At 63.9% G+C, this 55,773-nt stretch carries 56 protein-coding genes (2 of these 56 cut by a window edge); 38 read left to right on the top strand and 18 right to left on the bottom strand.

The window, feature by feature from the left end:
* The 6 genes from BLS75_RS03710 to BLS75_RS03685 all read left to right on the top strand — a co-directional run.
* On the top strand, positions 1-267 hold the end of the coding sequence (locus BLS75_RS03710) for a lipopolysaccharide biosynthesis protein (RefSeq protein ID WP_072450290.1). The gene continues 1,044 nt to the left of window position 1, outside the view; 267 of the gene's 1,311 nt are visible here — the last part of the coding sequence; its start codon lies off the left edge, out of view; the stop codon is at positions 265-267.
* Positions 264-2,192: a hypothetical protein gene (locus tag BLS75_RS03705; protein WP_072450289.1), complete on the top strand. Its 1,929-nt coding sequence runs from the start codon at positions 264-266 to the stop codon at positions 2,190-2,192. The genes BLS75_RS03710 and BLS75_RS03705 overlap by 4 nt, the downstream gene beginning before the upstream one ends.
* On the top strand, positions 2,189-2,893 hold the full coding sequence (locus BLS75_RS03700) for a GNAT family N-acetyltransferase (RefSeq protein WP_072450288.1): 705 nt from the start codon (positions 2,189-2,191) through the stop codon (positions 2,891-2,893). The genes BLS75_RS03705 and BLS75_RS03700 overlap by 4 nt, the downstream gene beginning before the upstream one ends.
* On the top strand, positions 2,890-4,014 hold the full coding sequence (locus BLS75_RS32710) for a GNAT family N-acetyltransferase (RefSeq protein ID WP_053151731.1): 1,125 nt from the start codon (positions 2,890-2,892) through the stop codon (positions 4,012-4,014). Before BLS75_RS03700 ends, BLS75_RS32710 begins: the two co-directional genes overlap by 4 nt.
* Positions 4,011-4,790, top strand: a complete 780-nt coding sequence (locus tag BLS75_RS03690; protein ID WP_072450287.1) for a carbohydrate deacetylase — start codon at positions 4,011-4,013, stop codon at positions 4,788-4,790. Before BLS75_RS32710 ends, BLS75_RS03690 begins: the two co-directional genes overlap by 4 nt.
* Positions 4,791-4,945: 155 nt before the next feature.
* Entirely contained in the window at positions 4,946-5,203 is a 258-nt protein-coding gene (locus BLS75_RS03685; RefSeq protein ID WP_072450286.1) for a DUF2790 domain-containing protein, read from the top strand.
* Between the two features lie 123 nt (positions 5,204-5,326).
* Here BLS75_RS03685 and BLS75_RS03680 read toward each other — a convergent pair whose 3' ends face one another.
* Positions 5,327-5,590, bottom strand: coding sequence for a DUF1652 domain-containing protein (locus tag BLS75_RS03680; protein WP_011061382.1), 264 nt, complete (start codon positions 5,588-5,590; stop codon positions 5,327-5,329).
* A 517-nt stretch (positions 5,591-6,107) separates the two neighbouring features.
* Here BLS75_RS03680 and eco point away from each other — a divergent pair.
* Both eco and BLS75_RS03670 read left to right on the top strand, forming a co-directional pair.
* Positions 6,108-6,584 carry a serine protease inhibitor ecotin gene (gene eco, locus BLS75_RS03675; protein WP_015635680.1) on the top strand — a complete coding sequence of 159 codons (477 nt, stop codon included), beginning with the start codon at positions 6,108-6,110 and terminating at the stop codon, positions 6,582-6,584.
* 27 nt (positions 6,585-6,611) lie between these two features.
* Positions 6,612-6,917 carry an NIPSNAP family protein gene (locus BLS75_RS03670; RefSeq protein WP_072450285.1) on the top strand — a complete coding sequence of 102 codons (306 nt, stop codon included), beginning with the start codon at positions 6,612-6,614 and terminating at the stop codon, positions 6,915-6,917.
* Positions 6,918-6,979: 62 nt separating this feature from the next.
* Here the strand turns inward: BLS75_RS03670 and ilvA are convergent, their stop codons facing one another.
* Positions 6,980-8,017, bottom strand: a complete 1,038-nt coding sequence (gene ilvA, locus BLS75_RS03665; protein WP_015635681.1) for a threonine ammonia-lyase, biosynthetic — start codon at positions 8,015-8,017, stop codon at positions 6,980-6,982.
* Positions 8,018-8,312: 295 nt separating this feature from the next.
* On the opposite strand from ilvA, the gene BLS75_RS03660 reads away from it, so the two are divergent.
* Complete coding sequence (locus tag BLS75_RS03660; RefSeq protein WP_011061386.1) at positions 8,313-8,513, top strand: ParD-like family protein; 201 nt, start codon at positions 8,313-8,315, stop codon at positions 8,511-8,513.
* Complete coding sequence (gene map / locus BLS75_RS03655) at positions 8,510-9,274, top strand: type I methionyl aminopeptidase (protein ID WP_011061387.1); 765 nt, start codon at positions 8,510-8,512, stop codon at positions 9,272-9,274. Before BLS75_RS03660 ends, map begins: the two co-directional genes overlap by 4 nt.
* A 6-nt stretch (positions 9,275-9,280) precedes the next feature.
* Here the strand turns inward: map and BLS75_RS03650 are convergent, their stop codons facing one another.
* Entirely contained in the window at positions 9,281-10,867 is a 1,587-nt protein-coding gene (locus tag BLS75_RS03650; RefSeq protein WP_015635682.1) for a RimK family alpha-L-glutamate ligase, read from the bottom strand.
* Between the two features lie 93 nt (positions 10,868-10,960).
* On the opposite strand from BLS75_RS03650, the gene BLS75_RS03645 reads away from it, so the two are divergent.
* Positions 10,961-12,067, top strand: a complete 1,107-nt coding sequence (locus BLS75_RS03645) for a GNAT family N-acetyltransferase/peptidase C39 family protein (protein ID WP_019093958.1) — start codon at positions 10,961-10,963, stop codon at positions 12,065-12,067.
* 71 nt (positions 12,068-12,138) lie between these two features.
* On the opposite strand, the gene BLS75_RS03640 is transcribed toward BLS75_RS03645, so the two are convergent.
* The 3 genes from BLS75_RS03640 to lpxO form a co-directional block, all read right to left on the bottom strand.
* Entirely contained in the window at positions 12,139-13,290 is a 1,152-nt protein-coding gene (locus tag BLS75_RS03640) for a PQQ-dependent sugar dehydrogenase (RefSeq protein WP_072450284.1), read from the bottom strand.
* A 77-nt stretch (positions 13,291-13,367) separates the two neighbouring features.
* The gene (locus tag BLS75_RS03635; protein ID WP_072450283.1) at positions 13,368-13,736 is read right to left on the bottom strand and encodes a hypothetical protein; all 369 of its coding nucleotides are present in this window, start codon (positions 13,734-13,736) and stop codon (positions 13,368-13,370) included.
* Positions 13,737-13,958: 222 nt separating this feature from the next.
* Positions 13,959-14,858, bottom strand: coding sequence for a lipid A hydroxylase LpxO (gene lpxO, locus BLS75_RS03630; RefSeq protein ID WP_011061392.1), 900 nt, complete (start codon positions 14,856-14,858; stop codon positions 13,959-13,961).
* Positions 14,859-15,217: 359 nt separating this feature from the next.
* Between lpxO and BLS75_RS03625 the strand changes: the two genes are divergently transcribed.
* The 3 genes from BLS75_RS03625 to BLS75_RS03615 all read left to right on the top strand — a co-directional run bounded on the left by BLS75_RS03625 (position 15,218) and on the right by BLS75_RS03615 (position 19,307).
* Positions 15,218-15,952 (top strand): alpha/beta fold hydrolase, encoded by a 735-nt coding sequence (locus tag BLS75_RS03625; RefSeq protein WP_072450282.1) that lies wholly within the window; start codon positions 15,218-15,220, stop codon positions 15,950-15,952.
* Between the two features lie 249 nt (positions 15,953-16,201).
* Positions 16,202-17,788: an ABC-F family ATPase gene (locus BLS75_RS03620; protein WP_011061394.1), complete on the top strand. Its 1,587-nt coding sequence runs from the start codon at positions 16,202-16,204 to the stop codon at positions 17,786-17,788.
* A 331-nt stretch (positions 17,789-18,119) separates the two neighbouring features.
* A complete protein-coding gene (locus BLS75_RS03615) occupies positions 18,120-19,307 on the top strand; it encodes an MFS transporter (RefSeq protein WP_072450281.1) in 1,188 nt (395 codons plus the stop codon).
* Position 19,308: 1 nt separating this feature from the next.
* Here BLS75_RS03615 and BLS75_RS03610 read toward each other — a convergent pair whose 3' ends face one another.
* Positions 19,309-20,346 (bottom strand): alpha/beta hydrolase family protein, encoded by a 1,038-nt coding sequence (locus tag BLS75_RS03610; RefSeq protein WP_072450280.1) that lies wholly within the window; start codon positions 20,344-20,346, stop codon positions 19,309-19,311.
* Between the two features lie 254 nt (positions 20,347-20,600).
* Entirely contained in the window at positions 20,601-21,212 is a 612-nt protein-coding gene (locus tag BLS75_RS03605; RefSeq protein ID WP_011061397.1) for an FMN-dependent NADH-azoreductase, read from the bottom strand.
* Positions 21,213-21,345: 133 nt separating this feature from the next.
* Here BLS75_RS03605 and BLS75_RS03600 point away from each other — a divergent pair, with 133 nt between their 5' ends.
* Both BLS75_RS03600 and BLS75_RS03595 read left to right on the top strand, forming a co-directional pair.
* A complete protein-coding gene (locus tag BLS75_RS03600; protein WP_072450279.1) occupies positions 21,346-22,254 on the top strand; it encodes a LysR substrate-binding domain-containing protein in 909 nt (302 codons plus the stop codon).
* 11 nt (positions 22,255-22,265) lie between these two features.
* Positions 22,266-22,610, top strand: coding sequence for an MmcQ/YjbR family DNA-binding protein (locus BLS75_RS03595; protein ID WP_169891849.1), 345 nt, complete (start codon positions 22,266-22,268; stop codon positions 22,608-22,610).
* Here the strand turns inward: BLS75_RS03595 and BLS75_RS03590 are convergent.
* Together BLS75_RS03590 and BLS75_RS03585 are read right to left on the bottom strand one after the other, a co-directional pair.
* Entirely contained in the window at positions 22,607-23,029 is a 423-nt protein-coding gene (locus BLS75_RS03590; protein ID WP_065364105.1) for a DUF1294 domain-containing protein, read from the bottom strand. The genes BLS75_RS03595 and BLS75_RS03590 overlap by 4 nt on opposite strands.
* Positions 23,026-23,856: an undecaprenyl-diphosphate phosphatase gene (locus BLS75_RS03585; RefSeq protein WP_011061401.1), complete on the bottom strand. Its 831-nt coding sequence runs from the start codon at positions 23,854-23,856 to the stop codon at positions 23,026-23,028. The genes BLS75_RS03590 and BLS75_RS03585 overlap by 4 nt, the downstream gene beginning before the upstream one ends.
* 294 nt (positions 23,857-24,150) lie before the next feature.
* On the opposite strand from BLS75_RS03585, the gene BLS75_RS03580 reads away from it, so the two are divergent.
* From BLS75_RS03580 to BLS75_RS03540, 9 genes are all read left to right on the top strand, one after another.
* Positions 24,151-25,785, top strand: a complete 1,635-nt coding sequence (locus BLS75_RS03580; protein WP_072450564.1) for a methyl-accepting chemotaxis protein — start codon at positions 24,151-24,153, stop codon at positions 25,783-25,785.
* A gap of 89 nt (positions 25,786-25,874) precedes the next feature.
* A complete protein-coding gene (gene pnuC / locus BLS75_RS03575) occupies positions 25,875-26,438 on the top strand; it encodes a nicotinamide riboside transporter PnuC (protein ID WP_072450278.1) in 564 nt (187 codons plus the stop codon).
* A complete protein-coding gene (locus BLS75_RS03570; RefSeq protein ID WP_072450277.1) occupies positions 26,435-26,959 on the top strand; it encodes an AAA family ATPase in 525 nt (174 codons plus the stop codon). The genes pnuC and BLS75_RS03570 overlap by 4 nt, the downstream gene beginning before the upstream one ends.
* A 328-nt stretch (positions 26,960-27,287) precedes the next feature.
* The gene (locus BLS75_RS03565) at positions 27,288-27,734 is read left to right on the top strand and encodes a hypothetical protein (RefSeq protein ID WP_072450276.1); all 447 of its coding nucleotides are present in this window, start codon (positions 27,288-27,290) and stop codon (positions 27,732-27,734) included.
* 1 nt (position 27,735) lies between these two features.
* Complete coding sequence (locus tag BLS75_RS03560; protein WP_015635693.1) at positions 27,736-28,314, top strand: hypothetical protein; 579 nt, start codon at positions 27,736-27,738, stop codon at positions 28,312-28,314.
* A 63-nt stretch (positions 28,315-28,377) separates the two neighbouring features.
* Entirely contained in the window at positions 28,378-29,370 is a 993-nt protein-coding gene (locus BLS75_RS03555) for a heme utilization protein (protein WP_072450275.1), read from the top strand.
* A gap of 64 nt (positions 29,371-29,434) precedes the next feature.
* Entirely contained in the window at positions 29,435-30,115 is a 681-nt protein-coding gene (locus BLS75_RS03550; protein ID WP_041118296.1) for a C39 family peptidase, read from the top strand.
* A 48-nt stretch (positions 30,116-30,163) separates the two neighbouring features.
* On the top strand, positions 30,164-30,898 hold the full coding sequence (locus BLS75_RS03545; RefSeq protein WP_072450274.1) for a hypothetical protein: 735 nt from the start codon (positions 30,164-30,166) through the stop codon (positions 30,896-30,898).
* Positions 30,899-30,952: 54 nt separating this feature from the next.
* Positions 30,953-32,248: a coiled-coil domain-containing protein gene (locus BLS75_RS03540; RefSeq protein ID WP_015635694.1), complete on the top strand. Its 1,296-nt coding sequence runs from the start codon at positions 30,953-30,955 to the stop codon at positions 32,246-32,248.
* 70 nt (positions 32,249-32,318) lie between these two features.
* Here the strand turns inward: BLS75_RS03540 and BLS75_RS03535 are convergent, their stop codons facing one another.
* Positions 32,319-33,644, bottom strand: a complete 1,326-nt coding sequence (locus tag BLS75_RS03535) for a sigma-54 dependent transcriptional regulator (protein ID WP_053151755.1) — start codon at positions 33,642-33,644, stop codon at positions 32,319-32,321.
* 353 nt (positions 33,645-33,997) lie between these two features.
* On the opposite strand from BLS75_RS03535, the gene BLS75_RS03530 reads away from it, so the two are divergent.
* A complete protein-coding gene (locus tag BLS75_RS03530) occupies positions 33,998-34,264 on the top strand; it encodes a hypothetical protein (RefSeq protein WP_015635695.1) in 267 nt (88 codons plus the stop codon).
* Positions 34,265-34,442: 178 nt separating this feature from the next.
* Here BLS75_RS03530 and BLS75_RS03525 read toward each other — a convergent pair whose 3' ends face one another.
* From BLS75_RS03525 to paaY, 4 genes are all read right to left on the bottom strand, one after another.
* The gene (locus BLS75_RS03525) at positions 34,443-36,590 is read right to left on the bottom strand and encodes a phosphocholine-specific phospholipase C (RefSeq protein ID WP_072450273.1); all 2,148 of its coding nucleotides are present in this window, start codon (positions 36,588-36,590) and stop codon (positions 34,443-34,445) included.
* 331 nt (positions 36,591-36,921) lie between these two features.
* On the bottom strand, positions 36,922-37,890 hold the full coding sequence (locus tag BLS75_RS03520) for a poly(ethylene terephthalate) hydrolase family protein (RefSeq protein ID WP_225368807.1): 969 nt from the start codon (positions 37,888-37,890) through the stop codon (positions 36,922-36,924).
* A gap of 329 nt (positions 37,891-38,219) precedes the next feature.
* On the bottom strand, positions 38,220-39,143 hold the full coding sequence (gene paaX, locus BLS75_RS03515) for a phenylacetic acid degradation operon negative regulatory protein PaaX (protein WP_011061415.1): 924 nt from the start codon (positions 39,141-39,143) through the stop codon (positions 38,220-38,222).
* 64 nt (positions 39,144-39,207) lie between these two features.
* Positions 39,208-39,801, bottom strand: coding sequence for a phenylacetic acid degradation protein PaaY (gene paaY, locus BLS75_RS03510; RefSeq protein WP_072450272.1), 594 nt, complete (start codon positions 39,799-39,801; stop codon positions 39,208-39,210).
* Between the two features lie 426 nt (positions 39,802-40,227).
* Here paaY and paaG point away from each other — a divergent pair, with 426 nt between their 5' ends.
* From paaG to nhaB, 12 genes are all read left to right on the top strand, one after another.
* On the top strand, positions 40,228-41,019 hold the full coding sequence (paaG, locus tag BLS75_RS03505; protein ID WP_072450271.1) for a 2-(1,2-epoxy-1,2-dihydrophenyl)acetyl-CoA isomerase PaaG: 792 nt from the start codon (positions 40,228-40,230) through the stop codon (positions 41,017-41,019).
* A gap of 27 nt (positions 41,020-41,046) precedes the next feature.
* Complete coding sequence (paaI, locus tag BLS75_RS03500; protein ID WP_011061418.1) at positions 41,047-41,496, top strand: hydroxyphenylacetyl-CoA thioesterase PaaI; 450 nt, start codon at positions 41,047-41,049, stop codon at positions 41,494-41,496.
* Positions 41,497-41,716: 220 nt separating this feature from the next.
* Positions 41,717-43,039 (top strand): phenylacetate--CoA ligase PaaK, encoded by a 1,323-nt coding sequence (paaK, locus tag BLS75_RS03495; protein WP_011061419.1) that lies wholly within the window; start codon positions 41,717-41,719, stop codon positions 43,037-43,039.
* A gap of 177 nt (positions 43,040-43,216) precedes the next feature.
* Entirely contained in the window at positions 43,217-44,206 is a 990-nt protein-coding gene (gene paaA, locus BLS75_RS03490; RefSeq protein ID WP_011061420.1) for a 1,2-phenylacetyl-CoA epoxidase subunit PaaA, read from the top strand.
* A gap of 69 nt (positions 44,207-44,275) precedes the next feature.
* Positions 44,276-44,557 carry a 1,2-phenylacetyl-CoA epoxidase subunit PaaB gene (gene paaB, locus BLS75_RS03485; protein WP_011061421.1) on the top strand — a complete coding sequence of 94 codons (282 nt, stop codon included), beginning with the start codon at positions 44,276-44,278 and terminating at the stop codon, positions 44,555-44,557.
* 8 nt (positions 44,558-44,565) lie between these two features.
* Positions 44,566-45,327 carry a 1,2-phenylacetyl-CoA epoxidase subunit PaaC gene (gene paaC / locus BLS75_RS03480; protein ID WP_072450270.1) on the top strand — a complete coding sequence of 254 codons (762 nt, stop codon included), beginning with the start codon at positions 44,566-44,568 and terminating at the stop codon, positions 45,325-45,327.
* The gene (gene paaD / locus BLS75_RS03475) at positions 45,314-45,844 is read left to right on the top strand and encodes a 1,2-phenylacetyl-CoA epoxidase subunit PaaD (RefSeq protein ID WP_011061423.1); all 531 of its coding nucleotides are present in this window, start codon (positions 45,314-45,316) and stop codon (positions 45,842-45,844) included. The genes paaC and paaD overlap by 14 nt, the downstream gene beginning before the upstream one ends.
* Before the next feature lie 29 nt (positions 45,845-45,873).
* Entirely contained in the window at positions 45,874-46,950 is a 1,077-nt protein-coding gene (paaE, locus tag BLS75_RS03470) for a 1,2-phenylacetyl-CoA epoxidase subunit PaaE (protein ID WP_072441764.1), read from the top strand.
* Positions 46,951-47,060: 110 nt separating this feature from the next.
* On the top strand, positions 47,061-47,369 hold the full coding sequence (locus tag BLS75_RS03465; protein WP_072441763.1) for a DUF485 domain-containing protein: 309 nt from the start codon (positions 47,061-47,063) through the stop codon (positions 47,367-47,369).
* Positions 47,366-49,012, top strand: coding sequence for a cation acetate symporter (locus tag BLS75_RS03460; RefSeq protein WP_072450269.1), 1,647 nt, complete (start codon positions 47,366-47,368; stop codon positions 49,010-49,012). The genes BLS75_RS03465 and BLS75_RS03460 overlap by 4 nt, the downstream gene beginning before the upstream one ends.
* Positions 49,013-49,072: 60 nt before the next feature.
* Complete coding sequence (paaZ, locus tag BLS75_RS03455) at positions 49,073-51,127, top strand: phenylacetic acid degradation bifunctional protein PaaZ (RefSeq protein ID WP_072450268.1); 2,055 nt, start codon at positions 49,073-49,075, stop codon at positions 51,125-51,127.
* 276 nt (positions 51,128-51,403) lie between these two features.
* On the top strand, positions 51,404-52,906 hold the full coding sequence (gene nhaB, locus BLS75_RS03450) for a sodium/proton antiporter NhaB (protein ID WP_072450267.1): 1,503 nt from the start codon (positions 51,404-51,406) through the stop codon (positions 52,904-52,906).
* A 90-nt stretch (positions 52,907-52,996) separates the two neighbouring features.
* Here the strand turns inward: nhaB and BLS75_RS03445 are convergent, their stop codons facing one another.
* The 3 genes in view from BLS75_RS03445 to gnd are tightly spaced (each overlapping or abutting the next) and all read right to left on the bottom strand, a layout consistent with a single transcriptional unit that may run on beyond the window.
* On the bottom strand, positions 52,997-53,833 hold the full coding sequence (locus BLS75_RS03445) for a Cof-type HAD-IIB family hydrolase (protein WP_072450266.1): 837 nt from the start codon (positions 53,831-53,833) through the stop codon (positions 52,997-52,999).
* Positions 53,815-55,332, bottom strand: coding sequence for a glucose-6-phosphate dehydrogenase (gene zwf, locus BLS75_RS03440; protein ID WP_072450265.1), 1,518 nt, complete (start codon positions 55,330-55,332; stop codon positions 53,815-53,817). The genes BLS75_RS03445 and zwf overlap by 19 nt, the downstream gene beginning before the upstream one ends.
* Positions 55,329-55,773, bottom strand: partial view of a phosphogluconate dehydrogenase (NAD(+)-dependent, decarboxylating) gene (gene gnd / locus BLS75_RS03435; protein WP_072450264.1) — the 3' end only. The gene runs 536 nt beyond the window's last position; 445 of the gene's 981 nt are visible here — the last part of the coding sequence; its start codon lies off the right edge, out of view — the gene reads right to left on this strand; it ends in the stop codon at positions 55,329-55,331. The genes zwf and gnd overlap by 4 nt, the downstream gene beginning before the upstream one ends.

Below are 55,773 nucleotides of genomic sequence, written 5' to 3'. Positions count from 1 at the left end.
TTGGGCAAGCAGCGCCCCGGCACGCTGTCGCTGCTGCTGGCCGGTGGCGCCCTGTTGAACCTGGCGCTCAATGCGCTGCTGATCCCGTCGCTGGGCATCGTCGGCGCCGGCCTGGCCTCGTCCATCGCCTACCTCGCGGTGAGCCTGGCCATGCTCGGCCTGTATTGCCACCTCAGCGGTGTGGCCTGGTACCGCACCCTGATCCTGTTACCTGGAGACATCGTCTACGTGCGCCAGTTATTGCGCCCTAAGGAAAGGCTTCAATGAAACCCTGTTCCCTGCTCGCCCTGATGCTGATCTCGGCGACCACTGCCCTGCACGCCGCGCCCCTGCAATGGGGCGATATCCGCGACGGCAGCCTGTACCTGCAAGCCGACGCCGGCGACACCCTGCACCTGCGCTGGAGCCCGGCCTGGCAGAGCGACGCCAACCAGGAGCAGCTGTACCTGCTGCGCCCGGACGGCCAGTTGCTGCAACAGCTGGAGATTCGCGCCGACCAACCCTACGGCCAGCGGGAAGTCCAACTGCCCGCGGCCCAGGGCGACTACCGGCTGCAGGTCCCGGGCTACAGCTTTCGCAACTTCAAGGTCAGCCACGACAGCGCCACCCGGGCCCAGTTCGAACCGGCCAAGGTGCATTTCAGCGCCGACGTGCCCAGTGGCGTGGAGCTGTATTTTCGCGTGGCCGCCGGAGAGCAGGCGGTACTGGCGGGCAAGTATTACGGTGGGGTCAGCGTGCTCCAGGCCACGCGCCTGAGTGACCACCAGTTGCTGCGCCTGAAGCTGGTGGAGCACCCGCAGTACGGTCAGTTCGACCAGATCCCGCTGCCGGTGGCCCAGCAGGACGAGGTCTGGCGCCTGTCCCTGGGCGGCTCGGGCAAGGTGGCGTTCTGGCTCGACGGCACCGCCAACCTGTTCGCCCAGGACCTGCGCCAGTTGCACCCGCTGCAATGGACACCGGGCCGGGTCGAGCTGAGCCTCAAGCCGCAGATGCGCGGCCCCAGCCCGCACCTGGGGATCGCCCTGCCCTATGCCCAGCCGCCGCAGTCGACCTTTGAACTGCTGCGGGCCCTGGGGCCGCGGGCGGCCAACTTCTACAGCTTCGTCGATGTGATCCAGCAGGAACCCCAACGCGAGCTGGGCTTTCGCCGGCTGTACCGCGAAACGTTCAAGATCGACCGCGACATCACCCTGCTGGCGGGCACCGGGCGCCGGGCGGTGCTGGCAGCCGACAGCCAGAGCTTCGCCGGCCTCGACGCCTGGCTGGCGGACAGCGTGCGCCTGGGCAACCTGGGCCTGCACTACCTGGCGTTCGCCGACGAACCCAACCTCAACTACCCCAGCTACGCCGTGTTCGCCAGCTACTTCGGGCGCATGCTGGAACACGTCAAGGCCAACCCCGAGGCCCGGGCCGCAGGTGTGCGCATTGCCATGCCGGTCAGTTCGCGGCTGCTGGACGGGCCGTTTCGCATCGGTGCCGGGCAGCGCCGCGGCATCGACTGGGCGCGCCAGTTGCTGGAGGCCCACGGCGCCGATATCGACGCCATGGCCTGGCACGAGTGGATGGTCCGCGACCTGCTGGCCACCCGCCGCTACCGCGCCAGCGTGCGCGCCGCCGCCGACTTGGTGGGCCTGGATGACCTGGGCCGGCCGCGCAAGGCGCTGTTGCTGAGCCAGACCAATATCTCCAGCGGCCCGGACCTGAGCCCCTATCAGCAGGACACTCACTACGCCGCCCTGTGGTGGATGTCGGTGGTGGCCAATGCCTCCCAGGACGGCCTGCTGGATATGCTCAACTGGTTCCAGGCCGCCGATGAGCCCGAGTACCCCAAGGGCATGCTGGCCCAGCACGACGCCCAGCGCTTCAGCCTGAAGCCGGTGGCCGTGGCCCAGCAATTCATCCAGCGGCACTGGCTGGGGCAGGTCCAGGCGCTGGACAACCCGGCCTTCGAGGTGGATGCCCTGGCACTGCGCGATGGCCCGCGCCATAGCCTGCTGGGCGTGACCAAGACCCCGCGCGCACAAACCATCGACCTGGACGGCGCCGAGCAGATCTGCCAGGCCGGCCCGAGCCTGGAGCTGCTCGGCGCCGACGGGCACAGCCGCTCCGCCGCCGTGCAGTGCAGCAATGGCCGGGCCCAGTTGCAGGTGCCCGGTGAAACCCTGTTTGCCTTGACCTGGAAAACCCTATGAGTCGCTTGACCGGCCTGTTGGCCAGAATCCGCCGCAAGGGCCTGCGTGGCAGCCTGCGGGTGCTGCGTGAACGCTTCTTCTATTACCACTGGGAACTGCTGACCCTGGAACGTTCCCTGGCCTTGCCGGTGCCCTGCCCCATCAACCCCGGCCGCTGGCCCCAGGTGCCCATCACCCGCGAGCTTCTGCCGGCCTTCGACAAGTACTTCAAGGCACAACTGCCGGCCATTCGCGGCCTGCTGAACAAAGGCAGCCGCGGCAGCGCACACCTGGATGAAGACGGCAACGTGATGATGATGGTGTGGATCAGCGAGCGCGATTACTACGACGACCAGTTGTACCGCTGCTGGATGCGCATCCCGCCGGGCTGCCTGTATCAGTTCGCCGGAGAGTGCGCGGTGCCGTATCGCGGCTCGGGGGTGGTGATCCTGGCGCAGAAGCTGCTTTGGGACGAATACCGCGAGCGCGGCTTCAAGGCCACCCGGGCCCTGGTCAACGTGCGCAACGAGCCGGCGCTGAAGATGCACATGCGCCTGGGGTTCCAGGAAGTGGGTGAATCCCTGCATGTCTACTGCCTGTTGCGCTGCCTGCACTTCCACCGCCGCCGGCCCTACCACCAGACACGCCTGCACCACCTGCGCCGCGGGCGCCTGGCACAGCAGCCCAGCGGTTCCAGCCCTATCGACAAGGAACGTTCGTGAGCCTGCGTTGGCAATGGTGCGCCAGCCTCTGCACCCAGGACTTTCCCGTGGCGGCCTATGAGCAACTGCGCCAGCAAGTGCCACAGGCCACGCCGTTCAATCGCTTGAGCTGGCTACAGGGGGCGGAACGGGCCCTGGATCACCGGCACTTGCAGATCCTCCTGGGCTGGCATGGCCAGCGCCTGGTGCTCTGCCTGCCGCTGACCCTGGGCCGCGAAACCCGGGCCGGCCTGCGCCTGCAGGTGGTACGCCACCTGGGGCATCCGCTGAGCGACCGCCTGGCGCTGCTGGTCGCGGACCCGGCGCAAGGCGCCATGCCCGAGGTGTTGGAGCAGATCCGCCGGCAACTGCCCCATGACCTGCTGCAACTTCATGAACTGGTGGACGCCGAGCGCCTGCTGGCGCCCTGGCGCCGGGCCAGCTGGTACAGCGAACAGGCCCTGAGCTGCCGGGCGCCGGAACACCTGATTGTCGACAGCGACCGCGAGGAAGCCACCGGCACCTTGCGCTACGAGCTGCGCCGGGCGAAGAAACGCTGCGCGGAAATCGACGCTCGGGTGATCCGCATGGCGCCCCAGGCCGACGGCATGGACGGGGTGTTGGAGATGCTCCGCGAGGTGGAACAGGCCAGTTGGAAAGGCGCAGACGGGCTGGGGATCTTCTCCGGGGAGCTGCGCTGGCAATGGATGGCCAGCGCCCTGCGCGGCCTGGCCGCCGAAGGTTGTGTGCGGGTGGTGATGCTGGAACACCAGGGCCGTTGCATCAGCTATCGCCTCGGCCTGCTGGAGCGCGGCCGCCTGTACGACTACAACATCGCCTTCCTGGCGCAATACAAGAACCTGGGCAGCGGCCGGCTGCTGCTGGATGAGTGGATCCGCTGGGGGCTGGACGAAGGCTGGCAGTGGGTCGATGCCTCGCGGGTCAGCCTCAGCCGCTCCAGCCATCAGTTGCATGAACGCATGAGCGGCCTGGTGGAACACCAGCGCTGGAGCTTCTATTCCTGGCGCCCGCGAGCGCTGCTGGCCGGTACCGCCGAACGCATCTGGCAGTGGCTCAAGCCGCGCCTCAAGGCCTGGCGCGAACGGCGCCAGGCCAACACCGTACAAGGATCCCGCCCATGAACCGCCCCCTGACTGCCGCCCGGGCCCACCGGGTCATCGTCAATGCCGACGACTTCGGTCTCGACCTGGACTACAACCAGCTGACCCTGCGCGCCTTCAAGCGAGGGGTGATCAGCTCGGCGACCCTGATGGCCAACATGCCGGCGTTCAACGACGCCTGTGAACTGACCCAGCAGCACGGTTTGCTGGGACGCATCGGCCTGCATTTCAACCTCACCTACGGCGCGCCACTGAGCCCGGCGATACGCCACCAGCCGTTGTTCTGTGACCCTCAGGGGCAGTTCGACCTGAACCTGCGGCGCTCGGCCCTGCGCCTGCCGGCCGCGGCGGCCGAGGCGGTGCGCGAGGAGTTGCAGGCCCAGTGGCAGCGCTGTGTCGATCAGGGTGTGCGGCCCAGCCATATCGACTCCCACCAGCACGTGCACAACCTGTGGCCGGTGGCAGCCATCGTCGCTCGCTTCGCCGCGCAGCAAGGGGTGCCGGTGCGCCTGGCGCGCAATGTGGGGGGCAACATCGGGCCCCTCAAGCGGTTGTTCAAGAGCGCGCTCAACCGGCGTATCCGCTGGTTGTGCGGGGCCGGGGCCCAGAGCGTGTGCACGCCCAGGGACCTGCTGGAAGGTTTTCGCCCGCCCGGCGTGATTGAAGTGGTGGCCCACCCGACCCAGCTGGCCGAGGGTGATTTCGGTGACGATTACCTGCCGGCGCAGCAGTCTCTGGAACAACTGCTGCAACAGGCATTGCCCGGGTATCAACGCATTGCCTACAGCGAGCTGTAAAAAACATTAGCTCCCTATGCAATTTAATCGGCAATTAATCCGTCAGGCTAAAAGTGTCATTGACCGCGCTAGCTCAGAACAATCTGAAGCGCTGCGCGGCAAGTTCTAACGCCTGATTGGCGCGGAACTGACGTAGCCTGCATCGGAGAATTGCCATGAACCTGCGTATCGGTTTGACTGCCACCGCCCTGCTGTTGAGTGCCCTCAGTGGCCTGGCCCAGGCAGACAGCACCACCGCCGTGCCCTACCACTATGGAATGCCGCTGCATGTGGGCAAAGTGATCTCGATGACCGAACCTGCGACCCAGGAGTGCAAAGTGATCACCGCCGACATGAAGTTCATCGACAACCAGGGCAAGCCCGAGGAAATCACCTACAGAAAGATGTCGGATGCGTGCATCACCGATAATTGAGGCTGTGCAACACACTCACGCGGGGCCGCGCTGCGGCCCCTCATCACGCCCGGTGCCGATCGGCAAGCCGGGTTTCGCGGCGGCCTGGCGGCCCCCTGTTGAATTCCCTACTCCCGAAGGCGCCTAGAATGCACGCCGCAGAGGGGCAACCTGGCGAGGGTTGTGCGCCAGGTCGTAGCGCAATTCGGCAATCAGCTCGTTGATTTCCCGACAGCCGTTGAGCTGCGAGGCGTCGATGCCGGTAACCACCAGGTCGACCCGGTCGGTTTGATGGTCGCCGAAGACCTTCACGGTCATCGACAGGTCGGGGCTTAGGGTGCATTGGCAGCGTTTGGGCAGAAAGCTGCTTTCAATGATATTGCGCAGTTCAAGGGCAGATAGAAACATGGCGACTCTCTCCTTTGTTCGAGACGGCCAATCAATAGGCAAACAACCTGACAACAATGACGTCCGTGTTCGGTAGTGATCCGGGCCCGGTCTTGATCCTTGCAGACGGAGCCAAGCTACAGACTAAGCCGCTTTCCCGAGGCTGCTAAATTCGATTTCGCTCTGAGCACCGGGTTTTTTCGCTTGGTTGGCTGCCAGCCCATACCGGCCGCCGGCCTATCCCTCCATTTGCGTGCAACTGGTCTTGTTTCAAGGTTTTGCTCAATCGCGGGCCTGATTGATAAGGCAGCAGGAAACGTGCCTGGCCGGCAGCGCCACAGGGCCCTGCGAAATCGGCACGCGGCGTACGAGTAGCCGTGCAAAGTGCAAGAAAGCAGGCAGTTGGCCTTGCAAAATGCCCTGCTACCCAGGACGTTTGCATTGCGCCTCGGGCGCCGGTCAGAATGCCCGGGCCGGACTTTCCCCAAGGCGCCCACTCAAACGGGTGTATCGCGCTTTCAATCAGCCAGGAGGCTTCATGCGTCTGCTCCCCCTTGCCAGCGTCACCCTGCTTTCGGCTCTCTGCGCCCAGGCCTTTGCCGCCAAGCTCGAAGACACCGCACCCTACCCCAAGGCCGAAGACGGCTTCACCCGCCAGGTCATCCACCTGCCCAAGCAACAGCACGAAGACCGCTACAAGGTCGAGATCCTCGCCGGCAAGACCCTCACCGTGGACTGCAACCTGCAGCGCCTGGGCGGCAAACTGCTAGAGAAGAACCTCGAAGGCTGGGGTTATCCCTACTACCGCCTGGACCAGGTCAGCGGCCCGATAAGTACGCGGATGGCCTGCCCCGACGGCAAGACCCGCGAGGATTTCGTCCCGGTGACCGGTGACGGTTTCGTCTTGCGCTACAACAGCAAGCTGCCGATCGTGATCTACGCGCCCAAGGACGTGGAAGTGCGCTACCGCCTGTGGAGCGCCGCGGACAAGACAGAAAACGCCCGCCAGGAATAAGCCATCCCCCCAGCCGGAGTGCCTCCCTTGATTACCTGCCATGTCAAATACGTGATCGACCCCTACCAACTGGCCGAGTTCGAAGCCTACTCCAAGGCCTGGATCGCGGTGGTGAAGCGGCTGGGCGGCACCCACCACGGCTATTTCCTGCCCTCCGAAGGTGCCAGCAATATCGCCTACTGCCTGTTCAGCTTTCCTTCCCTGGCGGACTACGAAGCCTACCGCCAGAGCGCCCTCAATGACCCGGAAAGCGTGGCCCTGGTAGCGGCGGTGGTGCAAAAGCGCTTCATCCTCAGCTACGAACGCAGCTTCATGCGCCCTCTGCTGTCGTAGGAGCCGGCTTGCCGGTGAAGCTTGCATCGCTGCGCAGGGCGCCTTCGCTGGCAGGTCTGTTCCTACAAGGCGGCGTTGCTCAGGGCGGCGCGTTCGGCGACGTGGCGCAGGCTGTCAAAGTTGATGTTGGCGCCCGAGTCGATCGCCACCAGGGTCTGGCCGCGGACGCCGCTTTGCGCCACGTATTCCTTGATGCCCGCCACCGCCAGGGCGCCCGAGGGCTCGGTGATGGAGCGGGTATCGTCGTAGATGTCCTTGATCGCCGCACACAACTGGTCGTTGCTGACGCTGATCACTTGATCCACGTGATGCCGGCAGATCTGGAAACCATGCTCACCGATCTGCGCCACCGCAACACCGTCGGCAAAGGTTCCCACTTCAGGCAGCACCACCCGCTGCCCTGCCGCCAGGGCCTGTTGCAGACAGTTGGAATGTTCGGACTCGACACCAACGATGCGGATCTGTGGCCGTAGGTATTTGACATAGGCGGCGATCCCGGCGATCAGCCCGCCACCGCCGACCGGAACGAAGATCGCGTCCAGTTCGCCCTGCTGCTGGCGCAGGATCTCCATGGCCACGGTGCCTTGCCCGGCAATCACATGGGGATCATCAAAGGGTGAAACAAAGGTACTGCCGGTGCGTTGGGCCAGATCCAGGGCATGCTCCAGGGCGAAGGGAAAGCTCTGGCCATGCAGGATCGCCTCGGCGCCGCGGCTGCGCACCCCCAGCACCTTGAGTTCCGGGGTGCTGGCGGGCATCACGATGCTTGCCTTGATCCCCAGTTCCCGCGCCGCCAGCGCCACGCCCTGGGCATGATTGCCGGCGGACGCGGTGACCACTCCGCGCAGCTTCTGCTCCGGGGTGAGGTGCGCCAGGCGGTTGTAGGCGCCACGGATCTTGAAGGAAAAGGTCGGTTGCAGGTCTTCGCGCTTGAGCAGGATCTGATTGCCCAGCCGCTCGGACAGCGCCGGCGCCGCCTGCAACGGCGTACGGATCGCCAGGTCGTAGACCGGCGCCGCAAGAATCATCTTCACGTAGCGCTCCAGCAACGCCATGTCGGCACTGGGCTGGGGGGTAGCGGAACGGCTGGGGCGACTCATGGTGGATCTCCTGGCTGTGTACGAAGCCCGGGAGACAGAGAGAAAAAACCCGCCTCCAGGGCGGGTTGGGTGCAGTCGTCAGCAAGCCCGCCAATAAGGAATGGCGGTAATAATGCTTGGCTGGAAACGATATGCAGGGAAAGTCATGGGCTGGAAATTACTCGCGCCAGCAGGGTCCGGTCAACGCTTTTTTCCCGGCCTCCTTGAACAGCGACGTCTGCCATTGGGCACCGTGGCTTGAAGCCAAATATACGAAACATATATGATTCGTATATTTCCTCAAGGGAGGCCCCCCATGGGCATCGTCAAGATCTCCGATGAACTGCACGAGCAGATCCGCGTGGCCAGCGCCGCCATGGACCGCTCGATCAATGCCCAGGCCGAGTTCTGGATGAAGATCGGCCTGCTGGCCGAACTCAACCCTCACCTGGCCTACAACGACCTGATCAACAAACTGTTGCTGAACAAGCCCGACCTGCTCAGGGGGCGCGCATGACCCAGGCCCTGATCAAGACCCCGGAACAACTGGCGCTGATGCGCGAAGCCGGGCGGCTGCTGGCCCAGGTGTTCACCTATCTCGACGGTTTTGTCGCCCCCGGCCTGTCCACCCTGGAGCTGGACGCCGCGGTGGAACACCTGATCCGCCATGAACTCAAGGCGCGCCCGGCCAGCAAGGGCCAGTACAACTACCCCTACTGCATCAACACCTCGATCAACGAGGTGGTGTGCCACGGCATGCCCCACCCCAAGGCCGTGCTCAAGGACGGTGACATCATCAATATCGACATCACCCTGGAGAAGAACGGCTACATCGCCGACTCCAGCAAGATGTACCTGATCGGCACTGTCGGGCCCAAGGCCCGGCGCCTGGTGGACACCACCTTCGAGGCCATGTGGGCGGCGATCAAGGTGGTGCGCCCCGGCGCCCGGCTGGGCGATATCGGCCATGCCATCCAGGCCCATGCCGAAGCCAAGGGCTACAGCGTTGTCCGTGAATACTGCGGCCATGGCATCGGCCGGCAGATGCACGAAGAGCCGCAAATCCTCCACTTCGGTCGCCCCGGTACCGGCCTGGAGCTGCGCGAGGGCATGGTCTTCACCATCGAGCCGATGCTCAACCAGGGCAGCGCCCGGGTCCGCGGGCTCAAGGATGGCTGGACCGTGGTCACCCGCGACAACGGCCTCTCGGCCCAGTGGGAACACACGGTGGCGGTGACCCGGGACGGCTTCGAGGTGCTGACCCTGCAACCGCAATGAAGGCCCCTACCAGGCCTGGCCGCGCCGCTTGAGCTCCAGGCGGCGGACAAACTCCTCCAGCACCAGGGCATAGAGATCGTCCTGCAGGTAGGCATCCTCGATGCCGGCGTCGAGGTTGGGGTTGTCGTTGACCTCAATCACCACCACCTTGTCGCCGGACTGCTTGAGATCGACGCCGTACAGGCCGTCGCCGATCAGGTTGGCGGTCTTCACCGCCAGATCCACCACCGCCCGGGGCGCTTCGTGGATCGCCAGGGTGCGGCACTCGCCGTTGATGTCCTGGCCCTTGGCCTTGTGGTTGTAGATCTGCCAATGGCCCTTGGACATGAAGTACTGGCAGGCAAAGATCGGCTTGCGGTTGAGCACGCCGATGCGCCAGTCGTACTCGGTGTAAAAGAACTCCTGGGCCAGCAGCAGTACCGAGTGCTCGAACAGCTCGGCAGTGGCTTCCATCAAGGCCTGCTGGCTCTCGACCTTGATCACTCCGCGGGAAAAACAGCCGTCGGGGATCTTCAGCACCAGGGGAAAACCCAGGCGCTCGCCGACCCGTTCGAAATCCTGCGGTCGCTCCTTGTAGAGAATCTCGGTGGCGGGCATGCCCAGCTGATGGCCCTTGAGCAGGTCGCTGAGGTAGACCTTGTTGGTGCAGCGCAGGATCGACGCCGGGTCGTCCATCACCACCAGCCCTTCGCTCTCGGCCTTCTTGGCAAAACGGTAGGTGTGGTTGTCGACGCTGGTGGTCTCGCGGATCAGCAGCGCGTCATATTCGGCCAGCCGCGAATAGTCCTTCTTCTCGATCAGTTCCACATCGATGCCCAGGCCCTTGCCCACGCGAATGAAACTCTCCAGCGCCCGAGGGTTGGAAGGCGGCAGCAGTTCCTGGGGATCATGGAGAATGGCCAAGTCATAACGGGCCACTTGCCGGGAGCGCGGAACCCGCCAGACCTTGCGGCTGAAACTGTCCAGGGAGTTGGCGAACTGATCTTCCTGGTCTTCGCGCAACTTATGCAATGCCCCCGACTTGACACCTTCGATGTGCCAACTGTTAGTTCGCTTGAAATCAACTAACAGGATCGGACAAGGGAAGAGTTCAAACAATTGCCGAGCCAATTCCTGCAAGGGCTCTATATGAGTTCGACCGAAGTAAAGGGTCAGCGTAAAGCCTTCGGTATCGCGGTAAAGATGATTGCTCAGGGCCTTTTCCAGGCTCTTGTCGAGATCATCCAGGGCCAACCCGTAAAGCGCCTTGCGGGTCAGTTCGCTGATGGTGCGCACCGAGGGAATCACCCGGTGGCCGCGGGCTTCAGCCAATAGCGAGCAATAGTAGCCATGCCCCAGGTACTTGTAGCTGCGGCACAGGTTGATCACCTGGACGCGCTTGCCGGGCGCGCTTTCGCGGCTGTGCTCGAGGTACTCCTGGGCCGTGAGGATGTCGTCGCTGGGAAAGTACGAGGCCCAGTCTTCCTTGCGTTCGACAATAATGATTACCTGGCTTGAGGTTTTGTCCAACCGGGCAATATTAGTTGAGGAAGTGATTGTCGCCGGCAAACTTTGCCCGGATACTTCTCGCCAATGACCTTGTACCGCTGACATAAAGTTCGCTCTCGCTGAAGAACCTGACCCTTTCTATTAAGCACGAACTTTTTTTGAAGTCTCGTTTCATTACGCAACTTTTACGGCGGTCATATGGATCTTGTCTTTCGCACTGCAACCCTCGAGGACTTGCCGGCGCTGGTGGCGCTGGAGGAACAATGTTTCACCAGCGACCGGCTGACCCCGCGCAGCTTCCAGTGGATGATCAGCCGCGCCCATGGGCAGCTGCTGGTGGCCGAACAGCAGGCGCAGGTGCTGGGGTATGCCCTGGTGCTGTTTCATCGCGGCACCTCCCTGGCGCGCCTGTATTCCCTGGCCATCGCCGAAAGCGCCCGGGGCCTGGGGCTGGGCAAGCGCCTGCTGCAACGCATGGAGGCCTGTGCCCTGGCCCATGACTGCGCCTACCTGCGCCTGGAGGTGCGCACCGACAACCCTGCGGCCATCGCCTTGTACGAGCGCAACGGCTACCGGCGTTTCGCCCTGGTCCCCGACTATTACCAGGACCACGCCGACGCCCTGCGCCTGGAAAAACGCATCCTCCAGCACCGCGAGACCCGCAGCATCCGCGTGCCCTATTACCAACAGACCACCGACTTCACCTGCGGCCCCGCCTGCCTGCTGATGGCCATGGGCGCCCTGCAACCTTCACGGCCCCTGGAGCGTCGGGAGGAACTGCAGATCTGGCGTGAAGCCACCACCGTCTTCATGACCTCGGGCCATGGTGGCTGCAGCCCCCAGGGCCTGGCCCTGGCGGCCTGGCGCCGCGGTTTTGCCGTGCGCTTGCAGGTCAACAGCAGCGGGCCGCTGTTTCTCAACGGCGTGCGCGACGAACATAAAAAGGACGTCATGCGCCTGGTCCACGATGAGTTCTGCAAGGAACTGGATGCCAGCGAAGTGCAGCAGGTGCTCGGCGGGCCGCTGGACCTGCCCGGCCTGTTGCGTGAAGGCGGCCAGCCCCTGGTGCTGATCAGCAGCTATCGCCTGACCCGCTCCAAGGCGCCGCACTGGGTGATAGTCACCGACTGCGACCAGGACTTCGTCTACCTCCACGACCCGGATGTCGACCACAGCCAGCACCGCCAGCCCCTGGACTGCCAGCACCTGCCGGTGAGTCACGGCGAGTTCGCCAAGATGTGCAGTTTCGGCAGCAGCAAACTGCGCGCCGCGGTGATCCTCTTCCCCCCGCGCGCCCACCCGTAGGAGCCGGCTTGCCGGTGAAGAGGCCCGCAGCCTTGCGCGGCCCCTGTCGACGCCTGCAAGGGAGCCCGGGGCTATTGCAGGCCGACTTTGTACAGCGTGCCCTGGTCCTCGTCGGTGAGGATGTAGAGGTAGCCGTCCGGGCCCTGGCGCACATCACGAATACGCGCCTTGAGCCCGCCCAGCAGGCGTTCCTCGTGCTCGACCCGATCACCGTTGAACTGCAGCCGGATCAACTCCTGGCTGGCCAGGGCGCCAATGAACACGTTGTGCTGCCAGGGCTTGAAGCGGTCGCTGTCATAGAAGGCCATGCCGCTGATGCCGGGGGACTTCTCCCACACATGGTGCGGCGCCACGGTGCCGGGCGCGGTCTGGCCCACTGCCTCGGGGATCGGCTGGCCGGAATAGTTGATGCCGTGGGTCGCCAGAGGCCAGCCGTAGTTCTTGCCGCGCTCGATGATATTGATCTCGTCGCCACCCTTGGGCCCGTGTTCGTTCTCCCAGAGGGTGCCGCTCCAGGGGTTGAGCGCCGCCCCCTGGGGGTTGCGGTGGCCGTAGCTCCAGATCTCCGGGCGCACCCCGGCCTGGCCGACGAAAGGGTTGTCATCCGGCACCCGACCATCCGGGTACAGGCGCACGATCTTGCCCTGGAGCTTGTCCAGGTCCTGGGCGGTGGGCCGGTCGTTGTTTTCACCCAGGGTCACGAACAGGTAGCCGTCGCGGTCGAACACCAGCCGCGACCCGAAGTGATTGCCCGTGGACAGCTTGGGTTCCTGCCGGAAGATCACCTGGAAATCCTTGAGCCCGCTCAGGTCATCGCTCAAACGGCCACGGCCCACGGCGGTGCCGGCAGTCCCGCCCTCGCCGCCACCTTCGGCATAGGACAGATACACCATGCGGTCCTGCTTGAAGTCCGGCGACAGCGCCACATCCAGCAAGCCGCCCTGGCCCTTGGCCCAGACCTTGGGTACCCCGCTCAGGGGCGCCGAAAGCTTGCCGTCCGCGCCGACCAGCCGCAGGTTGCCCGGGCGCTCGGTCACCAGAATGCCCTGGCGGTCCGGCAGGAATGCCAGGGCCCAGGGATGGTCAAGGCCGGCGGCCACCGGAGTCAGGCTCAGCGTGCCCTGCTCACTGGGAAAAGCCTGGGGTGTGGCGGCCATGGCGGGCACGGCACTGCCCAGCAAGACGCTGGAGCACAAGGTGGCGATAAGGGTTTTACGCAACATGCTCGCTTCCTTTTGTCGATCGAGAAAATCCTCGGTAGCAGGTTTCGCACCTGCCGCCAGGGTGGCAGGACAGTGCTTCAGCGCCGGTTGCCGGGATCGCTGTCGCGGGGGCTTTGCACCCGGGGATCAGGGTTGGGTCGTTGCACCGCGCCACGCGGGTAGCCATTGCCGATGCCACCGTTCTCAAGGGTTGGCGGGCGACCGGTCGGAGCGGTGCTGGGGCCGCGCACGGGCGGGCTGCTGGGCTGGGTGCCCTGCATGCTGTTGGGGTTGGCGCGACGGATGGGGTTGCTGTAGCGGTCGTTGTTGCCGCTGCTGGGCAGGTTCTGCGCCAATTGCAGGGGGAGTTGATGGGTGGGAGGTGCTTCAGGGGCGCCAGCCCAGGCGGCGCCGCTGGTCAAAACCAGCGCGATGAGTGCGGCAAACCCGCGAGCCAGACCGTTCATGAAAAGCCTCCTGAGGAGCGACAAGGTATCGAATTCGATTCCACGCTACGCCCAGGGTTCGGCTTTGTTAACTAAATAATCCTTCAGAACATGTAACACCCGGTATCCACCGTGCCTTCATCTGCAAGCGCTGGCTGGCCTGCGAACGGGCCCTTTGGCCATGCCTCTGGCTCGAGGATGCGTTCGCCGGCAAGCCCGCTCCTACACCGCGGGGGTGCAACGTCAGATGTAGATGAACAGCAACAGCAGTGCAGCGAAGATCGCCCACTTTTCCAGGTAGTAGCGCGTGCGGTTGCGCTTTTTCAGTTCTTTGCCCCGCAGGCGGATCTTGTACAGCTTGTTGAAGGCACGGTTCAGGCCACCGGTCTTGTCACCGGCATCGTTGGGCGCGCCGGCGGCGGACATCACCGTACGGCTGAACCAGCCATTGAACGCGGCGGCCCAGCGGTACTTCATCGGCCGCTCGACATCGCAGAACAGAATGATGCGGTTCTGCTCGGTGGTGTTTTCCGCGTAGTGGATGTAGGTCTCGTCGAACATCACCGCTTCGCCGTCGCGCCAGTGATAACGCTCACCGTCGACCTCGATGAAGCAGCCTTCGTTGTTCGGCGTGGAAAGACCCAGGTGGTAGCGATAGGAACCGGCATAAGGGTCGCGGTGACGAACCAGGCGCGAACCTGGCGGCAGCTCGGCGAACATCGCAGCCTTGATCGAACCGATGCTCTGCACCAGCTCGGTGGTGCGTGGGCACAGCTTCATCGCCGAAGGGTGGCTGTCGCCGTACCACTTCAGGTAGAAGCGTTTCCAGCCGGTCTTGAAGAAGGAGTTGAAACCCACATCGTTGTACTGGTCCGAGCGCTTGATCTCGCCGGCCTGCAGCAGGCTCTGGCCTTCGGCACGGATCTCTTCCCAGTGTTCCTGCAGCTTGTTCATCTCCGGGAAGTCGGCCGGGTCCAGGTACGGCCGGTTGGGGTACTTGGAGAACAGATAGAGGAAGCAGTTGATGGGCGCCAGGAAGGTCGAGTGATCGCTGAGCTGGCGGCCCAGTTTATGGCGCACGCGCCCCCGCAGGTGTACGTACGCAATGGATAAAACGTATACAGCGGCAATGATGAGTTTCACGGAAATCGTCACACGTCAGAAGAGAACATGCTGCGCCTCTGAAAGCCCGGAAGGCCAAAGGCAAATTGCAGCGTCTGAGTTGAAAAAAGCGTAACCGGCGACGCTCTTCGTCGCAGGTTCGACCCTCGGCATCTGGCCGTCGGCTGGCATTTTAGCCACAGTTTGTAACCAATGGTTAACTCATATTTGTTAAAAGCTGCGCTCCTTTCGTTGAAAGATGCGGGTATTGCGCCGGCTGTTGATTGAGCTCAACAAACGCCGCTCGGTGCCGGTAGCGACCCGCAAGCGACTGTGTTGCCGGGCCTTGTCGAGGTATCCTGCGCGCCGCTGCCCTCTCCTCTTCGGCAAGGATTCCCGACTTGATCGACCCCAATCTCCCACCAACCCTGGTGCTGCTGCCGGGCATGGATGGCACCGGCACCCTGTTCGAACCGCTGCTCCAGGCCCTGGACCAGCATTGGCCGGTACAGGTCTTGCATTATCCCGGCGATCAGCCCCTGGGCTACCCGGCCCTGGTGGAGCGGGTGACGGCGCAACTGCCGACGAACCGGCGATTCATCCTGTTGGGCGAGTCCTTTTCCGGCCCGGTGGCGGTGAGTGTGGCCGCCCGCAATCCCGAAGGGCTGATGGGCCTGGTGCTGTGCAGCAGCTTTGTACGCAATCCGCGCCCGCGCCTTGCGCCTTTGCAGCCCCTGCTCAAGGTTCTGCCGGTGCAGCGCCTGCCGTTCTGGCCCATGGATGCCCTGCTGCTGGGCGGCTTTTCCACCCCGGCACTGCGTCAGGCACTGGCGGCGGCGATCGCCCAGGTGGCGCCGAAGGTACTGCAGGCCCGGTTGCAGGCGGTGCTCGCCGTGGATGTGCGCCAGGCCCTGGCTGCCAGCCGGGTGCCGCTGCTGTACCTGCGGGCCCGCCAGGATCGCTTGGTGCCCCCATCGGCTTCGGCCCTGGTCCGGCAGCTGCGCAGCGACGCCCGGCTGGTGGAGATCGAGGCGCCCCACTGCCTGCTCCAGGCCGCGCCGGCCGCGGCAGCGGCGCAATTGCAGCACTTCCTGAACGACCTGCTGGAAGCGGCTGCCATGCCCGGCAGGGGTTGAGCATCGTCTGCCCACGCTAAAATCCCTGCCCCTGTGTCATACAACTGCTCGTTTACATATGCGACAATGCGCACAAATTTCAACATGCACCCCGCACTCTTCGCTCAGCAACCTGGCCTGTTGGCCGGAATGTTGCGCTCGACGTACGCCCGCTGGCTCAGTTCCACACCCATACCGGTCCGACCTGGAAGGCTCCAGATCGCGCCCTGTGGATTTAAGGTCGGCGCTAAAACATTGGTAGGTAAGTAATTGATCTCCACAGCTAACATCACCATGCAGTTCGGCGCCAAGCCGCTGTTCGAGAACGTTTCGGTCAAGTTCAACGGCGGCAACCGCTACGGCCTGATCGGCGCCAACGGTTGCGGCAAGTCGACCTTCATGAAAATCCTCGGTGGCGACCTCGAGCCGTCCGGCGGCCAGGTCATGCTGGAACCGAACGTGCGCCTGGGCAAGCTGCGCCAGGACCAGTTCGCCTACGAAGAATTCACCGTGATCGACACCGTGATCATGGGCCACGAGGAGCTGTGGAAGGTCAAGGCCGAGCGCGATCGCATCTACTCGCTGCCGGAAATGACAGAAGAAGACGGCATGGCCGTGGCCGAGCTGGAAACCGAATTCGCCGAGATGGACGGCTACACCGCCGAGTCCCGCGCCGGTGAGCTGCTGCTGGGCCTGGGCATTCCCCTGGAACAGCATTTCGGCCCGATGACCGAAGTCGCGCCAGGCTGGAAACTGCGAGTTCTGCTGGCCCAGGCGCTGTTCTCCGATCCGGAAGTGCTGCTGCTGGACGAACCGACCAACCACCTGGACATCAACACCATCCGCTGGCTGGAAAACATCCTCACGGCGCGTAACAGCACCATGATCATCATTTCCCACGACCGGCACTTCCTCAACAGTGTCTGCACCCACATGGCCGACCTGGACTACGGCGAACTGCGCCTGTTCCCGGGCAACTACGACGAATACATGATCGCCGCGACCCAGTCCCGCGAGCAGCTGCTGTCGGACAACGCCAAGAAGAAAGCCCAGATCGCCGAACTGCAGACCTTCGTCAGCCGCTTCTCGGCCAACGCCTCGAAAGCCAAGCAGGCCACATCCCGGGCCAAGCAGATCGACAAGATCCAGCTGGCCGAAGTCAAGCCGTCGAGCCGCGTCAGCCCGTTCATCCGCTTCGAACAGACCAAGAAACTGCACCGCCAGGCGGTGACCCTGGAGCGCATGTCCAAGGGTTTCGACGGCAAGACCCTGTTCCAGAACTTCAGCTTCACCGTCGAAGCCGGCGAGCGCGTAGCGATCATCGGCCCCAACGGCATCGGCAAGACCACTCTGCTGCGCACCCTGGTGGGCGAGCTGACCCCGGACGCCGGCACAGTGAAGTGGACCGAAAGCGCGGAGCTGGGCTACTACGCCCAGGACCACGCCCATGACTTCGAAGACGACGTCAGCCTGTTCGACTGGATGGGCCAGTGGACCCAGGGCGAACAGATGATCCGCGGCACCCTGGGCCGGATGCTGTTCTCCAACGACGAGATCCTCAAGTCGGTGAAGGTGATTTCCGGTGGTGAGCAAGGCCGCATGCTGTTCGGCAAGTTGATCCTGCAAAAGCCCAACGTGCTGGTGATGGACGAACCGACCAACCACCTGGACATGGAATCCATCGAGGCGCTTAACCTGGCCCTGGAGAACTACCCGGGCACCCTGATCTTCGTCAGCCACGACCGTGAGTTCGTATCGTCCCTGGCCACCCGCATCATCGAGTTGAGCCCAAGCGGCGTGACCGACTTCAGCGGCACCTACGACGACTACCTGCGCAGCCAGGGCGTGATGTTCTAAAGACAGCGGCAAGCGGTAAGCGACAACAAAAAAGCCCCGTCCAGTGTGACGGGGCTTTTTTGTATGCCCCCTCGCTCGCAGGTGCCGGCTTGCCGACGAAAAGGCTCGCCAGCCTTGCATCACCCAGCGGACGCCTTCGCTGGCAAGCCAGTTCCTGCACGAACCCACAGGCCTCTGTAGGAGCCGGCTTGCCGGCGAACAGGCCCGCAAGACTTGTACCGCTTCTGCCAGCGCCTACCGGGTGCGGGGAATAGATAGTTAGCCTGCTTTCTTTTATGTTCACGGCACGCGATGATGCAGGCCTCTAACCGCCGCCCGCGAACGAGCCTTCATGCCCGAGCCACAAACGCCCGCTCAAAGCTCCATGGCGATCACCCTGCAGATCGTCTCCATCGTCTTCTATACCTTTATTGCCTTCCTTTGCATCGGCCTGCCGATCGCGGTGTTGCCGGGTTATGTCCACGAACAGCTGGGCTTCAGCGCGGTGGTCGCCGGGCTGACCATTGGCGCGCAATACCTGGCCACCCTGCTCAGCCGGCCCATGGCCGGGAGAATGTCGGACACCGTGGGCACCAAGCGTTCGATCATCTACGGCTTGCTGGGGATTCTCCTCAGCGGGGTGCTGACCCTGGTTTCGGTGCTGCTCGTCCAGTGGCCACTGCTGAGTCTCGCCGTGCTGCTGGGCGGGCGCCTGCTGCTGGGGGTGGCCCAGGGCCTGATCGGGGTCGGCACCATCAGTTGGTGCATGGGCCAGGTCGGCGCGGAGCACACCGCGCGCTCTATTTCCTGGAACGGCATTGCCTCCTACGGCGCTATCGCCATTGGTGCACCGTTGGGGGTGCTGATGGTCCAGCAATACGGTTTCGTCAGCCTCGGCATCGCCTTGTCGATCCTGGCAATCCTGGCGTTGCTGCTGATCCGCAACAAACCCTCGGTGCCGGTGATTCGCGGCGAGCGCCTGCCGTTCTGGGCCGTGTTCGGGCGTATTGCGCCCTTTGGCGCCAGCCTGAGCCTGGCCTCCATCGGCTACGGCACCCTGACCACCTTCATCACCTTGTTCTACCTCAGCCGCGGCTGGACCGGCGCGGCCTATTGCCTGACGGTGTTCGGCGTGTGCTTTATCTTTTCGCGGCTGCTGTTCATCTCCTGCATCAGCCGTTTCGGCGGCTTTCGTTCGGCCATCGCCTGCATGTGCGTCGAAACCCTGGGCCTGGCCCTGCTGTGGCTGGCGCCCTCCACCGGCTGGGCCCTGGTGGGGGCCGGGTTGACCGGCTTCGGCCTGTCGCTGGTGTACCCGGCCCTGGGAGTGGAGGCCATCAAGCAAGTGCCCAACAGCAGCCGTGGCGCAGGTTTGAGCGCCTATGCGGTGTTTTTCGACCTGGCACTGGCCATCGCCGGGCCGTTGATGGGCGCGGTGGCGTTGAACCTGGGGTATTCGTGGATTTTCTTCTGCGCCGCCCTGCTCTCGCTGACCGGCCTGGGCCTGACCCTGATGCTCAAGCGCCGGGCCGGCGCCTGAGTCATTGATCGGCGGTCTGCATCCCGGCCCGGCTTGGCCGGCCCAGGGTATGGGCGAAGAAGTTGCCGGCTTCGAGAATCAGGTTGCGGTGGATGTCTTCACGGTCGACGCCGTCGGCATCGGTGCACAGCGCGGGCATCGCGGCCATCTGCTGCGCGGAGCAAGGCGCCATGAACACGAAATGCCCGGCGCCGGCCAGCAGCTTGAAGTCCGGGGCCACCGGCAATTTGCGCGCCAGGGCCGCGGCGTTCTTGTCCAGCGCCACCAACTTGTCGCCATCACCACTGTAGAGCAGCACCGGCACATGCACCCCGGCCAGGGTCTGGCGGCCGAACTTGAGGCTCAGGGGGGCCAGCAGCATCAAGGCATGCACCCGGGGGTCGGCCACCGGTTGCAGGTCGTCGCGGTCGACGATCAGTTCGCCCTGGGTGTTGCAGGCATCCCGATCATTGGGGCGCTCCTGGCAGTAGCGCCGCAAGCGGTCCAGGTCCGGCGTGGCGCCGGAGAGAATCAACGCGGTCTCGCCACCGGCGGAATAGCCGATCACCCCCACCTGGTCGGCATTGACGAAGGGCGACAGCATCGGGTCGCCGAGGGTTGCGGTGATGGCTTCGGAAATCTGGATCGGCCGCCCGTACAGATTGCTCAGGGTACCCAGACGGCTGTGGTCCTTGGAGTTGTCGCCGGGGTGAATCACCGCCACCACGACAAAGCCCTTGCGTGCCAGAGAGGTGGCCAGGTCATGCAGGGCCAGGGGGGTGCCGGTGTTACCGTGGGACAGCATCAGCATCGGGAAGCGGCCGATGGCGATCTTGGCATCCCGCGAGGCAGCGATCTGATAGCCCTCAAGCTGGCTGCCGTGCTCGATACCGGTAGACGGGTAGAAGGCGATGGCGCGCATCGGTTGCCGGTCCAGAGGGTCGAGAAAACTCATCTCGTGAAAGCCCACGCTCCAGTGCGGATGCGGCCCAGGGGCGGCCTGCACCGAAAGCAGGCTGCTGAGCAGGCAGATCAGTAACATTGCACAAAGACGTTTCATCGCACGCCCACCTTTGCCGCCGGATCGAGAAAGCCGTTCTCCCCTGCCATCCCTTGCCGCCAAGGCCTTGCAGCTGTACCACGCCGTAGCCAGGGATGCACAAGCCGGGAGCATTGCTCCGTGTGCTGCATAACCCGGGCCAGAAACCCTGAACACCACAATAAAAAAACTCCGCACCCTGCCCACTTCATGCGGTGAGCAGAATACAGAGTTTAGTGGCCCTTGCCGTGCAGCAAAGGCTCTTTACACAAGCCTTACGCGGCAGCGAAGAGTTGCTGGCTGATCTGCGCCTGGGCGTCACTCATGGCTTTGCTGCGTACTTCCTCGCCGTAGGCCAGGCCATGGGCGCGAACGAATTCGACATCGGTGATGCCGAAGAAGCCGAACAGCACTTTCAGGTAGTCCTCGTGGGCCACCCCAGTGGCCTGGCCTACGTGCAGGCCGCCGGAAGTGGACACCACAATCACTTTCTTGCCGCCGCACAGGCCTTGCGGGCCGGCTTCGGTGTAGCGGAAGGTCTCGCCAGCCACGGCGATGCGGTCGATCCAGGCCTTGAGTTGGGTGGGAATGGTGAAGTTGTACATCGGCGCGGCGACTACCACGGTGTCGGCGGCCTTGAATTCGGCCAGGGCCTGAGCGCTGAGCTGGGCCTCATGCTTCTGCGCGGCGTCACGCAGCTCCGCGGCGGTACCGGCAGCCACCAGGGTGGCGGCGGAGAAGTGGCTGATGGCGTCATTGGCCAGGTCGCGGTAGGTCACCACGGTGGCCGGATGAGCGGCTTTCCAGGCCTCAACCACACTGTGGCTGAGCTGACGGGAGGCCGAGTTGTCACCAAGAATGCTGGAATCGATATGCAAGAGTTTCATCTGGGATCTCCAAGTGAGGACCGCCACTGGGCGATCGGATGTGGGCAATCCTACAGATGAAACCAATAGCTGATTAGCCGGCATAAATGCGATAGTTCGTCCCATCAGCAGGACAATCGAGCGAAAACTCATCATGCAAGACCTCAACGACCTCTATTACTTCGCCAAGGTGGTGGAAGCCGGTGGCTTCGCCGCTGCCGGACGGCTGCTGGGCATTCCCAAATCGCGGCTGTCACGGCGTATCGCCGAGCTTGAAGAACGCCTCAACGCCCGGCTGCTGCAACGCACCACCCGGCAACTGAGCCTGACTGCCGTGGGCGAGCGTTACCTGCGCCACTGCCAGGCCATGCTGCTGGAAGCGGAGATGGCCGACGAAGCCGTGGCCAGCATGGCCAGCGAACCCCGCGGGCGCCTGCGGGTGTCGAGCCCGGTGGGCCTGGCCCACGAACTGCTGACACCGCTGGTCAGCAGCTTTCTGGAGAAGTACCCCCAGGTGCAGCTGGAAATGCTCCTGCTCAACCGCCGTGTCGACCTGATCAACGAGGGTGTGGACGTCGCCCTGCGGGTGCGCGAGCTGGGCGACGAAGACCCGCTGCTGGTGACCCGGCGCCTGCGTCGGGCCCAGACGGCGATCGTGGCGACCCCAGACTTCCTCCGGCAATTCCCGGTGGAGCATCCGGAAGACCTGCGGCGCGTGCCGATTCTCGGTGCCCTGGAGGCCGACCGCCTGGTGCACCTGCGCCTGCTGGACCAGCAAGGACAGGCCTGCGACCTGGCCCTGGAGGCACGCCTGGGCATCGACGACTTCATCGTGCGCCGTGCCTGTGCCCTCGCTGGCCAGGGCTGCACTGTGCTGCCCATGCTGTATTGCGAGGAGGAACTGGCCAGCGGCCAGTTGGTGCAGATGCTGCCGCAATGGTCATTGCCCGGCGGCTGGCTGCAGGCCGTGTATCCTCACCGCCGGGGTGTGATGCCGGCCGTGCGCGCCTGGATCGAGCACCTGAGTGAATCCTTCGAACGCTGCGGAGAACGACTGCTGTGACAGCCCGAACCTTGAATGAAGAGCAAGTGGCGCAATTCTGCCTGGGCCTGCCGGGTGCGCGGGAAGACTACAAGTGGGGCGGTGTGCGGGTGTTCTCGATTGCCGGCAACAAGATGTTCGCCGTGCAGCACCTGCGGGGCGACTCGCTGGCCTTCAAGGTCGATCAGGAGCTGTTTCTCGGCCATGTCGACCGCCCGGGCATTGCCCCGGCGCCCTACCTGGCCCGGGCGCACTGGATCATCATGAACACCCCCTACCCCCTGGGCGCCTCGGAGCTCGAGGCGCTGCTGCAGCGCTCTCACCAGTTGGTGGTGAGCAAGCTGCCCAAGCGGGTTCAGGTGGGTTTGCTGCTCTAGAACAGGCTCAGCAGGCTGCTTTCCAGGAACAGCCGGTCGATCCAGAACACCTGGTGCAAGGCCACGATCAGCCAGAACACCAACTGGTAGGAGACCTTGCGGGTCTTGTGGCGCAACAGCTGCTGGGCCAGCAAGGCCCCGGGCCAGCCACCGGCCAGTTCCAGGGCATGCAGGACGTTCTCCGGGGTGCGCCGGCCCTCGGCCTGGGCCCGGCGCTTGTCGTGCCAGTAAACCAGGAAGGCCAGCAGGCTGACCGCGCCATAGGCGATCAGGGGAATGAGCGAAATCCCTTTCCACCACAGCGACAGCGAACCGAACAGCGGCAACCCGCACAGCAGTACGAACGCCAGCAGCTTGGCCCGGGGATGCTGGAGCCGCGCAGCACTGGCCGAGGGCGCCGGGCGGCGGGCCGTACTCATGGCTTGGCCGCCGTCCAGTCGACCCAGCCGAACTGCCAGGTCGCCAGGATCAACAGGCCGAAGGCAATGCGATACCAGGCGAAGGCCGCGTAGCTGTGGCTGGCGATGAACTTCAGCAGGCCCTTGACCGCGATCATGGCGAAGACAAAGGCGGTGACGAAGCCGATGGCGAACACCGGGAAGTCATCGGGCTGGAACAGATGGCGGTACTTGTAGCCTGAATACACCGCGGCGCCGACCATGGTGGGCATGGCCAGGAAGAACGAAAACTCGGTGGCGGTCTTGCGCGACAGGCCGAACAGCAGGCCGCCGATGATGGTGGAGCCCGAGCGCGAGGTGCCCGGGATCATCGCCAGGCACTGGGCGCAGCCGACCTTGAGCGCGTCCTTCCAGGTGATGTCGTCCACTGTCTCGGCATGCACCTGGTGCTGCCGGCGCTCGGCCCACAGCATGATGAGGCCGCCGACCACCAGGGCCGTGGCCACGGTAATGGGGTTGAACAGGTAGGCATGGATCAGGTCGGCGAAGATCACCCCCAGCACCACCGCCGGCAGGAAGGCGATCAACAGGTTGATCGTGAAGCGCTGGGCCTTGGGCTGGGTCGGCAGGCCGATCACTACATCGAGGATCTTGCGGCGAAACTCCCAGACAACCGCAAGGATCGCCCCCAACTGGATAATGATGTTGAAGGCCATCGCCCGCTCGCCGCCAAAGTCGAGCAAGTCGGCCACAATGATCTGGTGCCCGGTGCTGCTGATGGGTAAAAACTCGGTCAGGCCTTCGACAATCCCGAGTATCAATGCCTGTGCGGCGGTCCAAAGATCCATCAATTCCCCCATGAGGCGATGCTCGTGGCATGCCTCTTTTTAATTGGTCAAAGCATTTGCTGCGTCGAGCGTAGCCGAGAAACCGGCGCTCGTAAGATCAACACAAGCCCATGAAAATTATGTGAAAAGTTCAGAAAGGTTCAGGTTTTCGGCAAAGGCGCCGAAATCCTAACAGACAGGCGCAAAACACGCCGCGATGTTATTGGACTTCCGTAGGGTTGGCGTTGGAAGGCCAGCGTGCTTGGATGCTCCGGGCCTTTTATGACAAGAACAAGAATCTGGAGTGACCGGATGATGAATAGCTTACGCAAGATGTCCATCAGTCAGCGCCTGTGGCTGATCCTGATCGTGGCGGTGCTGACCCTGGTGACCCTGGGCGTGATGATGCTCAAGCAGATTCATGGGGACCTGTACCTGGCCAAGGCGCAGAAGACCCAGCACGTGGTGCAGACCGCCGCCGGCGTGCTGAATTACTACCAGGGCCTGGAAGCCGCCGGCAGCCTGACCCGCGACCAGGCGCAGAAGCAGGCGCTGCAGGTGATTCGCGGGCTGCGCTACAACCAGAATGACTACTTCTGGATCAACGACCTGACGCCGGTGATGATCATGCACCCGGCCAACCCCAAGCTCGACGGACAGAACCTGGCCGCGGTCAAGGACCCGGACGGTTTCGAGGTGTTCAACGAGATGGTGACCCTGGCCAAGGCCAAGGGCGGCGGCATGGTGGACTACCGCTGGCCCAAGCCCGGCGCCGAGCAACCGGTCCAGAAGACCTCCTACATCCAGCTGTTCCAGCCCTGGGGCTGGATCATCGGCTCCGGAGTCTATATCGACGACCTGCAGGACGAGTTCTACGCCCAGGTACTGCGCGCCTCCTCCATCGGCCTGGTGATTGCCCTGCTGATGGCCGCCCTGGTGGTGCTGATCGTGCGCAGCATTGTCAGCCCGCTGCGCGAAACGGTGCACGCCATGGCCAACATCGCCAGCGGCGAAAGCGACCTGACCCGCAGCCTCGACACCCACGGTCAGGACGAGGTCACCGAACTGGCCCGACACTTCAACGGCTTCACCGCCAAGTTGCGCGGTGTGGTGATGCAACTGCAATCCAGCGCCGCAGCCCTGGAACAGTCCTCCAGCGAACTGGGTAGCAACGCCAACGACGCCCAGGAGCGCAGCCAGCAGCAATCCCAGCAGATGGAACAGGTGGCGGCCGCCATCAGCCAGGTCACCAGCGCAGTCCAGGATGTGGCGCGCAACGCCGAGCACGCCGCCACCGAGGTGCGCGAGGCCGAGGCCCAGGCCCAGCAGGGCCAGGTCAACATCGACGGCAGCTTGCAGCAGATCGACCAGCTTTCGGTGACCATCGACCAGGCGGTGGAAGTGATCCGCACCCTGGCGGCGGAAAGCACCCAGATCGGCACGGTGCTGGAGGTGATCCGCTCGATTGCCGAACAGACCAACCTGCTGGCCCTGAACGCTGCCATCGAGGCGGCCCGGGCTGGGGAGCAAGGGCGCGGCTTTGCCGTAGTGGCCGACGAAGTGCGCCTGCTGGCCCAGCGTACCCAGCAGTCCACCGCGGAAATCCAGGGCATGATCGAGCGCCTGCAAAACCACTCCGAAGCGGCGGTCAAGGTCATCGGCGATAGCTGCCGAGCCTCGCAACTGACCATCGAGCAGGCCGGGCTGGCGGGTGCCAGCCTCAACGCCATCGGCCAGGCACTGCGCAACCTCAACGGCCTGAACGCGACGATTGCCAGCGCCACCCTGGAACAGGCCCATGTGGTGGAAGACATCAACCACAACGTCGGCCAGGCAGCCGGCCTGTCCCAGGGCACGGCCCTGGCGGCCCAGCACTCCAGCGCCGCCAGCCGCCACCTCAAGGACCTGTCGGAGCAACTCAACGGCCTGTTGCGCCAGTTCCGCGTCTGACCCCTCGCTGAACCCAAGGCCCCGGACTGACGCCCGGGGCCGACTCTGGGTACAATCGCCCCCCTCCTCCATTTCCCCAAGGAACCGCCATGTCCGGGCTTGAACTGTTTGCCGCCGCCCTCGGCGTGATCGCCGTCTGGCTGACGGTCAAACAGAACCCCTGGTGCTGGCCCATCGGCCTGGTCATGGTGCTGCTGTACAGTTGGATCTTCTACGAGGTCAAGCTCTATTCCGACATGCTTCTGCAAGTGGTCTACGCGGTGCTGCAGCTCTATGGCTGGTGGCAGTGGACCCGGGGCGGCGAACAGCACCAGGGGCGGCCGGTCAGCCAGTTGCAGTCCAGCGGACTGCTACAGGGGCTGGCCCTGGGCACAATGGGCAGCCTGCTGCTGGGGGCTGCCATGGCCCACTGGACCGACGCCGCGCAGCCCTGGCTGGACGCCGCCTTGACCGCCTTCAGCCTGGTGGCGCAGTGGTGGATGGCGCAGAAGCGCGTGCAATGCTGGCCGCTGTGGATTGCCGTGGACGTGATTTTCGTCGGGCTGTTCGTCTACAAGGAGCTCTACCTGACGGCGGCGCTGTATGCCCTGTTCACCCTGCTGGCCGTCCAGGGCTGGCGAGCCTGGCGCGCCGACCCGGCCCTGCAGTCGTGAAGGTCCTGGTACTGACCGGCCCCGAGTCCAGTGGCAAGAGCTGGCTGGCGAGCGAGCTGCAAGCCCACTTCGGTGGCATCCAGGTGGGCGAATACGTGCGCCACTTCATCGAGCAGCAGGGCCGCGACACCTGCCTGGCGGACATTCCCGAGATCGCCCGGGGCCAGCTCGCCTGGGAAGATCAGGCCCGCGCCCAGCAACCTGGACTGCTGATTCTCGATACCCACCTGTTAAGCAACCAACTCTGGAGCCAGACCCTGTTCGGCGACTGCCCGCCGTGGCTGGAACCCCAACTGCTGGCCCGCCACTACGACCTGCACCTACTGCTGTCGCCGGAAGATGTGGCCTGGAGCGACGACGGCCAGCGCTGCCAGCCACAACTGGCAGAACGCCTGGCGTTCTTCGAGGCTACCCACCATTGGCTGGAGCAACACCGCCAGCCGTACCGCATCATTGGCGGCGACTGGCAAGCCCGCCGGCAACAGGCCTTCGAGCAGGTCCGGCAACTGCTGCAAGCGTGATCGGTGCAGTGCCGCAGGGCCACAAGTGTCCATCCCTGAAACACCTGCCTGGCCATCAGGCCGCCATTTTCCGCGGTGGCGCCCACGGCCGGGCAAACTGTTAAGCCCCTGATACACCCCCGCAGCAACCCCTGTTCCAGAGCGTTGCCCCGGTTATGGCCAATGGCCGTCGGGGGTAGGTGTCTCATCCCTGAAACAGTCCCGAAAGCCAACGCCCCGCAGCGTTCACAAGCCGTTGAATCTTAAAAGGAAACAAAAAGCGGCACGGCTTCTGCTCTCTTCCTCGCAACGCCGGCTAGGGCCAGCACTGAGAAGAAGGAATACCGCCGTGGGGACGCTGAATAAAAGTTTCACCCGCCTACTGCTGATCGGCTGCGCCGTCAGCGCGGTGTACAGCCTTCCGGTGATGGCTGCGGGGAATGGCGAAATCATCATCCAGCGCACCGTCCAGGCGCAGCCCATCGGCCGCGCACCTTTGCAAAAAGATCCCAACCCCATCGCGGTCAACACCAACCCGTCGGTCCTGGTCAATCAGATGACCAGTAATGAAATGAGCGATGGCGACTTTGCCGGAATCAAGACCGGAGCGCTGGTCCGCGGCACGGTGCTGTCCGGCAGCGCCGGTGTACCCGGCATGAATGTGCTGACCAACAACAACGGCCTGCCCGGCATGTCCGCCGGCCATGGCGGCGGTGCGGGCGCCAGCATCTCCAACTCGATCAACCGCAGCATCAGCTCCGGCATGGCTCCCTTGAGCAACATTGGAGGGCAATAACATGAGTCGCTCCCTGCTGTTCCTCGCCTTGCTGACCTGCACCGGGGCCATGGCCGACTCGGCCAGCCCGGTCACCGATACCTCGAACATCCAGAACTCCGGCGCAGGCTATACCGGCAACTTCAACGTCAACCAGGCCGCCGGCGACCAGCAGCAACAGACCAACGTACGAGCCATTGCCATCGGCACCAACGCCACGGCAACCACCAGCGTGACCCAGAAGATCACCACCGCCGCCAGCCGCGCGGTCAACGCCAGCAGCACCATCGGCGGCAACTCTTTCAGCAACGGCAACGGCGCACTGGGCGTTAACCAGTCGGCCGGGGCCAACAACCAGATGGCCAATGCCCTGCGGATCAGCATCAGTGCCAATCCGCAAAGCATTGACGACAGCGCCCTGTCGCAACAGAACGTGGCGCTGTTACCAGACTCAGGAGCAACTGGCACTCAACAAGGCAGCCGCCAGGTCGTTACCAGCGACCAGGCCTTCACCGGCAGCCGTGGAGTGATTCAGGTGAACCAGAGTGCCGGGGTGGGGAACCGAATGGCTAACACCCTGAGCATCCGGGTCGCAGATTGACCCCTCGTAGTGCAATTAGAAAGTACCAACACTTAACCAACTAATAAGCACCGGAGAAACACCATGAAACCTACAATGGCTCTCAAACCACTGGTTTTCGCACTGGCCGCCGTCATGGCAATGGCTGCTCAGGCAGGTGGTAACGATCATGGTAACAACGGCGGTCATGGCAACGGCCATGGCGATCACGATCAAGGTCCGGACCTCAGCACTCTGCTGCAAATCACCGCTGGAGCCGGTGCCGCAGTCATCGACGTGCAGAACAGCAACACCAACGTAGTGAAAAACCAGGGCACCAACAACAACGCCAAGGCCGACAACTCCCTGAACAACTCCAACGGCAACATGGGTGCCAACGTCGCCGCCGGCGACGGCAACCAACAAGACAATGCCGCTGCCCTGGCAACCGCTGACGAAAGCTTCATCTTCGGCAGTGCCGTGGCCGCTTCCAGCGCCACCCAGGTCAACAACAACAACTACGTGAAAAACTCCTCGACTCAGAACAACGCCGTGCTCAACAACTCCGGCAACAACGGTTCCGGCAACATCGGCATCAACGTGACCGCTGGCGACTTCAACCAACAGAAAAACAACCTGGCCATCGCCGTTTCCGGTGGCCGCGTAGCCACTGCCGCTGCTTCGGCCAACCAGCAATCGACCAACCTGGTCGTAGACAACAAAGGTGTCCAGGCCTACAAAAAAGACACCCTCACTGGCGGCTTCGTAGCCTCTGGCACCTACAAAGGCACCGGCAGCGGCAAAATCGAAGGTGGCGACGATCATGGCAGCGGCCATGGCTATGGCGACAACAAAGGCCACGGCAACGACGATCAGAAATTCACCTTCAAAGAACAAGGCACTATCGAACTGGCTGGCTACTGGACCCAGCAAGTGCTGACCAAAGACGGCTGGAAAAACCCAGTGGTCAACAACGCCAGCATGACCGGCTCGATGAACGGCTTCTCCGGCAACGGCGGCGCCAACGTCTCGGCCGGTGTGGGCAACCAACAAAGCAACTCGCTGTCCATCGCCGCTGGCTGCAAAGCCTGCATGTAATCGCGATCGTAACGAAAGCCCCGGAAACGGGGCTTTTCCACAGTCCGACCAAGGCGTAACGATCATGCGTACTGCGATCCTCTCTCTCCTGCTGTGCCTCTGCGCCCCCGTCCAGGCCGCACAGATGGCGGTGGCCGGCCTGCCCGGTGGCAACCTGATCTTCAAACAGGTGCAGAGCGTGCGCGAGCGCAAGTTCAGCGACATCGTCGAGCAGAAAACCGACTTCAGCTGTGGCGCTGCCGCGCTGGCGACCATTCTGCGCCAGGCCTACTGGCTCGATGTCGATGAAGAGCACGTCATCAAGGGCATGCTGGTGAACTCGGACCAGAACCTGGTGCGTACCCAGGGGTTCTCCATGCTCGACATGAAGCGCTACGTGGAAAGCATCGGCATGCGCGCCCGGGGCTACCGGATTCCGCCAGACAAGCTCGAGGCGGTGACCATCCCGGTGGTGGTACTGATGGAGATTCGCGGCTACAAGCACTTCGTGGTGATGCAGCGGGCGCAGAAAGGCTGGGTCTATATCGGTGATCCGGTGCTGGGCCACAAGCGCTACACCCATGATGACTTCGTCAAAGGCTGGAACGGTATCGTGTTCGCCATCATCGGCCCTGGCTACGACAAGGCCAACGCCTTGCTCGACCCGCCAGCCCCACTGACCGCGAAGAACAAGCTCGATAACTTCTACCCGGTCAGGGACGCGGACTTGATGGACTTCGGTTTCATCCAGAGCGACTTCTTCTAGAAGCGCAAACACTATAAAGGGGCAGGATGCTCCGGGAGCAGCAAGCAGATGAAGACTTCATACTGGCTGGCCGCCGCCTGCCTGGCAGCAGCTCTTCCAGCACATGCTGGTTTCAAGCCCGAACTCATCCAGGATCAGGAACTGTCGCAGTTGCGGGGCCGTTACGTCATGCCGGGGCGGATCATCAGCTTCGGCATTGTCATGAGCAGTACCTGGCGCAACGCCAGCGGCGATCTGATCGGCGCGACCACCTCACTGCAGATCCAGCAAGCCACCATCAAACCGGAATTCTACGTCTCCACCATCACCCAGACCGGCAACGGCACTACACCGCCCCCCGGGACCGGCAATGTGATCGGCGGCGCAGGGCTGGCCAGCGGCCAGGGCGTGACCCAGAGCGTAAGGGCCGCCGGCGACGGCAACTCGGCCTACAACAACATCAATATCAATGTCACAGAAGCCAATCAGGCGCCGGCACTGGCGGCTGGCGTGGGGCAGGCATTGATCAGCGGCCAAACCATCACCGGCAGCAACGCCGCCGGCAGTGTGGCGGTGTCGGCCCTCAACGGCGGCATCCAGATGGCCATTCAGGCCAGTGGCAACCAGGGCAGTGCCTTGCAGCAAGTGGCCCAGGGCAATTTGCTGCAGAACACCCAGTTGATGGGTAACAGCAACCTGGTGAACAACATGACACAGCTCAATGTGGTGCTCAGGAACAACGGTCCCAGCACCGGTGCTTTGGACTGTAATTTGAGTACGCTCAACGCTCTACGCAAATTCTGATCTTGAACTACGCTGATTCTCGACCATTGGGGTTCACAAGGGACGGTTTATTTCATGTATCGATCGGTTTCACTGCGCGCAATAGTCTGTTTAAGCACTCTATTCCCGGCGGCGCTGGTACAAGCGGCGCCGGACGCCGATGTAGAGACCCTGAAACGAGAGCTTCTGGAACTCAAGCAACGTTACGAAGTACAGCAGAAGGCCCTCGCGGTGCTGGAACAACGGGTTCGCCAAGTGGAGGATCAACCGGCGGCTCCGCCCCCCAAGCGCCTGGCCAAATCACCTGCTGACCTGAAGGGCAATCAACAGGTCGCCGGTACTGGAGCCGGTGCCGCTTCCGGAGGTGCTGCAGGAGGCGCTTCCTATGGCCAGTCCCTCAAGGATGATTCGGAACCGGCACAAAGCGTCAGCAACCTCTACGACGAGGCCAGTGGTTTCTTTGGCGGCGGCAAGTTCAGCGTCGAGACCGGCTTGACCTATGCCCGCTACGATGCCCGCCAACTGACAGTCAACGGCTTCCTGGCGCTGGATTCGATCTTTCTCGGCAACATCAACCTGGACCGGATCAAGTCCGATACCTGGACCCTCGACCTGACTGCGCGCTACAACCTCAACAACCGCTGGCAATTCGATATCAACGCACCCGTGGTCTATCGCGAATCCACCTTCCAATCCGGCGGTGGCGGCGGCTCAGGCACCCAGACCACCGAAGAGTCGGTCACCCGCGACCCGACCCTGGGTGACGTGAACTTCGGGGTGGCCTACAAGTTCCTCGACGAGTCCGAGTTCTGGCCCGACGCGGTGGCAACCTTGCGCGTCAAAGCCCCTACCGGCAAGGACCCATTCGGCATCAAGCTGGTGCGGTCCTCTGCCAACAACAACCTCTACGTGCCTGAAAGCCTGCCCACCGGTAACGGCGTCTGGTCGGTCACACCGGGCATCTCTCTGGTCAAGACCTTCGATCCGGCCGTGCTGTTCGGGACCCTGGCCTATACCCACAACCTGGAAGAGTCCTTCGATGACATCAGCTCGACAGTGGGCAGCAAGACCCCCGGCAAGGTACGCCTGGGCGACAGCTTCCAGATCGGCGCCGGTGTCGCCTTTGCCCTCAACGAGAAGATGAGTATGTCCTTCTCGGTTTCCGACCTGGTGCAGCGTAAAAGCAAGCTCAAGCAGGACGGAGGCGACTGGCAGTCAGTGGTATCCAGCGATGCCAACGCCGGCTACTTCAACGTCGGCATGACGATCGCCGCCTCCGACAACCTGACCATCGTACCCAACCTGTCCATCGGCATGACCGAGGATGCTCCGGCCTTCACCTTCAGCCTGAAATTCCCCTACTACTTCTGACCCACCGGCAAAAACGCCAAGGCCCGCTGCGATTCCCCAATCGCAGCGGGCCTTGGCGTTTCTCCCCGCCCTAGCGGATCTGGTGCTTGTGCAGCAAACGGTAGAAGGTCGGGCGCGAGATCCCCAAGACCCGCGCCGCCACGCTGAGGTTGTCGCTGTGCCGGTTCAACACGTCGCACAGGGCCTGGCGCTCGGCGCGGTGCTTGTAGTCTTCGAGGGTGCCCATGGGCAGGTCCTGGGCCTGCAGGCTGAGCAGGCCCAGGTCGCTGGCCTGGATCTGCCGCCCCTCGGCCAGCACCAGGCCGCGCCGCACCCGGTTGGCCAGTTCGCGGACATTGCCCGGCCAATCATGCTTGCCCATGGCCACCAGGGCATCCTCGCTGAAACTACGGGGCCGGCGCCCGGTTTCCTGGCTATAGAAGTGGGCAAAATGGCTGGCCAGCATGCCCAGGTCGCCATGGCGCTCGCGCAACGGCGCGGTGATCACTTGCAGCACATTCAGGCGGTAGTAGAGGTCTTCACGGAAGCGCCCGCTGGTAATGGCCGCTTCCAGGTCGACGTGGGTGGCCGCCAGGACCCGCACATCCACTGGAATCGGCTGGCTGCCCCCTACCCGTTCGATGTGCTTTTCCTGCAGGAAGCGCAGCAGATTGGCCTGCAACTCCAGCGGCAGGTCGCCGATCTCGTCAAGAAACAAGGTGCCGCCATGGGCCGCCTCGATGCGCCCGACCTTGCGTTGATGGGCGCCGGTAAAGGCGCCCTTCTCGTGCCCGAACAGTTCGGACTGGATCAGGTGTTCGGGAATCGCCCCGCAATTGATAGCGACAAAGGGCTTGTCGTGGCGCTGGGACTGACGATGCAGGGTACGCGCCACCAGCTCCTTGCCGGTGCCGCTTTCGCCTCGGATCAGCACGGGCGACTCGGTGGGCGCCAGCTTGCCCAGCAGCTTGCGCAAGTCGCGGATCGGCCGGCTATCGCCCAGCAACTCATGTTCGGGCTGGTCCACATGGATCGAGCCCTGGCCCCGCAGGCGCGCCATGCCGAAGGCCCGGCCGAGGGTCACCTGGACCCGCGACACGTCGAACGGCAGGGTGTGGAAGTCGAAAAACCACTCGCAGACGAAATCCCCGACCTTCTGCAGGCGCAGCACTTCCTGGCTCAATACCGCGATCCACTCAGTGCCGCTGCGGCTGATCAGGTCCTTGACCGCCTCCGGGCGCTCCAGGTGAAAGGGCTGCAGGCGCAGCAAGCCGACATCGCAGGAGCGTTCGCGAGCGGACTCCAGGTCACAGCTGTCGACATCCCAGCCAATGGTGCGCAAACCGGGTAACAGGCGATGGCAATCGTCACAGGGATCGACCACCAGCAAACGGCGCTGCACAGGGGCTTCGAGCATGGCTGTTCCTTGGCGCCAGGGTATGGAAAAGTTATTAGAAACAGTGATTTGGAAAACCTGGCTGTAACATTAGCAAGAACTTGACGGTGGAATGTATCAATTGCTTATAGCGCTGATTACCAAAGGAACTAACGTGGGACTCCAAGCTGTTCACGAGCGACTGATTGTCGCAGTTGTTTTATCCAGCCCCCGCAACTAAGGGCCCGGCCACAAGGCCTGTGCACGAAAGTTGTAAAAACTTGTTTTTCAGTGTGACCCGAGTGCTACCTCGGTGCATCAGTACAAATGACCAGCCGAACGGTAAGCCCAACCGACGGCACATCATTTGATTGGGCACACAGAGAGAAGACCCCATGAACGCCCCGCTCCGTATCAACGAAGCACTTTTGATCGCCGACCGCGCATTCCAGCCTTTTCAATGCGTGGCCTGGGCTCCACAGGACGGTAATGGCGAACTCAGCCTGACCGTCATCGACCGCACCAGCACCCGTATTGGCCACACCCAGATTCCCAGCAGTGCCTACTCCGATCCAGCCCAGCTGGAAGACCTGCTCAAACAGGCCCGCGCCGAACTGAGCCAGGACGGTTATACCTTGCAGTCCTGGGCCATGCCCAAGTAAGCGATGCTGTTAACGGATCACCCGAAGGGGTGATCCGTTATTTAAAGCAAACAACTAAGCACCCTATCTATCCTGCCCTCCTCTACAACTTCTACCTTCCGGGTATTAGTTGCTCTTGTCGTTATCCAGCCCGGCTTCCGGTTTCACTTCGAAAGCGCCCTCATTTTTGCCAAGGTCTTCATGCCCGGCCCATCAAGGGGTCGCTGATGCTGTGTGCTCCGGTTTCCAGGCGCCCGGCGATCCGGCGCAACCAGCCGCCGTCGCTGCGCAGCGTCAGGTCGTACCAGCCGCCACTGCCCTCGCAGGCAAACACTTGGCGCACCTCGCCCCGGGCCGGTACCGCCAAGGTCCATGGGCCCTGCTGGGTGTAGGGGCAGCGATCGATACTGATGACCACCCCGTGTTCCCCCGGATTGCTCAGGGTCAGTTGCAACTGGCTGTTGCTGGTGGTCACCAGCAGTTCGGGCTGCAGGGTTTTCAGGTCGCCGTGGAAACTGCGGTGAAACCCGTTGGGGCCCAGGACCCAGAGCTGATAGCGCTCCACCACCGGCCAGCTGTCCTGCAGGGCCTTGCCGGCTTCCACGGTATAGCGGCGGGGAATCTCGCTCAGGTGCAGGCCATCGTAGACATGCAATACCGCCCCTTGCTCCCCAGTGTTCTGCAGGCTCAGCGACAAGGTGCGAGCCTTGGGATCGGCCTGGCTGTCCACATGCAGCCGATAGGGCAAGGCCCGGGAAGGCCGGGCCAGGCGCTGCTGCTGCGGCGCCAGTTGCTGGCCGGCCGAGGGCAGCGGTACCGGCAGCAGTTTTTCCTGGCGCTGGCGCAGGCTGTCGGCGGCCTGGCGGGTAGTGGTCTGCAGCGCGGGAAGGGTTTCGTGGTTGGGGTCGGCAAAGTTGAACGCCGAGGTCAGGTCGCCGCAGACTGCCCGCCGCCAGGCGCTGATGTTCGGCTCTCGCACGCCAAAGCGTTTCTCGAGAAATTGCAGCACCGAGGTATGGTCGAACACTTGCGAGTTGACCCAGCCACCACGGCTCCAGGGCGACAGCACCAGCATTGGCACCCGCGGCCCCGGCCCGTATACGCCGCCATCGGGCAAGGGTTGCTGGGTCGAGCCCGCCGGGGCCGGGTGGGTGAACAGTTCGCTGTCGAAACCCAGGGTGGACTTGCCGGCAAAGCTGCCGTCCTTGCGCCGCGAAGGCGCCGAGGGCGACGGCATATGGTCGAAGAAACCGTCGTTTTCATCGTAGGTCACCAGCAGTACCGTCTTGCTCCAGACCTCGGGGTTGCTGGTCAAGGCCAGGAGAATTTCCTGGGTGAACCAGCCGCCCTGCACCGGGCTCGAAGGCCCGGGATGCTCGGAATAGGCTGCCGGCGCGACAATCCAGCTGACCTGGGGCAGCTTGCCGGCCTGCACGTCGTTGCGAAACCCGCCAATGATGGTCTCCAGGTTGCTGCCGCTGCTGGCCGGCAGGGTATTGCCATTGCCCTTGTACAGCGGCGCCACGGCGTTGAGCCCGTCGCTGTAGGGCACGAAGGCATTGAAATCCTTCGGCGGCTGGGCCGGGTTGCCGACCTGCACGCTGGCGGCCCGGTACTGCCGGAACCCCGCCAGCGGGTTGTCGCCGAAGTTGTCCGGCAGGTGCTGGTACACCTTCCAGCTCACGCCCTGCTCTTCCAGGCGCTCGGGGTAGGTCTTCCAGCTGTAGCCGACATTCACCGGCCCCGGGCCGTCCCATTCGTTGACCACCGCCGCTACCTTGGCTGCGCTCGCGCCATTGCTGCCAGTCCAGAGGAACAGCCGGTTGGGGTTGGTGCCGGCGTGCACCGAGCAGTGGTAGGCGTCACACAGGGTGAAGGTGTTGGCCAGGGCGAACTGGAAAGGCAGTTCCTGCTCGCGGTAGTAGCCCATGGAAGTGTTGGTCTTGTAGGTCGGCCAGGCGCTGATACGCCCCTCGCCCCAGGCCGAGTGGGCGTCCGCCCAGGAATGCGGGGTGCCGCTGACGCGCTGGGCGTTGCCCTTGTTGCTGTCCAGGTGATAAGGCATCACCAGCCGGCCCTTGCCCTGTTGCTCCCACACTTCCCGTTGACCGGTCTGGGGGATGGTGAAGCGGTCACTGAAACCGCGTACCCCGGGAAAGGTGCCGAAGTAGTGGTCGAACGAACGGTTTTCCTGCATCAGGATCACCACGTGCTCGACGTCCTTGATGGTCCCGGTCCGATTGTTCGCCGGTATCGCCAGGGCCTGGCGGATGGATGCCGGCAATGAGGAAAAGAAAGTACCGATGGCGGCCGCTTGCAAGAGCTTCCTGCGTGTAAGACTGGGCATGGGTTATTGAGTCCTTATGGTTGCAGCGCGATATATAACGCTGCCCCCAAGGTATTGGGCGCAAATAACAATGCAGTGACATTGCCATTGCAGTTGGTTCATGAAGCGTACAACTACCCGCCATTGCCCTACCTTGCCAGTTCGGCAATAACTCATTGCCAGGTAACGCAGGAAGAATATTTCATGAATAAAACACCCGAGCTCAAGAAACGCCCGGTACATTTCGCCGGCGCCTGAACTTTGCGCTGGCGAAATGCACTATTGAATGGGCCAGAAAACAGTCTTCGCACACTCCCTGGGCTGTATCCGTTTTACCGGAGAAAGCACAGTGCTATTGAAGGCTATCGGCTACTTCATTGCGCTGGACCCGCAGCGGGTTGAATAGCAGGCGAATGAACTGCGGATCTCGGGCCAGTTTGTAATCTTCACCGACGAAGTATTCTTTGGCGGCCGGGTCATTCTTGCCGATATATAAGATCCAGGCCGTGGTAATACCGGCAAACTCATCTTCCCTGACGCTTCTGACCGGGCTGAAATGGGTGGCGTTATGGGCGGTTGCGCTCCAGCCCGGCACGGCCTTGATCAGCCCGCCCTGCCACAGCCTTGGCCAGGCCCAGGCCGGGACCACTACGTCCGCTGCGCCGGTGAGCACCAGGGTCGGTGTCTTCACCGTGGAGCCAAGGCCGATCGGCCCGGGTTCGATCGGCAGCGAGCCGATATAGCGCAACTGCGGGTCGATGCCCTTCAAGGTCTCTGGCAAGAGGCTTGCCGATAGAATCGATGCGCCTCCTCCCGCCGAATGCCCCGCCACAATGGTGCGCGACAGGTCGACCTTGCCGAACAGTGGCGAGGTCGGGTCCTGGTTGAGCTTGCTCAGTTCCAGGGCGCCGAGCACATGCATGGTGGGGGCGGTGTTGATGAAGTCCGAGGAGATGATCACGATGAAGCCGTAGCTCGCCCACAGCCGCAGCAGATCTGTGTACTGCCCCTGGTTGGAAAGAATGCCGCCGACGAAGTTGACCACTGGCAACTTGTCCAATTGCTTGATATTGGACGGATAATAGACGCTGGTGGAGATCGGATTGGAGAATCCGTAAGGAAAGGACTGATTGCATTGCAGGCTGTTATCCAACAGCATGATCCGCGCCAATACCCCCAACAACCCACGGCAATCACTCAGAACAGCATTGGTGCTGACTGCATAGGGCCCCGGAGACTTGGCATATTGATCATTGGCCAGCCCAAATGCCGGAACCAGTTGCGAAGCAATAGCCAACTTGCCCCAAATAACCAACATCATGGCCAGGCCGAACTTTGTAGCCAGGTTGCGAATCCACTTCATCGATAATTCCTTTATCTGTCTGCTTTCCCTGCAGGACCGAATACCTGTACCTGGCCATGCTCCCTATATTGCAAATATCTTCAAACTTGCAGTGCACGTCATTCAACTGCAATAGCGCTGAAACATTCTCTGCTTAGTTGCGTTGAATACGTTCGTGACCCTAGATCAGGACAAATTCGCAGGTCAATGACTATTTAACATCCGGGCCGTGATAAACCCGGGCTGCAACGCCCGGGGCCTATCCCCTGGCCTCGGGCATCACAGCTGGCACCCCGTGGATGAGTGGGCTAGACCAGCCCGCCAAAACGCCGGTAGTAGCTTTCGCCGACATCCGGCAACGGGCCATCGGCGTTCTCCAGGGCAGTGGCCAGCCATTCTTCGGCCCGGGCCTGGATCAGACGATAGATGTTGCGACACAACTGGCGCGCCGCGCGGCCTTCCCAATCCCCGGGCAGCAGTTCGTCGGGCAGTTGCGGATCGCGCAGCAGCAGCTTGCGGTACTCATGAATCAGCAGCAGCCGGGCCAGGAAGCAATCCTGGGGCTGCAATTGCTCCTGCTCGCGCAGGGCCTGCCAGAGCGGGCGGAACAACTGGATGAACTCGCTGTAGTGGGCTGCCAGTTCATCGATGTTCCAGCTTTCCCGCACTTGCAGGCGCAGGGCCCTGGAACCCAGGACATCCTGGGGCGTGGTCTCGAAGACGATGGTGTCTTCCTGGGCGCCAAGCTCCGCCAGGGTGGCGTTGATATCGGCCCGATCACTGCGCGGGCAGGCCAGCAGTACCGGCGACATGGCGCCGAACCCCTGCCATTCCAGCTCTTCGCGCACCTGCTTGCGCAACTCGACAGACAGTTGCGAGAGCATCACCAGGCACCAGGCGCCGTCCCAGGCCGGCACTCCGGCGCTGTACACGCGCTTGAAGGCCTTGTCGAAGCGCCGGCGCCCGGTCAGGGTCAGGCTGTAGTAACTGCGCCGGCCGACCTTTTCGGCGCTCAGCCAGCCCTCTTTGCTCAGGCGGAAGATCGAGGTGCGGATCAAGCGCTCGTTGATCCCCATGGGCTCCAGCAACTGAATCAGGCTGCCCAGCCACACCGTGCCGCCGTGGGGCTCGATGGCATCGCCGTACAGGGTGATGATCAGCGAACTGGCGCGGATCGGAGTCTGCTCCTGGAAACGTTTGATCAGGTGGTTCAGTGGCGCTAGGGACGACATGGATGTACCGGCAAAAAAGGAAGGAATATAGCGGGTTTCAGGCAGCTATAGCGCCCGGGCAGGTTCATGGGCGAGCCTTGGGGCGCAGCGCACTGTTGCCGATTCGCGGGCGCCCGGGCTCTGCCTCCCGCAGCGGCTCGCAAGGCCGCATCTGCTCCAGGCAACGCCTGGCCAGCTGTTGGTATTCGCGGGTCCCCGCCTGCTTCCAGGCCAGCTCCGCGTCACTGAGCGGGCGGCTGACCCGGGCCGGCGTGCCCATGATCAGCGACTGTGGCGCACACTCGAAGCCGGCCTTGACGAAGGCTGCCGCGGAAACGATGCAACGGGGCGCGATATGCGCGTTGTCCATCACCACCGCATTCATGCCCACCAGGGCGTCGGCGCCAATTCGACAGCCATGCAGGACAGCGCCATGACCTATATGGCCGTTGCGCTCGACCACCGTATCGCTGTCGGGAAAACCATGCATCACACACATATCCTGCAGGTTTGCCCCCTCCTCCAGAACGATCCGCCCAAAATCGCCCCGCAAGCTGGCTAACGGGCCGACGTAACAATGGGCGCCGACTATCACATCACCAATCAGCACCGCTGAAGGGTGCACATAAGCGCTGGGGTCGACCACCGGGGTCAATCCATCGAGGCTGTAACAGGTCATGGAGAGGTTCCTTGAAGAACACGTCATCTGAAAGCAGGAAATACGATGAACTGCGGATGGCAGTTTGTATCAGATTATTGGCCACGCACAAGACCGGCGCCGCCGCAATCAGCCAGCCTGGCTGCTCCACAAAGACTTGTCAGTCCCGTATTTATCAACGCCTTAGGCAGCCTGGAGGCTTTTGTCGTGAGCCTGGGGCTACAAAAAAAGCTGGACCGATACTCAAAATCAAGACACATTAAATTCAAGTCACTATTGTTTTTATGTATCGCATTGGCGATATACTCGACAAAAACCGGCCAACCAGCCGACCCGACAATCGAGCCGACCACCGGCCACCCCGAGGACATTCACCATGCCTCAACGCCTTGCCTCCACGCCTGTCGGTGGTGTTCGCCTGATCGCCCAGCACAGAGCGCCCCGCCCATGAACTTCACCACCATCCTGTTCTCCATCAGCGAGGGCGTGGCCCTTCTCAGCCTCAACCGCCCCGAACAGCTCAACAGCTTCAACCCGACGATGCACCGCGAGGTTCAGGCAGCCCTGGACCTGGTGCGCAATGACCCGCAGGTGCGGGTCCTGCTGCTGACCGGGGAAGGCCGGGGCTTCTGTGCCGGGCAAGACCTGGGCGAGCGCACCGTGGCACCCGGCGGCGCCGCGCCGGACCTGGGGGCCTCCATCGAAACCTTCTACAACCCCCTGGTGCGAGCCCTGCGGGACCTGCCGCTGCCGGTGATCTGCGCGGTCAACGGGGTGGCCGCCGGGGCCGGGGCCAACCTGCCCCTGGCCTGCGATCTGGTACTGGCCGCACGCTCGGCAAGCTTTATCCAGGCCTTCTGCAAGCTCGGGCTGGTTCCCGATTCCGGCGGTACCTGGCTGCTGCCGCGCCTGGTGGGCATGGCCCGGGCCAAGGCCCTGGCCCTGCTCGGCAGCCGCCTGAGTGCCGAACAGGCCGAGCAGTGGGGCCTGATCTACCAGTGCGTGGATGATGCCCAACTGCGGGACCAGGCCCTGAGCCTGGCCCGGCACCTGGCTACCCAACCCACCTACGGCCTGGGCCTGATCAAGCGCAGCCTCAATGCCAGCCTGCACAACAGCTTCGATGAGCAACTGGACCTGGAGCGCGACCTGCAACGCCTGGCCGGATGCAGCGAGGACTACCGCGAAGGCGTCAGCGCCTTCATGGAAAAACGCAGCCCCGTGTTCAAGGGCTGCTGACCACGGCGACTCCAAGGAGGCCCCTGCATGACTGAACATGACGCCATGGAACTGGCCCGGCGCTGCGCCCGGACCCTGTTCGAACGTGACCCGGCAAGCAACGCCCTGGGCATGCGCCTGTTGTCGGTGGCGCCCGGAGCGGCGCGCCTGGGCATGAGCGTGCGGGCCGACATGCTGCAGGGCCACGGCACCTGCCACGGCGGCCTGATCTTCACCCTCGCCGACTCGGCCTTCGCCATTGCCTGCAACAGCCATGACCGGGCCACAGTGGCCCTGGGTTGCAGCATCGAGTACATCGCCCCGGCGCAGTTGGGCGACACCCTGACCGCCGACTGCCATGAACAGAACCGCGGCGGCCGCACCGGCCACTACGCGGTGCGCGTGGAAAACCAGCAGGGCCGGCTCATCGCCCTGCTCCAAGGCAAATCCTACCAAGTGCACGGCCCGGTGCTGACACAGGAGACCTCCCATGAATGACCCACTGCTCATCGATGCCGTCCGTATCCTCATTCGCAGCGCCGGGGCCGCTACGCGCTGTGCACCATGTGCATCGGTGTCGACCCGGGCATCGCGCTGATCAGCGAGCGGCTGCAAGCACAGTAAAAAGACTCCCCCCGGGGCTCGCCTGCGCCCCGGGGCATGCACTCAGAGCCCGCCCGCCGGCGGGCTACAAGACAACAACAATTCGAGTGACACCATGAACATGCCGATTGCCGGAACCGTGCCCGACGCGCTGCTGGACCCGATGGAAACCGCCAGCATCGACCACCTGCGCCAGCACCAGCTGGAACGCCTGCGCTGGAGCCTGAACCACGCCTACGACAGGGTCCCGCTGTACCGCCAGCGCTTCGACCAGCTCGGGGTGCACCCCCAGGACATCAAGCGCCTGGAAGACCTGGCGCACCTGCCCTTCACGACCAAGGCCGATCTGCGCGACCACTACCCCTATGGCATGTTCGCCGTGCCCATGGACCAGGTGGTACGCCTGCACGCCTCCAGCGGCACCACCGGCAAGCCCACGGTGGTCGGCTACACCCGCAACGACATCGACACCTGGGCGCAGGTGGTGGCGCGCTCGATCCGCGCCGCCGGCGGCCGGCCCGGGGACAAGGTGCATATTTCCTACGGCTACGGCCTGTTCACCGGCGGCCTGGGGGCGCACTACGGCGCCGAACGCCTGGGCTGCACGGTGATCCCCATGTCCGGCGGCCAGACCGAGAAGCAGGTGCAACTGATCAAGGATTTCCAGCCGGACATCATCATGGTCACCCCCTCCTACATGCTCAACATCGCCGACGAGATCGAGCGCCAGGGCCTGGACCCGCACCAGTTGGCGCTGCGCCTGGGAATCTTCGGTGCCGAACCCTGGACCGACGAACTGCGCAGTGCCATCGAACAGCGCCTGGGCATCACTGCCCTGGACATCTACGGGCTGTCGGAAATCATCGGCCCCGGGGTGGCCATGGAATGCGCGCAGACCCGCGACGGCCCTACCCTCTGGGAGGATCACTTCTACCCGGAAATCATCGACCCGATCACCGGCCAGGTACTGGCCGATGGCGAACTGGGCGAACTGGTGCTCACCTCCCTGACCAAGGAAGCGCTGCCGATGATCCGCTATCGCACCCGCGACCTGACCCGGCTGTTGCCGGGCACGGCGCGGCCCATGCGGCGCATCGACAAGATCACCGGGCGCAGCGACGACATGCTGATCATCCGCGGGGTCAACGTGTTCCCCACCCAGGTCGAAGAACAGGTGCTGAAGGTCGGGCAACTGGCCCCCTGCTACGAGATCCACCTGTACCGCCACGGCAACCTCGACAGCGTTGACATCCACGTCGAGCTCAAGCCTGAGCACCAGCAACTGGGGGACGAGCAGCAGCGGGCCCTCTGCGGCGATCTTAGCCGCCACATAAAGACCCATATCGGTATCAGCTCACGTATCGTTTTGCAGCCGGCATTCAGCATCAAGCGCTCCGAAGGCAAGGCCTGCCGAGTAATCGACAAACGCAACCGCTAATCCATCCTTCCCGGAAGCCCCGCTGATGCGGGGCTTTTTTTTGCCTTGGCAAAGGCCCAGGGGCGCAATGCGATACCAAAATCAAACATGACACGTTATTTTATGTTTGATATTAATTTGCGTATCACATATAAACATTCCCATGCCCAGCCACACCTTCACACCGGGAGACGCCACATGTACGCACAGCTGGTAGAAACGGGGGTCAAGCGCGTCACGCCACTGGCCGAGATGTCCGAACAGGAACGCAGCTTCCAGCAAAGGATCGACGACGAGATCAAGATCGAAGCCAAGAACTGGATGCCCGAGGCCTACCGCCAGACCCTGATCCGGCAGATCTCCCAGCACGCCCATTCGGAAATCGTCGGCATGCTGCCCGAAGGCAACTGGGTCACCCGTGCCCCGACCTTCAAGCGCAAGCTGCAACTGATGGCCAAGATCCAGGACGAAGCCGGCCACGGCCTGTACCTGTACAGCGCCATGGAAACCCTGGGGGCCGACCGCGACGAAGAAGTGGCCCGGCTGCACAGCGGCAAGGCCAAGTATTCGAGCATCTTCAACTACCCGACCCTGAACTGGGCCGACATGGGCGCCGTGGGCTGGCTGGTGGATGGCGCGGCCATCGTCAACCAGGTGGTGCTGCAACGCACCTCCTACGGCCCCTACTCCCGGGCCATGGTGCGCATCTGCAAGGAAGAGAGCTTCCACCAGCGCCAGGGCTACGAAATCCTCCTGACCATGATGCGCGAGGGCAACCAGGCACAGCGGGACATGGTCCAGGACGCCATCAACCGTCTCTGGTGGCCGGCCCTGATGATGTTCGGCCCCAGCGACGAACACTCCCCCAACAGTGCCCAGTCCATGGCCTGGAAGATCAAGCGCCAGAGCAACGACGAACTGCGCCAGCGCTTCATCGACCAGACCATCCCGCAACTGGAGCTGCTGGGCTGCACCTGCCCCGACCCGGAGCTTGCGTGGAACGCCGAGCGCGGCCATTACGACTTTGGCGAAATCCAGTGGGAAGAATTCTACGAAGTGCTCAAGGGCAACGGCCCGTGCAACCAGGAACGCCTGGACACCCGCCGGCAGGCCATCGAGGACGGCGCCTGGGTGCGGGCTGCCGCCGTGGCCCACGCCGCCCGGAAGGCCGCCCGCGACGCCGCCTGAGAGCCCGTTCACCCCCGGCCATTGCCCCCAGGGGCAATGGCCCTCCAGCCCTGATGTGGAGTCACTGCAATGTCTGAATGGACCCTCTACGAGGTTTTCGTGCGTAGCAAGCACGGCCTCAACCACAAGCATGTCGGCAGCGTGCACGCCGCCGATGCCCCGATGGCCATGGCCAACGCCCGCGACCTCTACACCCGGCGCAGCGAAGGCGTGAGCCTGTGGGTGGTGCCTTCGGCGCAGATCGTCGCCTCCTCGCCGGACGAAAAGGAGCCGCTGTTCGACCCGGCGGACGACAAGGTCTACCGCCACGCCAGCTTCTATCAGTTGCCCCCCGAAGTCGGACACATGTGAGGCCGGCCATGAACCCTGCAAACGATCTGCTCAACCATCTGCTGCGCCTGGGCGACAGTGCCCTGGTCCAGGGCCAGCGCCTGTGCGAATGGTGCGGCCGGGCCCCGGCCCTGGAAGAAGAACTGGCACTGATGAACGTCGGTCTCGACCTGGTGGGCCAGGCCCGCAACTGGCTGGACTATGCCGCCGAACTGCTGGCGGACGGGCGGGATGCCGACCATCTGGCCTTTCGCCGCGACGAACGCGCCTACCGCAACCTGCTGCTGGTGGAACAACCCAATGGCGACTTCGCGGTGACCATGCTCAAGCAGTTCTTCTACGACGCCTGGCACCTGGAAACCCTCCGTGGCCTGTGCCTGTCCAGCGATCCACGCATCGCCGGGGTCGCCGCCAAGGCGTTCAAGGAAGTCACCTACCACCTGCGTCGCTCCAGCGAATGGGTCGAGCGCCTGGGGGATGGCACCGAGGAAAGCCACCGGCGCATGCTCCAGGCCCTGCCGCGGCTGTGGCGCTTTACCGGGGAACTGATCGCCACCGATCCTGCGGAGAACGCGTTGCACCAGGCCGGGCTGCTGGCAGACCCGACTCAGGTCGCCACCGCCTGGCAGGACAGGGTCGCCGCGGTGTTCGCCCGGGCCACCCTGCCTGTGCCCGAAGCGCCCAGCCACTTCTACCTGGATGCGCGCAAAGGCCTGCATACCGAACACCTGGGCCTGCTGCTGGCCCAGATGCAATCACTGCCGCGAGCCTATCCCGATGCGGTCTGGTGAGCTGATCGGCAGCGACCTGGGGGCACGCGACCCGTTGCCCGGGGACCTGGACACCGCCTGGGCCACCCTCGACCGGGTCATGGACCCGGAAGTGCCAGTGGTCAGCGTGCTCGACCTGGGCATCGTGCGCCACCTCGACTGGCACCAGGGGCACCTGCAGGTGGCGGTCACCCCGACCTACTCCGGCTGCCCGGCCACCGAGGTGATCGAAAGCGACATCCGCCAGGCCCTGGAGCGCGCCGGCTTCAAGGCCCCCAGGCTGCTGCGCCAGCTGACCCCGGCCTGGACCACCGACTGGATCACCGAGCGCGGGCGCCAGCGCCTGCAGGCCTACGGCATTGCACCGCCCTCGGGCAGCAGCAAGCGCAGCCTGCTGGGAGAAACGCCCCAGGTGCTCTGCCCGCAATGCGGCAGCGCCCACAGCGAGCGCCTCAGCGAGTTCGGCTCCACCGCCTGCAAGGCCCTGTATCGCTGCCGTGATTGCCTGGAACCCTTCGACTACTTCAAGTGCATCTGAGCGGCCCGGCGCCGCAGTGGAGAACCACCATGAGCCAGTTCCACCGCCTGACCATCAAGGACCTGCGCAATGAAACCCGCGACGCGGTGTCCATCGCCTTCGAGGTTCCCCCGCACCTGCAACAGCAGTTCCACTTCACCCAGGGCCAGCACCTGGTGCTGCGCACCGAGCTTGAAGGCGAGGAAGTGCGCCGCTCCTATTCGATCTGCACCGGGGTCAACGACGGTGAACTGCGCATCGCGGTCAAGCGCGTGGCCGGCGGGCGTTTCTCGGCCTTCGCCAATGAACGATTGCAGCCCGGCCACAGCCTGGACGTGATGCCCCCGGCCGGGCGTTTCCATGTGGAGCTGGACCCGGCGCGGCGCGGCCATTACCTGGCGGTGGCGGCCGGCAGCGGTATCACGCCGATCCTGTCGATCATCAAGAGCACCCTGCAAACCGAGCCTCACAGCCGGGTCACCCTGCTCTACGGCAACCGCTCCAGTAACTCGGCGCTGTTTCGCGAACAGCTTGAGGACCTGAAGAACCGCTACCTGCAGCGGCTGAACCTGATGTTCGTGTTCAGTCGCGAACGGCAGGACATCGACCTGTACAACGGGCGCATCGACCAGGACAAGTGCCAGCAGCTGTTTTCCCGCTGGCTCGACGTCCAGCAACTGGAGGCCGCGTTCATCTGCGGCCCCCAGGCCATGACCGAAACCGTGCGCGACAGCCTCAAGGCTGCCGGCATGCCGGCCGAGCGCATCCACTTCGAGCTGTTCCACGCCGACAGCGACGGGCACAAGCGCCAGGCCCGGGAAACCGCCCATGCCCTGGATGCCCGGCACAGCCGGGTCACCGTCATCAGCGACGGCCGCGCCCTGGCCTTCGACCTGCCGCGCAACAGCCAGAGCATTCTCGACGCCGGCAACGCCCAGGGCGCCGAACTGCCCTACTCGTGCAAGGCCGGAGTCTGCTCCACCTGCAAATGCAAGGTCATCGAAGGCGAAGTGGAAATGGACAGCAACCACGCCCTGGAAGACTACGAAGTCGCGGCCGGCTACGTCCTCTCCTGCCAATCGTTCCCGCTCAGCGACAAGGTGGTACTGGACTTCGACCAGCTCTGACTCCGGCGCTCCCCGCAGCCGCCCGTAGCCGCTGCCGAGCCCCAGCGAAGCTGCGAAAGGCCGCGCAGCGCCTTCACGTGCCACCAACAACAAAAACAAGAGAACGCGCCATGACCCCACAACAGATCGCCCGCATCACCCGCCATCCGGACTTCATCCAGCTGGTGCGGTGCAAGCAGCGCCTCTACTGGTCGCTGACCCTGATCATGCTCCTGGCCTACTACGGCTTCGTACTGCTGGTGGCTTTCCGCCCCGGGCTGCTGGGGCGCTCGTTGGCCGGCGGAGCCACCAGCGTCGGCATGCCGGTGGGCGTGGCTATGATCGGCCTGGCCTTTGCCCTCACCGGCTTCTACGTCTACCGCAGCAACCGCCTGCTGGACCCGCTGAACGACAAGCTCAAGCGCGAGTGCCAGCCATGAAGCGCCTGCTCGCTCTATTCCTGCTGCCCTGCCTGCTGGCCACCGATCTGGCCCTGGCGGCCGACACGCCGGCGCGGCCATTGAACTGGAACGCCATCGGCATGTTCCTGGTGTTTGTCCTGATGACCCTCGGCATCACCCGCTGGGCCGCCCGGCGCACCCGCTCCGCCAGCGACTTCTATACCGCCGGTGGCGGCATGAGCGGCTTGCAGAATGGCCTGGCGATCGCCGGCGACATGATTTCCGCGGCGTCCTTCCTCGGCATCTCGGCAATGATGTTCCTCAATGGCTACGACGGTCTGTTGTACGCCCTGGGGGTGCTGGCCGGCTGGCCGATCATCCTGTTCCTGATCGCCGAACGCCTGCGCAACCTGGGCAAGTACACCTTCGCCGACGTGGTGTCCTATCGCCTGGCCCAGACGCCGGTGCGCCTGACCTCGGCCTTCGGCACCCTGAGCGTGGCGCTGATGTACCTGGTGGCGCAGATGGTCGGCGCCGGCAAGCTGATCGAGCTGCTGTTCGGCATCAGCTACCTCTATGCGGTGATGCTGGTGGGCCTGCTGATGGTCTGCTACGTGACCTTCGGCGGCATGCTGGCCACCACCTGGGTACAGATCATCAAGGCGCTGATGCTGCTCTCGGGCACCAGCTTCATGGCCTTCATGGTGCTCAAGCACTTCGGCTTCAGCAGCGAGGCGCTGTTCGCCCAGGCCAGCGCGGTGCACGCCAAGGGCAGCGCGATCATGGCCCCGGGTGGGTTGCTGTCGAACCCCATCGATGCGATTTCCCTGGGGCTGGGCATGATGTTCGGCACCGCCGGCCTGCCGCACATCCTCATGCGCTTCTTCACCGTCAGCGATGCCCGGGAAGCGCGCAAGAGCGTGTTCTACGCCACCGGTTTCATCGGCTACTTCTACCTGCTGCTGATCATTGTCGGCTTCGGCGCCATCGTCATGGTCGGTACCGAGCCCCAGTACCGCGATGCCGGCGGCGCGATCATCGGCGGCGCCAACATGGTTGCCGTGCACCTGGCCCAGGCGGTGGGCGGCAACCTGTTCCTGGGCTTCATCTCGGCCGTGGCCTTCGCCACCATCCTGGCGGTGGTGGCCGGGCTGGCGCTGTCCGGCGCCTCGGCGGTCTCCCACGACCTGTACGCCTGCGTGCTGCGCAAGGGCCAGGCCAGCACCCGGCAGGAAATGCGCGTCTCGCGGATCGCCACCCTGTGCATCGGGGTGCTGGCGGTGCTGCTGGGGCTGTTGTTCGAATCGCAGAACATTGCCTTTCTCTCGGGGCTGGTGCTGGCCATCGCCGCTTCGGTGAATTTCCCGGTGCTGTTCCTTTCGATGTTCTGGAAAGGCCTCACCACTCGCGGCGCGGTGGGCGGCAGCCTGGCTGGCCTGGTCTCGGCGATTGTGCTGCTGATGCTCAGCCCGGCGGTCTGGGTCAATGTGCTGCATCACCCCCAGGCGCTGTTTCCCTATGCCAACCCGGCGCTGTTTTCCATGAGCCTGGCGTTCTTCTTTGCCTGGGCCTTCTCCGTCAGCGACCGCTCGCCCCGGGCCGAACTGGAGCGCGGGCGCTACCTGGCGCAGTTCATCCGTTCCATGACCGGCATTGGCGCATCCGGCGCCACTCATCACTGACCCCATCCATGAGCGCGGGCTGCCGCGCTCGAACCCGGTTCACCCTCTGGAGGAATCCCCATGCCACAGGCTCCTACCCTGCAAAGCTTCATCGCCGGCCACTGGTTCGGCCAGCATCCGGCCCAGTCACTGCGCAGCGCCATCGATGGGCATGAAGTGGCGCGCACCCACGAGGAGGCCCCGGACTTCGCCGAGGCCCTGGCCTTTGGTCGCCATCAGGGCGGCAAGGCCTTGCTGACCCTGGATTTCCAGCAGCGGGCCCAGCGCCTCAAGGCCCTGGCGCTGTATCTGAGCGAGCGCAAGGAGCAGCTCTATGCCCTGTCCCATCACAGCGGCGCGACGCGGGCCGACAGCTGGATCGATATCGAGGGCGGCAACAGCACCCTGTTCAGCTACGCCGGCCTCGGCGCCCGGGAACTGCCGTCGGGCAACGTGTTGCACGAAGGCCCGGCGCAATCCCTGAGCAAGCTTGGCAGCTTTGCCGGCAGCCACATCCTGGTGCCCCGAGGTGGCGTGGCGGTGCACATCAACGCCTTCAACTTTCCGATCTGGGGCATGCTGGAAAAATTCGCCCCGTGCTTCCTCGCCGGCATGCCATGCATCGTCAAGCCGGCCAGCGCCACCAGTTACCTGACCGAGGCCGCGGTGCGGCTGATGCATGAATCCGGGCTGCTGCCCGAAGGCAGCCTGCAATTGGTGATAGGCGCTACCGGCGACCTGCTGGACCGCCTGCAAGGCCAGGACCTGGTGACTTTCACCGGCTCCGCCAGCACTGCCGGACGACTGCGGGCCAACCCGAACCTGATCCGCCATTCGGTACCCTTCAATGCCGAGGCCGACTCGCTGAACTGCGCGATCCTGGCCCCGGACGTAAGCCCGGACGACGAGGAATTCGAGCTGTTCATCAAGGAAGTGGCACGGGAAATGACGGTCAAGGCCGGGCAGAAATGCACCGCCATCCGCCGCGCCATCGTCCCCGCCAAACAAATGGATGCGGTGGCCACCAGGTTGCGCGAACGCCTGTCGAAGGTGGTGGTGGGCGACCCGGCGGTGGAAGGTGTGCGCATGGGCGCCCTGGCCTCCCATGAACAGCAGCGTGATGTGGCAGAGCGCCTGCAAAGCCTGCTGCACAGCAGCGACCTGCTGTTCGGTGCCCGGGACGGCTTCGAGCCCCGAGGCGCAAACGTCAGCCAGGGCGCGTTCTTCGCCCCGACCCTGTTGCTGGCGCGCGATCCCATGGCCGAGGGCGGCGCCCACGACATCGAAGCCTTTGGCCCGGTCAGCACCCTGATGGCCTATGACGACCTGGACCAGGCACTGGAGCTGGCCTCTCGCGGCAAGGGCAGCCTGGTGGCCAGCCTGGTCACCAAGAGCCCGGCCATTGCCGCCCAGGTCATTCCCCGGGCTGCGGCCTGGCACGGTCGCTTGCTGGTGCTGGACCGCCACTGTGCTGGCGAATCCACCGGCCACGGCTCGCCCCTGCCACAGCTCAAGCATGGCGGCCCGGGCCGCGCCGGGGGTGGCGAAGAGTTGGGCGGCCTGCGGGCGGTCAAGCATTACCTGCAACGGGCGGCGATCCAGGGTTCGCCAAGCATGCTGGCGGCGGTAACCGGCGAGTACGTGCGCGGTGCCCAGGTGATCGAAACCGAGGTCCACCCCTTCCGCCGGCACTTCCAGGACCTGCGGATCGGCGAATCCCTGCTGACCCACCGGCGCACCGTGACCGAGGCCGACCTGGTGAACTTCGGTTGCCTGTCGGGGGACCATTTCTATATGCACTTCGACGAGATTGCCGCCAGGGAGTCGCAGTTCGGCAAGCGCATCGCCCACGGCTACTTCGTGCTCTCGGCGGCGGCCGGGCTGTTCGTTTCCCCGGGCCCCGGCCCGGTGCTGGCCAACTACGGCCTGGACACCCTGCGCTTCATCACCCCGGTGGGCATTGGCGACACCCTGCAGGCGCGCCTGACCTGCAAGCGCAAGATCGACCAGGGCAAGCTCAGCCCCCAGGGCACGCCGCAAGGAGTGGTGGCCTGGGATGTGGAAGTCAGCAACCAGCTGGGCGAGGTGGTGGCCAGCTACGACATCCTGACCCTGGTGGCCAAGCGTACTGAGTGAAACCGTTGAAGGCTGCGCAAGGCTCGAGGCCCCCTTCGCCGGCAAGCCGGCTCCTACAACGCCAGCCCCCGTAGGAGCTGGCTTGCCAGCGAAGGCGTGCTTTAACACTGCGCAAGGCTCATGGGCCTCTTCGCCGGCAAGCCGGCTCCTACGGAAGGTCGTGCACTGGCGGCCGCTGGGGGCGATGGCGAAGTTTGTCGCAAAAGATTTCATCAATTCTTGATTCTCAATCCGCCATGGGGCAAGTTGCGCGCTTCTCACTACAAGGAGCCGCCAATGTCCGGTTCAATGGCCCAGGCGTTCGCCCACAATTTTCTCGGCCAATCGCCCCGCTGGTACAAGGCAAGCATTGTCGCGTTCCTGTTGCTCAACCCTCTGCTGTTCTTCGCTGTCAGCCCGGCCGCCGCCGGCTGGTGCCTGGTGATCGAATTCATCTTCACCCTGGCCATGGCCCTCAAGTGCTACCCCTTGATGCCCGGCGGCCTGCTGCTGGTGCAAGCACTGGTGCTGGGCATGACCACGCCCCAGGCGCTGTATGACGAGCTGGTGCACAACTTCCCGGTGATCCTGCTGCTGATGTTCATGGTGGCCGGCATCTATTTCATGAAGGAGTTGCTGCTCTACCTATTCTCCCGGCTGCTGCTGGGGGTGCGCTCCAAGGCGCTGCTGGGCCTGCTGTTCTGCTTTCTCTCGGCCTTCCTCTCGGCCTTTCTCGACGCCCTGACCGTCACCGCGGTGATCATCAGCGCCGCGGTAGGCTTCTATTCGGTGTATCACCGGGTGGCGTCCGGCAATGACCCGCGCCAGGACAGCGCCTTCGCCGACGACCAACAGTTGCCCGCTCTGCATCATGACGACCTGGAGCAGTTCCGCGCCTTCCTGCGCAGCCTGCTGATGCATGGCGCCGTGGGCACCGCCCTGGGCGGTGTGTGCACCCTGGTGGGGGAACCGCAGAACCTGCTGATCGGCCATGAAATGGGCTGGCACTTCGCCGATTTCTTCAGCAAGGTGGCACCGGTTTCGATGCCGGTCCTGGCGGCTGGCCTGGTGACCTGCGTACTGCTGGAGAAGCTGCGCTGGTTCGGCTACGGCACCCTGCTGCCGGACAACGTGCGCCAGGTGCTGGCCAACTACGCCGCCGAGGACGATGCCCAGCGCACCTCGCGCCAGCGCGCGGCCCTGCTGGTGCAGGGGCTGGCGGCACTGATCCTGATCGTCGCCCTGGCCCTGCATGTGGCCGAGGTCGGGCTGATCGGCCTGCTGGTGATCGTACTGATCACCGCCTTTACCGGGATCACCGACGAGCACCGCCTGGGCAACGCGTTCAAGGACGCCATGCCCTTCACCGCCCTGCTGGTGGTGTTCTTTGCGGTGGTGGCGGTGATTCACCAGCAGCAGCTGTTCACCCCGCTGATCCAGTGGGTGCTGGCGCTGCCGGCGGACCAGCAGCCGGGCATGCTGTTCATTGCCAATGGCGTGCTCTCGGCCATCAGCGACAACGTGTTCGTGGCCACCATCTACATCACCGAAGTGAAACAGGCCTTCATCTCTGGGCAGATGAGTCGCGAGCACTTCGAAACCCTGGCGATCGCCATCAATACCGGCACCAACCTGCCGAGCGTGGCCACGCCCAACGGCCAGGCGGCCTTCCTGTTCCTGCTGACCTCGGCGATTGCGCCGCTGGTACGCCTGTCCTACGGCCGAATGGTGTGGATGGCCCTGCCCTACACCGTGGTGATGGGGCTGCTGGGCTGGTACGCGGTGAGCTACTGGTTGTAACCGCCGCTTGGGGCGCCTCGGAACTGCAGATGGGGCGCAATGGGTGCAGGACTGGGGGCCGTGGCCCGGCGCGATGCCGGGCCACGGCCCTCAACGCATGAGGATATAGCGCTCGATGGCTTCGGCGGCGCCGTCTTCCAGGTTGCTGCCGGTGATCACATCAGCCTGGCGCTTGACCTGTTCTTCCGCCTGGCCCATGGCAATCGACAGGCCGGCACGCTGGAACATCGCCGGGTCGTTGCCGCCATCGCCCAGGGCCGCGCAGCGCTCCAGCGGCACCCCCAGGTATTCGGCCAGGGTCACCAGGGCCTGCCCCTTGTCCGCCTGCAAGGCAGTGAGATCGAGGAACCTGGGTTGGGAACGGGACGCCTGGGCCTGCCCTGCAGTGGTGGCCTGCAAGCGGGCCTCCAACTGCACCAGCAAGCGGTGATCGCTGCTGGCGGCGACGATCTTGTCGATGCGCGGCAGGTATTCCTCGAAGCTGTCCACCACCTTGGGGGCGTAACCCAGCGCCTGGCGCTCCAGGGGCATCAGGGCACCGTCCAGGTTGCGCAGCAGCCATTCGTTGTCGGCAAACACCCAGGTCTCGACCTGTGGGCAGGGTTCGAACAGCAGCAAGGCGGTGACCGCCGCTTCCACCGGAACATGGTGACGAGCCAGGAAACTGCCATCGGGCTTGACGATACTGCCGCCGTTGAAGCCGGCAGTGGGCAGGTCGACGCCCAACGCCTCGATCTGCTGCAGCATGGCCCGCGGCGGCCGTCCGGTGGCCAGGCTGAAGGCCACCCCGGCCTCGCGCAGCGCACGGACCGCATCCAGGGTGCGAGGGCTGAGGCTGTGGTCGGGGCGCAACAGGGTGCCGTCCATGTCACTGAGGAGGAACTCGATAGGCCGCGCCGGCACGCCACTCACCCCAGGGGTCGCCATACGCGGCCATCCCGGGCCAGCAGATCATCCCCGGCTGCCGGGCCATCCACGCCCGCCGGGTAGCTCTGCAAGCTGGCGTCCTGTTGCCAGGCATCGAGGAAGGGTTGCACCGCGCGCCAGCCGTTCTCGATGTTGTCGGCGCGCTGGAACAGGGTCTGGTCGCCGATCAAGCAGTCGTAGATCAGGGTTTCGTAGCCGGTGGAGGGCTGCATCTCGAAAAAGTCGCGGTAGGCAAAACCCAGTTCGATGTTGGCCATGTCCAGGCTCGGCCCGGGCTTTTTCGCCAGCAGGTCGAACCACATGCCTTCGTTGGGCTGGATCTGGATCCGCAGGTAGGTCGGCAACAGGCGCTCGACCTCGGTATCGCGGAACTGTGCATAGGGCGCCGGCTTGAAGCAGATGACGATCTCGGTATCGCGCACACTCATGCGCTTGCCGGTGCGCAGGTAGAACGGCACCCCGACCCAGCGCCAGTTGTCGATCATCACCTTCAGCGCAACGTAGGTTTCGGTGCTGCTGTCCGGCGCCACGTTGGCTTCCTCGCGGTAGCCCGCCAGGGCCTTGCCGGCCACTTCACCGGCGCTGTATTGGCCGCGCACCGAGTTGGCCCGGGCCTCCTCCACGGACCAGGGGCGGATAGCCCCCACCACCTTGGCCTTTTCGCCACGTACCGCATCGGCGCCAAAGGCTGCGGGCGGCTCCATGGCCACCATCGCCAGCAACTGGAACAGGTGGTTGGGCACCATGTCCCGCAGGGCACCGGTGTGTTCATAAAAGCTGCCACGGGTTTCCACGCCGACGGTTTCCGCCGCGGTGATCTGCACGTGGTCGATGTAATGGTTGTTCCAGAATGCCTCGAACAGGCTGTTGGAAAAACGGCTGACCAGGATGTTCTGGACCGTTTCCTTGCCCAGGTAATGGTCGATGCGATAGATCTGCTTCTCGCTCATGACCTTGAGCAGGCAGCCGTTGAGGGCTTCGGCGGTCTGCAGGTCGGAGCCGAAGGGTTTTTCGATCACCACCCGGCGAAAAGCCTGCGGCCCCTCCTCCAGCAACCCGGCGCTGCCCAGGCGGCGCACCACTTCACTGAAGAAGCGCGGCGCGGTGGCCAGGTAGAACACCGCGTTGCCGGTGCCGCTGGCGGCAATCCGCGCCGCCAGTTCGGCATAGGTGGAGTCGTCGAGAAAATCGCCCTGGACATAGCTGATGCCCCGGGTCAGGCGGGCCCAGACGGCGGCATCCACCGCCGCCCCCTGGCCTTGCTTGTTGAGCACTTCATCGCGAAGGAAGTCTTCCAGCAGCGTGGCGAACTCGGCGTCGCTCACCGCGTTGTGGTCGACGCCGACAATCCGCAGCCCCTCATCCAGCAAACCGTCGCGGCTGAGGTTGTACAGCGCCGGCATCAGCAGGCGCTTGACCAGATCACCGCGGGCGCCGAACAGGAACAGCGTGGTCGGCGGCGCCGGCAACGCCTTGGACTTCTTTCGCGTGGTGGTCATTTTTTCCCGGTCTCCACATGGCCGCCAAAGCCGAAGCGCATGGCCGACAGCAGCTTGTCACCGTAGGTGCCCTGGCCGCGGGAGCGGTAGCGGGAGAACAGCGAGTTGGACAGCACCGGCACCGGCACCGATTGCTCCATGGCCGCTTCGATGGTCCAGCGCCCTTCGCCACTGTCGGCCACCGAGCCGGAGAAGCCGTCGAGCTTCGGATCGCCCGCCAGGGCATCGGCGGTCAGGTCCAGCAGCCAGGAGGACACCACGCTGCCACGGCGCCAGACTTCGGCGATATCGGCGACATTGAGGTCGAAGCGCTGGTCTTCCGGAAGGCTTTCCGAGGCCTTGGTCTTGAGGATGTCGAAGCCCTCGGCGAAGGCCTGCATCATGCCGTACTCGATGCCGTTGTGGATCATCTTGACGAAGTGCCCGGAACCGGCCGGGCCG

Origin of the sequence: Pseudomonas sp. NFPP12 (assembly GCF_900103205.1) — a bacterium.
GTDB classification, from domain to species: domain Bacteria; phylum Pseudomonadota; class Gammaproteobacteria; order Pseudomonadales; family Pseudomonadaceae; genus Aquipseudomonas; species Aquipseudomonas protegens.
The sequence above is the reverse complement of the archived record's forward strand: the minus strand, read 5'-3'. Positions and strand labels throughout refer to the sequence as shown.

Coding starts and splice junctions, on each gene's coding strand:
- BLS75_RS03635 (WP_072450283.1), bottom strand. CDS start 13,736: ATGAACGGTCTGGCTCGCGGGTTTGCCGCACTCATCGCGCTGGTTTTG.
- paaX (WP_011061415.1), bottom strand. CDS start 39,143: ATGTCGTCCCTAGCGCCACTGAACCACCTGATCAAACGTTTCCAGGAG.
- BLS75_RS03535 (WP_053151755.1), bottom strand. CDS start 33,644: ATGCTCGAAGCCCCTGTGCAGCGCCGTTTGCTGGTGGTCGATCCCTGT.
- BLS75_RS03550 (WP_041118296.1), top strand. CDS start 29,435: ATGCGTACTGCGATCCTCTCTCTCCTGCTGTGCCTCTGCGCCCCCGTC.
- zwf (WP_072450265.1), bottom strand. CDS start 55,332: ATGACCACCACGCGAAAGAAGTCCAAGGCGTTGCCGGCGCCGCCGACC.
- BLS75_RS03520 (WP_225368807.1), bottom strand. CDS start 37,890: ATGATGTTGGTTATTTGGGGCAAGTTGGCTATTGCTTCGCAACTGGTT.
- paaG (WP_072450271.1), top strand. CDS start 40,228: ATGAACTTCACCACCATCCTGTTCTCCATCAGCGAGGGCGTGGCCCTT.
- BLS75_RS03560 (WP_015635693.1), top strand. CDS start 27,736: ATGAGTCGCTCCCTGCTGTTCCTCGCCTTGCTGACCTGCACCGGGGCC.
- pnuC (WP_072450278.1), top strand. CDS start 25,875: ATGTCCGGGCTTGAACTGTTTGCCGCCGCCCTCGGCGTGATCGCCGTC.
- nhaB (WP_072450267.1), top strand. CDS start 51,404: ATGTCCGGTTCAATGGCCCAGGCGTTCGCCCACAATTTTCTCGGCCAA.
- BLS75_RS03465 (WP_072441763.1), top strand. CDS start 47,061: ATGACCCCACAACAGATCGCCCGCATCACCCGCCATCCGGACTTCATC.
- BLS75_RS03645 (WP_019093958.1), top strand. CDS start 10,961: ATGGATCTTGTCTTTCGCACTGCAACCCTCGAGGACTTGCCGGCGCTG.
- BLS75_RS03610 (WP_072450280.1), bottom strand. CDS start 20,346: ATGAAACGTCTTTGTGCAATGTTACTGATCTGCCTGCTCAGCAGCCTG.
- BLS75_RS03680 (WP_011061382.1), bottom strand. CDS start 5,590: ATGTTTCTATCTGCCCTTGAACTGCGCAATATCATTGAAAGCAGCTTT.
- paaC (WP_072450270.1), top strand. CDS start 44,566: ATGAACCCTGCAAACGATCTGCTCAACCATCTGCTGCGCCTGGGCGAC.
- BLS75_RS03585 (WP_011061401.1), bottom strand. CDS start 23,856: ATGGATCTTTGGACCGCCGCACAGGCATTGATACTCGGGATTGTCGAA.
- BLS75_RS03660 (WP_011061386.1), top strand. CDS start 8,313: ATGGGCATCGTCAAGATCTCCGATGAACTGCACGAGCAGATCCGCGTG.
- BLS75_RS03445 (WP_072450266.1), bottom strand. CDS start 53,833: ATGGCGACCCCTGGGGTGAGTGGCGTGCCGGCGCGGCCTATCGAGTTC.
- BLS75_RS03540 (WP_015635694.1), top strand. CDS start 30,953: ATGTATCGATCGGTTTCACTGCGCGCAATAGTCTGTTTAAGCACTCTA.
- paaB (WP_011061421.1), top strand. CDS start 44,276: ATGTCTGAATGGACCCTCTACGAGGTTTTCGTGCGTAGCAAGCACGGC.
- BLS75_RS03690 (WP_072450287.1), top strand. CDS start 4,011: ATGAACCGCCCCCTGACTGCCGCCCGGGCCCACCGGGTCATCGTCAAT.
- paaY (WP_072450272.1), bottom strand. CDS start 39,801: ATGACCTGTTACAGCCTCGATGGATTGACCCCGGTGGTCGACCCCAGC.
- paaE (WP_072441764.1), top strand. CDS start 45,874: ATGAGCCAGTTCCACCGCCTGACCATCAAGGACCTGCGCAATGAAACC.
- BLS75_RS03530 (WP_015635695.1), top strand. CDS start 33,998: ATGAACGCCCCGCTCCGTATCAACGAAGCACTTTTGATCGCCGACCGC.
- map (WP_011061387.1), top strand. CDS start 8,510: ATGACCCAGGCCCTGATCAAGACCCCGGAACAACTGGCGCTGATGCGC.
- paaD (WP_011061423.1), top strand. CDS start 45,314: ATGCGGTCTGGTGAGCTGATCGGCAGCGACCTGGGGGCACGCGACCCG.
- BLS75_RS03525 (WP_072450273.1), bottom strand. CDS start 36,590: ATGCCCAGTCTTACACGCAGGAAGCTCTTGCAAGCGGCCGCCATCGGT.
- BLS75_RS03685 (WP_072450286.1), top strand. CDS start 4,946: ATGAACCTGCGTATCGGTTTGACTGCCACCGCCCTGCTGTTGAGTGCC.
- BLS75_RS03605 (WP_011061397.1), bottom strand. CDS start 21,212: ATGAAACTCTTGCATATCGATTCCAGCATTCTTGGTGACAACTCGGCC.
- BLS75_RS03640 (WP_072450284.1), bottom strand. CDS start 13,290: ATGTTGCGTAAAACCCTTATCGCCACCTTGTGCTCCAGCGTCTTGCTG.
- BLS75_RS03705 (WP_072450289.1), top strand. CDS start 264: ATGAAACCCTGTTCCCTGCTCGCCCTGATGCTGATCTCGGCGACCACT.
- BLS75_RS03590 (WP_065364105.1), bottom strand. CDS start 23,029: ATGAGTACGGCCCGCCGCCCGGCGCCCTCGGCCAGTGCTGCGCGGCTC.
- BLS75_RS03460 (WP_072450269.1), top strand. CDS start 47,366: ATGAAGCGCCTGCTCGCTCTATTCCTGCTGCCCTGCCTGCTGGCCACC.
- paaZ (WP_072450268.1), top strand. CDS start 49,073: ATGCCACAGGCTCCTACCCTGCAAAGCTTCATCGCCGGCCACTGGTTC.
- paaI (WP_011061418.1), top strand. CDS start 41,047: ATGACTGAACATGACGCCATGGAACTGGCCCGGCGCTGCGCCCGGACC.
- BLS75_RS03555 (WP_072450275.1), top strand. CDS start 28,378: ATGAAACCTACAATGGCTCTCAAACCACTGGTTTTCGCACTGGCCGCC.
- BLS75_RS03600 (WP_072450279.1), top strand. CDS start 21,346: ATGCAAGACCTCAACGACCTCTATTACTTCGCCAAGGTGGTGGAAGCC.
- paaK (WP_011061419.1), top strand. CDS start 41,717: ATGAACATGCCGATTGCCGGAACCGTGCCCGACGCGCTGCTGGACCCG.
- BLS75_RS03700 (WP_072450288.1), top strand. CDS start 2,189: ATGAGTCGCTTGACCGGCCTGTTGGCCAGAATCCGCCGCAAGGGCCTG.
- eco (WP_015635680.1), top strand. CDS start 6,108: ATGCGTCTGCTCCCCCTTGCCAGCGTCACCCTGCTTTCGGCTCTCTGC.
- BLS75_RS03615 (WP_072450281.1), top strand. CDS start 18,120: ATGCCCGAGCCACAAACGCCCGCTCAAAGCTCCATGGCGATCACCCTG.
- BLS75_RS03545 (WP_072450274.1), top strand. CDS start 30,164: ATGAAGACTTCATACTGGCTGGCCGCCGCCTGCCTGGCAGCAGCTCTT.
- BLS75_RS03580 (WP_072450564.1), top strand. CDS start 24,151: ATGAATAGCTTACGCAAGATGTCCATCAGTCAGCGCCTGTGGCTGATC.
- BLS75_RS03650 (WP_015635682.1), bottom strand. CDS start 10,867: ATGTCAGCGGTACAAGGTCATTGGCGAGAAGTATCCGGGCAAAGTTTG.
- paaA (WP_011061420.1), top strand. CDS start 43,217: ATGTACGCACAGCTGGTAGAAACGGGGGTCAAGCGCGTCACGCCACTG.
- ilvA (WP_015635681.1), bottom strand. CDS start 8,017: ATGAGTCGCCCCAGCCGTTCCGCTACCCCCCAGCCCAGTGCCGACATG.